Here is a 57,671-nt window from a genome sequence, read left to right on the forward strand (position 1 = left end):
GAAGACGTGTTTGAATCAGACCGCAATCTGGCCTTTGAACAAGCGGAAAACCGGCTTCACACCATCAAAGCCATCATGGTTGCGACGATTGGAGGTCGATAATGCGTGTTGTCGTCGCTCTTGGCGGGAATGCGCTTCTCCGGCGCGGAGAAGCAATGACCGCCGAAAACCAACGTAAGAATGCACGTATTGCCGCTGAAGCCCTGGCTCCGCTTTATGATGATGGTCATGAAGTGGTGATCACCCACGGCAATGGCCCACAGGTTGGCTTGCTGGCTCTGCAAGGTGCCGCTTACGAGCATGTGGAGCCCTATCCGCTTGATGTGCTGGGCGCAGAAACGGTTGGGATGATTGGTTACATGATTGAGCAGGAACTGGGAAACCTCCTGCCATTCGAGAAACCATTCGCTACCATTCTCACGCAGGTTGAGGTCGATCCCAACGATCCTGCTTTCAAAGATCCGACCAAACCGATTGGACCACTCTACTCCAAGGAGGACGCCGAGAAGCTTGCTGAAGAGAAAGGCTGGTCTATTCGTGAGGACGGCGACAAGTGGCGTCGTGTCGTGCCTAGCCCATTGCCGAAGCACATTTTCGAGATCCGGCCCATCAAGTGGTTGCTGGATCATGACGTGCTTGTCATCGCAGCTGGCGGTGGCGGCATTCCGACCATGTACAACGAGGAGAAAAAGCTCGTTGGCGTGGAATGTGTGATCGATAAAGATCGCTGTTCCGGTTTGCTTGCCAAGGAGATTGAAGCGGACGTCTACATTATGGCGACGGATGCTGATGCGGTTTATCTGGATTGGGGTACGCCCAGCCAGCGCGCGATCAAATCTGCTTCTCCTGACGCCTTAGATGCCTATGGCTTTGCAGCAGGTTCCATGGGACCGAAGGTGGAAGCAGCGCAGACATTTGCTCGCCAAACCGGCAAGAAAGCGGTGATCTGCACTCTTTCTGAAGTTCCACAAGCGATTGCTGGCAACAAAGGAACCTCAATCAGCGTGGATGCTGGTGACACCAAGTTTTACTGAGATCAGAGCCCCGGAGCGGCATTCGGGGTTCGTTTGCCATTGAACTCATTTGATTGTCCTTGGGCGTGATTGTGCCCGTGAGAAGAACAAGAACACAAAGGACGAACAGCTTATGGCCAACGCGCCAGCTCCATATTCCAGGAAAATGTCTCTCATCGGAGCGATCATTCCGGTTGCCTCGCTCATTGTGCTGTTGGCGTTGTCCTACTACCTGTTTGGAGACGAGGCCTCTTCCGGCCCAAACCAGATTGCCCTGCTGTTTTGTGCGTTAATCGCAACCTTTGTTGCACTGTTTCATGGGTTCAGTTTTGATGAACTGAAGGATGCTGTTGTTGAGAGTGTCAGCACCGGTCTTCATGCGATTTTTATTCTGTTCGCAGTGGGGTCCCTGATTGGGACGTGGGCCATGTCCGGCACCATCATGGCGATGGTTTATTATGGATTGCAACTGCTTAGTCCAAACTACTTTTACTTCACCACAGTCATTATCTGTGCGCTCGTTTCTGTGAGCATTGGTAGTTCGTGGACTGTCGCAGGCACTATCGGCATCGGCCTGATGGGCATCTCAACGAAGATGGGTCTTGATCCGGCTATTACCGCTGGCGCGATCCTTTCTGGTGCTTATTTTGGCGATAAATCCTCGCCCCTTTCCGATGCCACTAACCTCGCTACGGCTGCAGCTGGGTCCAACCTTTACATTCACATCAAGGAAAACCTCTGGACCTCGGTTCCAGCCCTGACCATTGCACTTGCGTTGTTCTGGTGGTTGGGGGAGCCGGGAGACTTTGTTGCCCAAGGCACCTTATCCAGCATTGAGCAGCACTATGACATCACGCTGCTCAACTTCTTGCCTCTGGTATTAGTGCTGGGACTGGCGATGATCCGATATCCGCCGTTTACAACCATCTTCATCGGCGCTCTGGCCGGTGGACTTTTTGCCGTGATCATGGACCCGGACAAAGTGGTGAGTCTAGCCTCATCAGTGGACCTTCCTTATTGGCTGGTCATGATCAAAGGCGTCTGGATTGCCATGTCCAACGGGTATGTGAGTGTGACGGGTGATCCCTCGATTGATGCCTTGTTGAGCCGCGGTGGAATGGGCAACATGCTGACGACCATCTGGTTGATCATGACGCTCTCGCCTTTGGTGGCGTTGTTGAGAAAGCTGGTATTCTGGACCGGATTATTGGCCCAATCCTGCATGCAGCAAAAACCACCGGAGCCTTGGTTTTGTCTTTGGTCACAACAGCCATTGCAACCAACATTCTGGCGGCGGATCAGTACATTGCGATTGTGATTCCGGGCCGGATGTATCGCAAATCCTTCCGCCAGCGGCGCCTGCGTCCAGAGGTTCTTTCCAGAGCTGTCGGGGACAGTGCGACAGTGACCTCTGCGCTCATTCCATGGAACAGCTGCGGGGCTTATATGGCTGCTACTCTCGGGGTACCGACACTGGCGTTTGCCGGGTTTGCCTTCTTCAACATTGTCAGCCCGATCCTGACAATTGTGTTTGCCGTGATGGGGTGGCGCATGTTGACGATGACAGACCAGAAACCTGAGCGTATTGTGCTGCCTGATGAAGAGCAAAAAGACTGATTAAAGAGATTTACAGCGCACATGAAGAATTTCAGCTGGCATCCGATGAGGGAAGATGATCTGCCCGAGATTGATCAGATCATGCAGCAGACCTATCCGCATCTACCTGAAGATATCGACTGCATTCGGGAGCGCGTGCGGCTGTTTCCGCAGGGCTGTTACGTGCTGAGGCAGGATGAGCAAGACGCCATTCTTGGCTACATCATCTCACATCCGTGGGAAAACCGCAGTATTCCGCCGCTCTCCAGTTTGCTGGGTTCTCTGCCCTTTTCAGCGGAAGTCTATTACATCCACGATATAGCACTACTGCCTGCGGCGCAGGGTATAGGAGCTGCGCGAGCTGTTCTGGCACAGCTTAGTCAGGTGGCGCGTAGCCTTTACATCAACAAGTTCGCACTTGTGGCGCTGGATACGGCCAACGAGTTCTGGCGCACGCGTGGTTTCAGAGCCATCCAAGAAGACATGCTTAAAGAGAAGCTGATGGCCTATGGCCCTGGTGCCAACTACATGCAGCGCGGTGTTGATTAGAACGGGCGGTCTTTGACCTGTTCCATGCAAACAAACGTAGAGGTCTGCGCGACATAAGGCATCTCGGAGAGTTTCTCACCAAGGATACGACGGTAGCTTCCGATATCTCTGGTGCGGACTTTCAGGAGATAGTCGAACCCACTTGCAATCATGTGGCATTCTTCGATTTCCGGGATTTCGCGCGCAGCCGCATTGAAGGCTTCCAGCGATCTTGAGCGGGTGTCATTGAGCTTAACCTGCACAAATGCGATGTGCCCTGCCCCCAATTTGGTGTGATCCACCTCTGCCCGATACCCCAGAATATATCCTGCATCCTCTAATTTCTTCATGCGGATCTGGCAGGGGGTTTTGGATAGCCCTACCTTTTTCGCGAGGTCAGTAACGGTGATGCGCCCGCATTTCTGTAATTCTTCCAGGATTTTGCGGTCAAAATCGTCCAATTTCTCCATGATATGCCATTTTTATATTCATAACGACCATGGCGACTGAATATCAAAGTCAAATAGTCTTTACCATCAAAAAATACAGGAAACATCCCTATAGGTATTTTGCTAATGTCAGCCCAATAGGTATTTAATAGTAGGGAGCACGGCATGGGTTCAGAGACTGCGCCGGAGAACATCCGCAACAAAATCAGAGATAACTACCTTCCTGATGAAAATCAGGTGGTACATGAGCTCATTTCTTCACTGCAAATGGATGCGGAGGCTCGTAGCCGTGCATCTGACAAAGCAGCGGAACTGATCTCGGATTTGCGTGCGAATACATCTCCAACCATCATGGAGAGTTTTCTCGGCGAGTATGGCCTCTCAACCCAGGAAGGCATTGCACTGATGTGCCTTGCAGAAGCGCTGCTTCGCGTTCCTGACGCTCAGACCATTGATGCTCTGATTGCAGACAAGATCACTCCGAGTGCCTGGGGAGAGCACTTGGGTCAGTCTGCTTCCACTCTGATCAATGCATCCACTTGGGCGCTGCTGTTGACCGGTAAGGTTCTTGCTCCAGATGATCAGGGCCTCGTTGGCACCATTCGCGGTGTTGTGAAGCGTCTTGGTGAGCCTGTGGTTCGTACCGCTGTTGCGCAGGCGATGAAGGAGCTGGGACGCCAGTTCGTTCTTGGCCGCACCATTCGTGAAGCCATGCGCAATGCGCGTGCTGAAGAAGGTCAGGGCTTCACCTACTCCTACGACATGCTTGGTGAAGCTGCGCGTACGGATGCTGATGCGAAGCGCTATCACCTATCCTACTCCAAGGCGATTTCTGCGCTGGCAAGCAACTGCGTGCATTCCAGCATTCGCGACAATCCGGGCATCTCCGTCAAGCTCTCTGCTCTGCATCCTCGCTATGAGTTTGCAAAGCGTGAGCGCGTGATGAAGGAGCTGGTTCCTCGCACGCTTTCTCTGATCATGCTGGCGAAGTCTTCCAACATGGGCTTCAACATTGATGCGGAAGAAGCTGACCGTCTGGACATTTCTCTCGACGTGATTGAGGCGCTGCTGGCTGATCCGGCAACTGAAGGCTGGGATGGTTTTGGTGTTGTGGTGCAGGCGTTTGGCCCGCGCGCAATTCACGTCATCGAATGGCTCTACGCAGTTGCAGAGAAGTATGATCGTAAGATCATGGTTCGTCTCGTGAAAGGCGCTTACTGGGACAGCGAGATCAAACGCGCTCAGACCCTTGGCATTGACGGCTACCCGGTCTTCACTCGTAAGGTTTCGACTGACATCTCCTACACTGCTTGTGCTGAAAAACTGCTGGGCATGACTGACCGGATCTATCCGCAGTTTGCGACCCACAACGCGCACAGTGTTGCGACCATTCTGGAACTGGCGAAGAACCTGCCGCTGAGCTCCTATGAGTTCCAGCGTCTACATGGCATGGGCGAAGCGCTGCATGAGCGTACCATGAAGAAGCATGGTTCCAACTGCCGCATCTACGCTCCGGTTGGTGCGCACAAAGACCTGCTCGCATACTTGGTGCGTCGTCTGTTGGAAAACGGCGCGAACAGCTCCTTCGTTCACCAGATTCGCGATGAAAACGTGACGCCACAGGCGATTGCGCAGGATCCACTGGCGCATATCGAGAAGTTCGGCGAAGACGTTGCTAACTCTAAGATCCCTCTACCGCCAGCCCTGTATGGTGCTGGACGCAAGAACGCGAAGGGCTGGGATCTGAGTGACCCACGTCAGGAAGCTGATTATGTTGAAAGCCTGAAGTCGTTCTCCGCAACCAAGTGGGAAGGCCATCCGGTCATTGCCGCTTCTGTTAAGAATGCAGAGGCTGTACAGGTCAAAAACCCATCTGATCTACGCGACATCGTTGGTAGTGTGGCAACTGCGACGCCTGAACAGATTGAAGCGGCTTTGACAACTGCACATCATGGCTGTGCCGAATGGTCAGACAAAAGTGCGGATGATCGTGCAGTTATTCTGCGCAAAGCAGCAGATCTATTCGAAGAGAATGCCTCAGAGATTTTCGCTCTGCTGACCCGTGAAGCTGGCAAAACCTACATGGATGCCATCAACGAACTACGTGAAGCGGTTGACTTTGCGCGCTATTATGCAAACGAAGCGATCCGCCTCGATGAGCGAGATGGTAAAGGACAGCAACGCGGTCCGATCACCTGTATCTCTCCATGGAACTTCCCGCTGGCGATTTTCTCTGGTCAGATCTTTGCAGCTCTCGCAGCTGGCAACCCGGTTCTGGCAAAGCCAGCACCACAGACACCACTGATCGCGACCTTTGCTGTTGGCCTGATGCATAAAGCAGGCATTCCTGTTGAAGCTCTTCAGCTTCTGCCGGGTGCTGGAGAAGTGGGTGCAGCACTGACCTCGGACAGCCGTGTAGCCGGTGTTTGCTTTACCGGTTCCACCGGCACAGCGCAGCACATCAACCGGGCCATGGCGAAAGCGCTTGCTCCGTCTGCACCACTGATTGCTGAGACTGGTGGTTTGAACGCGATGATCGTGGACTCCACTGCTCTGCCAGAGCAGGCGGTTCGTGATGTGATTGCCTCCAGTTTCCAGAGTGCTGGTCAGCGTTGTTCTGCACTGCGTATGCTCTACGTGCAGGAAGACATCTTTGATGATTTCAAAGAGATGCTGTTCGGTGCGATGGCTGAGCTGGAGGTTGGTAACCCAATCACATTGTCAACCGATGTTGGTCCTGTGATTGATGCCGCCGCGCAGAAGAAGATTGCTGATCACTGTAAGAAGTGGGCTGAAAAAGGCCGTGTTCTCAAAGAGCTGAAGGTTCCAGCAAAAGGTCACTTCGTTGCACCAACTCTGATCAAGCTGGAAGGCATTGAAGAGCTGGATGAAGAGATCTTTGGTCCAGTTCTGCATATCGCGACTTTCAAGGCGGAAGAGATTGATCAGACTATTGATGCGATCAACTCCAAGGGCTTCGGCCTGACCTTTGGTCTGCATACCCGCGTTGACAGCCGTGTTCAGCACATCGTTGAGCGTGTGAAGGTGGGCAACCTTTATGTGAACCGAAACCAAATTGGCGCGATTGTTGGATCTCAGCCGTTTGGTGGTGAAGGTCTTTCCGGCACAGGCCCGAAAGCGGGTGGTCCTCACTATGTGGCGCGCTTCCGTCTTGCTGACACCTCTGCAGCGGCTAGCGTAGACCTGAGCAAGACTGTTACTGCCGAGGATATCTTCAAGGCGAGAGGGGCATTACGCACCAGCACTTGGGAAGGTAATTTTGGTCGTTACACCGAGCTGGCAACCCTGTTTGAGAAGGAAACAGGCCTGCTGAATCGAATTGCGGCTGATCATGCGCACGACATGCCTGGGCCAACCGGTGAGTCTAACCGCCTGTACTCTGCTCCACGTGGCACTGTGTTGTGCCTTGGGCCAGACACTGAAAGCCTGAAGCATCAGGTGGTTCTGGCGCTGGCAGCTGGCAATGGGGTGATTGCTGTTGGACAAGGTGCTGAAAAACTGGCTGTGAAGCTGCGTTCACTTTCTGCTCCAATCGTCGCGCTGGAAGGCAATCTGGCTGTAGGCGCCTGAAGGAGCTTCAGGGTATTGATGCCATTTCAGCGAACCACTCTGACCAAGAGCTGAAAGAGATGAAGGCTGAGCTGGCTGAACGTGAGGGGGCCTTGATGCAGCTGATCATGGAACGCAACCAGCCTGAGCGCTATCAGCTGGAGCGTCATCTGTGTATCGACACGACAGCATCTGGCGGTAACGCAAGCCTGTTGGCTGCCACCGAAGACTAAGCGATTACAAAGACAATAAAAAAGCCGCCTCAATCTGAGGCGGCTTTTTTCGTTTATGCTCTCATCAGTGACTGTGACGTGGCAGTCCTTTTTGCGCGATGCGCTGGTATTTGACGGCTGGCTTCAACACCATGCCTTCATCAAACTGATCCACGATCCCACGCTGAATTTCCTGCCAAGGTGTCTGATGCTCAGGGAACTCGTAGCCACCGCTTTCCGCAAGCTCCTGCTTGCGTTTCGTCAGCTCTTCCTCAGAGATCAGCACGTTCGCTTCACCCTTCTTCAGATCCAGCCTTACGATGTCGCCGTTGCGCAGCAGAGCAAGGCCGCCCATGACGGCTGCTTCCGGGGATGCGTTGAGGATAGATGGTGAGCCGGAGGTACCAGACTGACGACCATCCCCGATGCATGGCAGTGCATCGATACCCTGCTTCAGAAGCTCATCCGGCGGCTGCATGTTCACCACTTCAGCACCGCCCGGATAGCCGACTGGACCAGTTCCGCGGATAACGAGGATGGTGTTTGCGTCAATACCAAGGGCCTCATTGTTGATGTTATGGTGATAGTCCTCAGGACCATCAAACACCACGACCTTACCTTCAAACGCTTCCGGGTCATCCGGGTTAGACAAGTAGCGCGCTCTGAAGTCCGCCGAAATCACAGAGGTTTTCATGATCGCGGACCTGAAGAGGTTGCCCGTGAGGTTGAGGAAGCCTGCGTCCTTCATCATCGGTTTGTCATAGGGATAGATCACGTCGTAATCTTTGACGGAGCTGTCTCCATAGATCTCACCGGTGGTTTTGCCAGAAACCGTGATCGCATCCTTGTGGATGTGGTCGTGTTTCATAAGCTCGGAGAAGATGCCCGGAATACCGCCTGCGCGGTGGAACTCTTCCGACAAATAGGCACCTGCTGGCTGGACGTTGGCGAGCAGTGGGATTTTGTGGCCGTGGTTCTGCCAATCATCATTGTGCAGCTCAACGCCAATGTGGCGTGCGATTGCGTTGATATGGATTGGCGCGTTGGTTGAGCCACCAATGGCAGAGTTCACTGCAATTGCGTTCTCGAAGGCTTTGCGAGTGAGAACATCTGAAGGCTTCTGATCTTCATGCACCATCTGCACGATACGCTTGCCGGTCTCATAGGAGATCTGGCCGCGCTCGCGATATGGCGCGGGGATAGAGGCGCAGCCCGGCAGGCTCATACCCAGTGCCTCAGCCAGTGAATTCATGGTAGACGCTGTGCCCATGGTGTTGCAGTAACCAACAGACGGAGCGGAGTCTGCGGCCATGTTCATGAACTCTTTGTAGTCGATCTCTCCGGTCGCCAACATCTTGCGGGCTTTCCAGATAACCGTGCCAGAGCCCACACGTTCGCCATTGTGGTAGCCGTTGAGCATTGGCCCAACCGTCAGGCAGATCGCCGGGATGTTCACTGTGGCAGCCGCCATGAGCAAAGCTGGCGTGGTCTTGTCACAGCCGATGGTCAGAACGACACCATCCAGCGGATAACCGTAGAGCGTTTCCACCAGACCGAGATAAGCCAGATTGCGGTCAAGAGCTGCAGTTGGGCGCTTGCCGGTCTCCTGAATAGGATGGACCGGGAACTCAAAGCAGATGCCGCCCATTTCGCGGATGCCTTCGCGCACGCGCTCTGCCAGCACCAGGTGGTGGCGGTTGCACGGGGATAGATCTGATCCCGTCTGGGCAATACCGATGATCGGTCGGCCTGACTGAAGCTCTTCACGCGTTATACCGTAGTTCAGGTAACGCTCCAGATAGAGTGCGGTCATATCCGGGTTGTCTGGCGAGTCAAACCACTCTTGTGAGCGGAGTTTTGTTTTTGGAGCTTCAGTCATAGCTCTTCAGTTCCTTCCCGAACCAGAGCCACCCCGGCGGGAGGTAGCTCCAATCCATCCAATTCCGCTGCATCGGCAAGACGCAGCGCTTTCAAATTCATCTTATTTTTCGAGTAGTTATAATAGAAAGTGCCAATGGACGTTTTGCTTCTTCTCAATCCGTTTGGCAATTCCACCTTATCTATTTTTGCAGCTTTGAAGACCTCATCCAGAATGGCGCTCATGAGTGCCGGGTCTGCCCAAGCGGAAACGTAGTAGATGTTGTTTTCGCCCATAAAGACCGGATGGTCGTTGGTATCTTCGAACAGGATCGGCAGACCGGTGGTGACCTCTTCTTGCCAGACGTAGCTTTGCCACGTTCCTGATCGGCGAGGTCTGAGACGGTGGTTGCGAACTCTTTCGGGCTTGTACCGACACGTAAAACCTCAATGGCTTCAAATGGTTTCGGCAAGTTCAAGGTCTTCTGTGAGATCTGATAGTTCTTGTCTTTTTGCGCAAGGCGAGGACCGCCGAGGACGACGCCGCCGAACTCGATGTAGGCGGCTAGGTTTTCGGATAGTTCCTCACTCATGGCGTACAGGGCGGGGACAATCACCAGCTTGTAGGGGGATAAGTCCTGTGAGGCTGGTCTGATGATTTCGACATCAACGCCCTTCTGCCTGAGCGCGCGATAGTAGGCGAGAACGAGCCGGAAGTAGCTAAAGTCTTGACCTTGCTGCTGAGTTTCGTGTGCCCAGTGGCTTTCGTAGTCTACGACAAGAGCAACGGGAGCTTCAGAGGGCGTAAATGCACCGAGCTCCTCAATTTCACGGGCAACCTGCGCGGCTTCTACATAAGCCTGCGCCGGTTTGTTATCGGTCTGCTTGAGTCCTGCATGCATTTGCTCTTGTGCGAACGGGGCCTGTCGCCAGCGGAAATAGCTTGTGGTTTCAGCACCATGGGCGAAAGCTTCCCAGCTCCACAGGCGCACCATGCCCTTCAGCGGGATCGGGTTATACGGTGCCCAGTTCACGGGACCGGGCTGTAACTCCATGATCCATAGGCGGCCGTGGCCTGCTTGTCGGTAGAGGTCGTGATGGAAGGCCTGATAATCCGGATCACCTTGCTGGAAATAGTCTTCCCAGTAGCCTTCCGGTGTGCCCAACGGATTTTCCATCTGATATTGGCTATGAAAGCCAATGGGATAGCAATCCCAGCTGGAGATATCGAGCTGGTCTCCGACCTTGTAGTGGTCGAAGGAGAACGTGTTGCCCATGAAGTTATGGATGATCGGGCGGCCCGGGGAGAGTTTACGCAGGATATCGACCTGCTCTCCGTTGAACTCAGCAACTTGATCCGATGAAAAGCGTTTGAAATCAAGCCTGTGAGATGGGTTGCTCTCTGTCACGGTCAGGTTTGGCAGATCCACCTGCTCGAAGCTGTTGTATTCCATGGACCAGAACACATTGCCCCAAGCCTCGTTCAAGGCTTTGATATTGCCGTACTTTTGCGCCAGCCAGAGTTGGAAAGCCTTGTGTGCGGAGGCAGACCAAGAGCGGACTGTCTCGTGACAGCCGTATTCGTTATCGGTTTGCCAGGCGGCGATGGACTGGTGATTACCGTATCGCTCAGCGAGGATTTCTGTGATCCGGCGGGATTCCCAGCGGTAGCTTCATGGGAGAAGCAGTAGTGGCGGCGGCTGCCGAACTTTCGGGGGTGGCCGTTTTCGTCGACGGCGAGCATGTCCGGGTGCTTATCCACCATCCAGCGTGGCGGGGTGGCGGTTGGCGTGCACATCACGATCTTGAGACCCTCACTTGCGAGAGTCTCAATCGCGCTGTCCAACCAGTCCCATGAGAAGTGTCCGGGTTCCGGCTCAATGCGGGACCATGCAAATTCAGCGATACGCACATAGGTAATGCCCAGCGCGGCCATTTCTTTGGCATCTTGCTGCCATAAGTCCTCTGACCAGTGTTCTGGGTAGTAACAGATACCTAAGTGTTTCTTATCGCTCATGAGATCACATTTGTAGTTCTAGGTCTGGCAGACCTGGAGTATCAATAGAGACCGCAAAAACCGAACCAGCAAGCGGCTCTTTCGCCAGCTGTTCCTCGCTCAGGTTTTCGCGAGCCGTGGTAATAAACAGCGTTTTGTAGTCAGCCCCACCAAACGCAGGACAAGAAGCCTGACTTGCGTCAATCTCAACTATGCGATCCACCATTCCGTCAGGTTTGTAGCGGACGACTCTGTATCCGCCCCATTGAGCGTTCCAGAGATATCCCTCAGCATCAACCACGGAACCGTCGGGGCCAAATCCTGTCCCGGAGATATCGGCAAATACCTCCGCGGGCCCTTCTGGCAGGCCACTTTGCGCATTTAGTGACCATTTGATGATCTGAGATGTCACCGTGTCTGAAAAGTACGCAGTGCTCCCATCTGGTGAAAAACAAAGGGAATTCGGGATTGTAATGTCCCCAGCGACCTTCGCTAATTCCCCTTTGAAAAAGCGATAAAGGCTGCCTGCGCCTTTTTCTGCTTTTCGGCCCATGGAGGAAATCCAGAAACCGCCGGTGCGGTCGGTGCGGGCGTCGTTGGAGCGGGTGACGGGGTTTTGGTCCTCGACAGGGAGGATAAGGTTGCGGGTGTGGGTGCCCGGAGACCAGCGATACAGACCTGTTGCAGAGGATAACATGAAGTCATCGCTATCCGGGATCTGCGCAAAGGCGGAGACCGGTTCGTCGAACTTCCATGTTTCGAGGTCGCCAGTTATGCCCTTTTTCAGCACCAGATGATTGTTGATGTCCACCCAGAACAGAGCATCGTGGCGGGCACTCCAAAGAGGGCCCTCCCCTAAGCTGCATTCTGTTTTAGCGAAAACATAGGGCTCGCTCATGCACTCTCTCCGAGTTTGAGCGCATCGTAGGCTGCTACCATTTCCTTTGCATTCTCAGCAACCTGCGTGGCGGTGTGCCCCGGCTTGTAGAGGTTGCTTGCCATGCCAAAGCCCTGGCAGCCTGCGTCCACATACTGGGCGAACTCGGCAGGACCGACACCGCCAACTGCATAGACCAGCGTCTCTTTTGGCAGCACGGCGCGTACAGCCTGAATGCCCTTTACGCCCACCTGAAACGCCGGGAATATCTTGAGCGCATCGGCGCCCGCCTTTAGCGCTGCGAAGCATTCGGTTGGGGTGAGAACGCCCGGGTAGGATGCCATGCCTTCCGCTTTGGTGGTGCGGATAACGTCTTCATCGTAGTTGGGAGAGACGATGAAGGTTCCGCCTGCTGCGCGGACCTGTTTGACCTGCTCTGCGGTGAGAACTGTCCCCGCACCGATGGCGGATAACTTGCCGAACTTGTCCTGCGCCATGGTGATAGATTTGAGGGCGTCTGGGGAGTTGAGCGGCACCTCGATCTGTGAAAAGCCAGCTTCTATAAGCACTTCCACAATATCCAGAATCTCATGTGGCTGCACTCCGCGGAGGATAGCCATGAGGTTGCGCTCTGGTGTTTGTTTAGCTGTTGTCATTGAGTGCCCCTTGTCTGACGGCGGAAAGTCCTTTGAGCGCGGCTTTGTCTGCATCGTGGAGGATTGGCGTGATGCCGAGATGTTGCAGGGCCAGCGCGTAATTTTGAGCGAGTTTGCTGCCACCAACAAGGTGGACTTGCTTGGGTGGATTGTCCCCGCACTTGGCGAGCATGTCGAGAAGCTCTGTTCCGATAACAAGTGCGGAGAGTTTGGAAGCGCCAGCTTGCGGGCTGGTGTTGTTGAGCAGCTGTCCGGCGCGTAGGCCAAACAGGTTGCCGAGCAATGTAGCTTCCTGACTTTTCAGCTGATCCAGCGTGGCGAGGAAAACATCCTTGTCCAGCTCTGCCTCAGTCTCTAGCGAGTGACGCAAAATGGACTGCTTGGCGATGAGGGCGAATAACTCGCCGCTTAAAAAGGTGGAAGTACGGGCAACTGTCCCCTTTTCCATCTCCACCCATTTGCTGTGGGTGCCGGGTAGGCAAAAGACGCCGGATTTGTCGGATAACTCATCCAGAATGCCGAGCAGCAGGGTTTCCTCACCGCGCATAACATCCGGGTGCTGCTCTGATTTTTGGCAGAGACCGGGCACTATGAACGGCAGAATACGGGCATTACCTGTTTTGGGCGAAACCAGATGCTGGTGCAGTTCTGTCAGTTTGGTTGGCACAGGCACATACTCCGCCTCCACCCAGCCCTGACGACTGCCAGCCATACCGCAAATGAACACTTGCGTTGGTTTTGCGTTGCTATGTAGCCAGTCCCCGATCAGGTCCAGCAAAACTCCTTCAAATTCAGAAGGTTGCAGCGTTCCAGCGCCTTGCGTTGATTTTGCGCTGTTTTGCGTTACTCCGTTTTCGTCAATCAGCCATGCCCGAAGACTGGAGGTCCCCCAATCCACGGCGACCCAGCTGCCTGCAGTTGTGATCTGACGGAGGTCGTTATTTGGCGATGCCACTTGGTTCACTTATGCCCCCTGTTCCCTTTTATGTTTATTATTAGCTTCAGGCACTTTTTCTGGCGCCTTTGGCATTGATGGATGTTTTGGAAGCAGGGTTGCTTGGGGCAAACCTGCTTCCGGTATTTGGTTAGCCCTTGGTCGCCCCCAGCGTTAGCCCTGCAATGAAGTGCTTTTGCATGAGGAAGAACATGATGACCGGAGGCATGGCTGCAACGACAGATCCGGCGGAGACCAGATGCCATTGCGCGACCCATTGGCCATTGAGCGAGATGATACCACCGGTGACTGGCATGGCGTGTGTGCCCTGCACCAGAACGGTGGCCCAGAAGAAGTCGTTCCAGATGAACGTGAAGATGAGCACAGACAGTGCCGCGATGGCTGGGCGCATGAGCGGCAGCACCACGTACCAGAAGATCCGCAGTTCTGAGACGCCCTCGACACGGGCTGCTTCGATCAGCTCACTTGGCAGGGCCTTGATGAAGTTGCGCATGAACAGCGTGCAGAAGCCTGTCTGGAAGGCCACGTGAAAGAGCACCAGACCTGTCACGGTATCGTAGAGGCCCATCTTCAGCGTGAGATCCGAACCGGGACCATGAGGATCTGGAACGGGACAAAGTTGCCGGCCACGAACATAAAGAACAGCCAGAGATTGGCTTTGAACTTGTAAGTTGCCAGCGCATAGCCAGTCAGGCACGACAGAGCAATGGCCCCAATCACTGTTGGAATGGTGACCTTGAACGAGTTCAGAATGAACAGGCCCATGGGCGTGTTCTGGAAAACGGTCAGATAGTTGCCGAGTTCAAACGAGGACGGCACACCGAAGTAGTTGCCCATGGCCAGATCTGAGCCGGGGCGAATGGAGGTGACCATGACGCCGATCAGTGGCAGGAGCCAGACCAGCAATGAGACTGGCAAAGCCACCTTGTAGGCAACACGGTTGGTGCGGACGCATTTGCGACGGGAGTTGGAAACATCTTAGTAGCCCTCCCTTTCGTCTTTCAGCATGCGCACGATGAAGAGCGTGATGAACACCATCATGATGGCGAAGAGCACAACGGCGATGGAGGCGCCGTAGCCCATGCGGAAGCCATACTCGGACAGCGCTTGCTCATACATGTAATAGGAGAGAACGCGGCTTGAACCGTAGGGCCCGCCGCTGGTCATGATGGAGACCAGATCAAACGAACGCAGTGCGCCGATGATGGTCACCACGACGGCGATGAAGGTGGCCGGGCGCAGCTGCGGGATGATGACGTACCACAGCATCTTCCAGCCTTTGGCACCATCCAAACGTGCCGCTTCAATCTGGTCTGGCGAGACGTTGTTGAGGCCGGTGAGATACAGGATCATGCAATACGCGATCTGCGGCCAGAGACCAGCAGCGATGATGCCGTAGGTGACGAAGCGCTCATCAGCAAGGACAGCGATGCCCTCAAACCCGAGGAACTCCAACAACTTGGTGAACAGGCCAAAGTTGGGGGCATAGAACCATGAAAAAATGAGGCCCACCACGATCTGGCTGATCACAAACGGGAAGAAGAACAAAGACTTGTAGATGCGAATGCCAGTGACTGTCTGATTGAGGAAAATCGCAATCATCAGCCCTGCAGGCACTGCCAGCATGTAAAGCACAAGCCATAAAACGTTGTTGTAAAGGGACGTGTAGAACGCCTCATCATCCCACAGCTCGATATAGTTTTCGATGCCGATGAAGGTTTTGGCGCCGATGCCGTCCCAATCATAAAAACTGATGGCTATGGACTGGCCGATAGGCGCAATCACATAGACCAAAAACATCAGAACCCCGGGCACGAGAAAGAGCCAGGGTGCAAGCTTGCGTTGATTGGCAATCCACTTTGATGATCTGGTTCTGGCACGCCCGCCCGATGAAATAGGTGGTCTGTTTCCCGGTGAGGCAGGTGCCAAGGCCTGCTCGCTCATTGATGTCCCCCTGCAGAAGGTTTTGTGCTTCTGCTCTATCCATTCCTAGAGCATAGGGTGGCGAATTCTTCCGCCACCCTACGTATAAATTCCGCTTTCCTACTACTTGTAAACGCGGGTGCGGATCTTCTCGAGACGCTTGAGAATGGCGTCAGCACGGTCTGGTTTCACCATGAACTCCTGGAAGCTTCCATGCCAGCCTTGGCCATTTCTGCCGGAGCATCACGGTCATAGAACTGTGCCAGCGCGTAGGCGTTGGAGAGCATGTCAAAGCCCTGCTGCAGGATGCGCTCTTCAGGACGCTCTGCACCGGAGTTTACCGGCAGCTGACCAAGTGTGATGTTGGTTGCTGTCTGGACATCTGCGCGTGCCATGTACGCGAGGAACTTCTTGGCATCCTCTTTGTTTTTGGCTTTTGCAGGAATGTGAATGGTGTCCGTTGGTGCATCTTCAGCCATAGGAATGCCCGGAGTGATTTCCGGGAACTGCATGAAGCCGATCTGCTCTTCCTTCAGGCCACCGTTTTTAAACACGTCCACCGCGAAGTTACCCATCAGGTACATGGCGGCTTTGCCCTGTACGAGGTTTGGCACGGCATCCTGCCAGTCCAGCGCCGGGTGGTTGGTGTTGTAGTAGCCAGGCTTGACCAGCTCAGACCACTTGTCGAACACCGCTTTCACGCGGTCATCAGTGTAAGCCACCTTGCCTGATGTGAGGTCCATGTGGAACTCATAGCCGTTGACGCGCAAGTTCATGTAATCAAACCAGCCGCCGGTTGGCCAAAGAGCTTTGGTGCCGATGGTGAATGGCGTGATGCCTGCTTCTTTAAGTTTGGCGGATGCTGCAACCAGCTCGTCCCAGTTGGTTGGAACAGCAATGCCCTGCTCTTCGAAGATATCTTTGCGGTAGTAGATGCCCCACTGATAGTAGGTGTAAGGCACACCCCACTTCTTGCCATCTATGGTCATGGATGCTGCGGCTGATTTCAGCTGCTCGTTCAGACCATTTTCTTCCCAGACATCGGTGACGTCTTCAAACAGACCGGCATTGACGAATGGTGCCATGCGGTTGCCCGCGTACCATGTTGCCAGATCCGGTGCGTCTGCTGTGAGGAAGTTGCGAATGGAGGTTTTATAGCCCTCCTTATGCATCGTGTTGACGATGACGTTCACCTCCGGGTTCTCCTTGGAGAAGCCAGCCACGATGTCTTCAAATGCTTTTTTTGGAGCCGGATCCGTCTGGTCGAGATTGATGATCAGATCGCCAGCGGCATATGCGGAACTTGAAATCATAAACGCTGCAGCGAAACCGCCCGCAGCTACTTTGCTAAAATTAAACACCTAAACCTCCCAATATCGCCAAGATAAAAGTTCCACTGAATGAAACTTTGTTTTGACCATTGAAATAGTTACGTGCTAGTGCATAATTGTCAACCAAAGGAACTAGGAAGGGATCTGTATGAAAATTGCAGATTTCCGGAACGGGTAAGGAAACAACAGGAAATGGGCGCACAAACCCTGAGTATCTCTGAGGAAACCGAACAGGACCTCACCAGCCCCATTTCCAAGGCACTGGTGGTGCTGGACGCGGTTGCGCTGGCAGAATCACCCCCACGGTTCGTAGAGCTTTTGAATGCCTTGCCGCTGAGCCGGGCCACCTTGCATCGTCAATTGCGACAGTTGGTGAAGGAAGGCATGCTGGTTCATGATGAAGTGCATCAGACCTATTCCATCGGCATGCGGGTGTTGCGACTGGCCCATTCCGCCTGGAGCCGGGCGAGCCTTGCCAGTGTGGCACGGGACAGCCTTGACCACTTGAGCGCACAGATACCGGAGACCATCCATCTGGCGGTGCTGGACAACAATCAGGTGCTGTACGTGGACAAGCGGTTGCCGCCGCGCAGCGTTTCCATGTTCTCCAGCCCGGGCAAGATTGGCCCTGCTTATTGCACCGGCGTTGGCAAAGCGATGCTTTCGGCTTTGCCTGAGGCGCGGCTGGCAGAAGCCATCCGTGCGCAATCCTTCCAGCGGCATACAGCCAAGACGTTTGTGAACGAGAAGATGCTGCGTGATGAGCTGGCCCGCATTCGTCAGCGCGGACATGCGTTTGATGATGAGGAGCATGAGGACACCATCATCTGCGTGGCCTTGCCGATCCTGAACAAACGCGGGGAGCCGATTGGTGCGCTTTCCGTGACCAGCACGACCTATGTGACCTCATTGGACAAGATGGTCGAGACGTATTTGCCCGCCATGACAGTGGCGGTTCAAGAGATTTCAGAGAATGCCCAGATTGCGCTGGGAGTTTGATTTCATGACTTAAATCCTATTGCGTGCAGGGCTTTGGGAGGCCTCCGCGCCGATATTGAAGACATATTCCGGGAGGGGAACCGATGACCGCAGTTGTGTTGCGCGATCTAAAGAAGAGTTATGGCGACACGCAGGTGATCCATGGCGTGGATCTGGACATTGAGGACGGCGAGTTTGTCGTGTTCGTTGGCCCTTCCGGCTGCGGAAAATCCACCTTGCTGCGGACCATTGCCGGGCTCGAGACCAGCAGCAGCGGAACCATCCATATTGCGGACGAGGATGTGACCGACATCGATCCTTCTCAGCGCGGTATTGCCATGGTGTTCCAGAGCTATGCGCTGTACCCGCACATGACCGTTGCTGAAAATATGGGCTTTGGCCTGAAGATGACCGGCCATCCCAAGGATGAGATCAAGCGGCGGGTGGATGAAGCGGCGCGTATTCTGAAGCTGGAAGAGTATCTGGCCCGGCACCCGAAAGCGCTTTCTGGTGGGCAGCGACAGCGTGTGGCGATTGGGCGAGCGATTGTGCGCGATCCGAAGGTGTTCCTGTTTGACGAACCGCTTTCCAACCTGGATGCAGAGCTGCGCGTGCAGATGCGTATTGAACTTGCCAAGCTGCACAAGGAAGTGGACGCCACCATGATCTACGTGACCCACGATCAGGTGGAGGCCATGACGCTGGCGGACAAGATCGTGGTGCTGGAAGGTGGATACATCCGGCAGGTGGGCAAGCCGCTGGAGCTTTATGATGATCCGGCAAACCAGTTCGTGGCCGGCTTTATCGGCTCGCCGAAGATGAACTTCCTGAGGGGCAAGGCCGTTCGCTCAACGGATGCCGGGCTTGAGATTTCCGTATCCGGTTTTGAGGGGCAAACTCTGTTGGTGCCGGGGATCACGTCTGCTGTGATGGAAGACGCCGTACTGACCGTGGGCATTCGCCCGGAGCACTTTGTGGTTGGTGACAGTGATGGTGGTGTTGATGCCGATGTGAGTGTGTCGCTGGTCGAGAACCTTGGCGAAACCAGCTACGCCTACTGCACCCTGCCGGACGGCGTGCAGGTGATCGCCGAAAGCCGCGGCAACCGCCTTGAGCAGAACAGCGACACTCTGCGGCTGACCTTGCCCGCCTCACGGGCCTTGCTGTTCAAACCCGACGGTGAGCGCCTGCGCTGATTGCAGTGAGGCTCGCTGTCGCTCTTGTTTTGAACAGCTGGAGGGAAAACCTCAGGGCGGCGTGCATAAGCATCCCGCGGATTATGAGTTACGAATATTCGAGTAGTTTCTCAGTACTCATTGAAAAGTATAGGCTATTTATAAAATAGCCTTTTCATTCTATTGGGTTACTCCAAATTTGAATGGCTCCCTGACCAATAAAATGCCTTAGTTTACGCAGAGTACTCTTTCTGGATGGCGCTAGAACATAGCTTGGTGCCCGTCTTTTCTGCGTTATAAAGGCAATAACTTATGGGCATTCATTATGATGTTGGCAGAAAAACACGGGCAGACGTCCAAGGGAAGCCCAGCAAGTTTCACTTCATAATCATCAAGCCCACGCATTACGATGATGAGGGCTATCCCATTCAGTGGCTCCGTTCTGCCATTCCTTCCAACACGCTTGCCTGCCTTTATGGTCTGGCCGAAGATTGCCAGAACAGGAACGTGCTGGGTGATGGCGTGGAGCTGAAGCTTCACAGTTATGATGAAACGAACAGGCGGGTGAAGCCTGAACGTATCGCCAAAATGGTACGCAAGGATGGCGGCAGCGCCTTGATCGCATTGGCGGGCGTACAGTCCAACCAGTTTCCACGAGCGCTGGATCTGGCGCGCCAGTTCAGGGCGCTTGATATTCAGGTGTGCATCGGCGGCTTTCACATTTCAGGCTGCGTTTCCATGCTTCCTGAGATTCCGCAGCAGATTGTCGACGCGCAAAATGAGGGCATCTCGTTTTTTGCAGGTGAAGCAGAAAACCAGCGGTTGGATGAAGTTTTAGAAGATGCACTGCATGGTACTTTGAAGCCGCTCTACAACTTCATGAATGATCTGCCGAATTTGGATAGTCAGCCCGATCCGATTTTGCCGCAAAAGCATATCATCCGGACGGCTGGATCCACTCCTCTTTCGATCTGGGGCGTGGGTGCCCCTATCAATGTTCCTTCTGCACCATCATCAACGTTCAAGGCCGCAAGAGCCGCAGTCGATCAGCCGATGACGTTGAGCGTATTATTCGCCGCAACTACGCGCAGGGGATCAACCGGTTCTTCATCACCGACGATAACTTTGCGCGGAACAAGGATTGGGAAGCGCTGTTTGATCGCATCATCGATCTTCGCCAAAACCATGGGTTCAATATCAAATTCATCATTCAGGTTGATACCCTGTGCCATCGCATTGACCGGTTCATTGAAAAGGCGTGTGCGGCGGGTGTAACCCGGGTCTTTATTGGACTGGAGAACATCAATCCAGACAACCTGCTCGCGGCAAAGAAGCGCCAGAACAAGATCACTGAATATCGCGAGATGTTGCAGGAATGGCGGGCTCACGGCGCAACAACATATGCAGGCTATATCCTTGGTTTTCCTTCAGATACCCGCGAAAGCATCCTGCGGGATATCGAGATTATCAAGAAAGAACTGCCGCTGGATCTGCTGGAGTTCTTCTATCTGACACCCCTTCCCGGTTCTGAGGACCATCTGAATTTATATCGTAAAAACATATGGATGGACGAAGACCTCAACAAGTACGACCTGAACCACCGGGTCGCCCATCATGACAAGATGAGTGATGAGGAATGGGAGAATGTGTATCTGGAAGCGTGGATGACCTATTACTCTCCAGAGCATATTGAGACTGTTCTGCGAAGAGCGGCAACACACCCTAAGGGGCGGCCAAGTAACAAGCTCTTTTTGATGCTGTTTTTCTATCTCATGGTGAAGCTGGAGGGTGTTCACCCTCTGGAAGGCGGCTTCTTCCGCCTGAAGTACCGAAAAGACAGACGCAGCTCTCTGCCACTGGAAAATCCTTTCGCTTTTTATTCCAAGTACTTTACTGAGATCATCAGCAAATCCTTGAGCTACCTGAAGGAAGGCTCTCGCTACTATTGGCTCTATTACAAGCTTCTCAAAGCACCTGACCGCAAGAGTTACACCGATACAGCCCTGCAAAAAAGCAGCGATGAAGAAGAAGAAGGCCTACGCCTTTACAAAGACACTGCCGGAGGAGAAGCCGCCGTCGAGAAGAAGAAAAAAGCACAAGCCCTGCGGGATCGGGTAGCCGCGAAAAAGGTCGGTGCGCAGTACAATTGATTTGGTGGGTTGCGGGCAGAAACCAACGTTCGCTACACCGCAGAAAATTAGAAATGCATACGGTGCCTTCGTGAAAAATCAGGTGTATAGCCAGACAGCCGAGTGATGCTGTTTTTGGTTGCGATGGCGCACCTGATGAATGCGAGGGCCACCTCTCGAAGCTCAAGATGGTGGCCGCTCAGTTCATCACAAATCAAAAGACGCTTTGTAGACGCCTAATCCTTCTAGTGTGAGCCGGACGGCTTGCCAGAGGGGTTGGCTGTCGTGAATGACTTTGGAGGTCATGTTGGTGCCGATCAGCAGGTTTTGCAGGGCGAGAGCTGTGGCTGCCCGGTCTTCCAATACCAGCTCTCCCCTCTTTTCTGCCTGAAGCAACAGTCGTTCAAACCGATCCAGACTGAACTGCACCATATCGCTGACAACGGAGCTCAGCTCGTCATGTCTTCCGGTCAGTTCGGAAAGACTGTTGATCGCCAGACACCCGCGGTGCTCCGGATCGCGCGCCCGCACCTCGCAGACTGCTTTGAACATCAGGCAGATCTCACGCAAGACCTCACCATCTTCCTTGATGTTATTCAGCGTACGGTCTGGCGTTTCCGTTGAATACAGTCCCATGACCTCTTTGAAGAGATCCTCCCGAGTTCCGAAGGAGTTGTAAAAACTCGATCGCGTAATTCCTAGCTTCTCGGAAAGCGCTTTGACGGAAGAGGCATCATACCCGTTCCGCCAGATTTCATTCATCACTGTGCGCACCGCTTCATCGCGGTCAAATGCTTTGGCTCTGCCCATATCAATACCTCGTTCAAAAAATTTACTGTACAGGGGTGGACAATTCAAGATAAATCTCTATTTTGTACATCAGTGAACAAAATAGGAGCTCACAATGCTGAACCAGCAAATTCGTGACACCATTCAGCAGTTCAGAGAGGCCCTTCCGGCAGAACTGGCTGCAAAAATTGAACAGGGTGCAGGCGAAATCAGCGCATTGGACATCATTGGGAAAGCACTGAATGTAGGAGCTTCGGTTCCGGATTTCTCACTGACAAACCAGAATGGCGACCTGCGCAAGCTGGCGGATTATCTCGCACAAGGTCCGCTGGTCCTCACATTCTATCGTGGTCTGTGGTGCCCGTTCTGTAATCTGCAGCTGAAAGCCTACAACGACCGTCTGGCTGACATCGAAGCCACAGGTGCCAAACTGGTGGCAGTGACACCGGAAAAACCAGATGCCCTTCAGATCCTGAAGGATGGCGGTGCTCCGGAAGACTTCACCGATATGGCCCCAGAGGCAACAGACTTTGACGTTTTGTTCGATGACGGCGGCGACCTCTCCGAAAAGTTCGGTCTGCAGTTCAACTTGCCAAAGGTGCATCAGGACCTTCTACAGAACTTCAACATCGACGTTGAGGCTTTGACCGGCAACGACCGCTATGCGTTCCCCGATCCTGCGACTTATGTGATCGACCAATCAGGAAAGATCACCTGGGCCTTTGTTCCCAACAACTACCGCAAGCGCGCTGAAGTTGACGACATCCTTAAAGCAATCGCGCAACTCTCTTAATGGCCTTGGCCCTCACTCTTTCAAACGAGGCAAAAATGAAACCGCTTTCCGTACTCCTCGCAGCCGCGTCTTTCATGACTGTCGCATCAGTGCAAGCTGTCGCCAGCAACACAAATGAACTCTCATCAACTGCGGCACCTGCGATTAGTGAGACCCTGTCCATTGAGCGCAAAAAGGTTGAAGTGCTGGGCAGTCAGATGGCTTACCTAGAAAAAGGCACTGGCGCTCCAGTGGTCTTTGTTCACGGCAACCCAACCTCATCTTACCTGTGGCGCAACGTAATGCCGATGATCTCAACCAACTCCAGAACCATTGCCGTTGACCTGATCGGCATGGGCCACTCTGATAAGCCGGATCTCGATTACAGCTTCAAGGATCAGTACCGCTACTTTGAAGCCTTCATGCAGGAAATGGCGCTCGATGAAGTAACGCTCGTTGCCCATGACTGGGGAACAGTCATCGCGTGGGAATATGCTCGCAACAATCCGGAGAAGGTGGTTCGTCTGGCCTTTATGGAAGGTGTTCTGCCACCAACATTCCCCGCGAAGAGTTTTGAAGTGCTGGGAGAAGAGCTCGGCGGAACCTTTAAAGCCTTTAAAGACCCAGATCTGGGCCATCAGCTGGTGATCGAGCAGAACGTCTTTGTCGAAAAAGTTCTGCCACGGCACGTCATGCGTCCGTTGGGTGAGCAGGCTATGCAGGAGTACCTGTCTCCTTATGCCACTGAGAAAAGCCGCAAGCCACTTCTTGAATGGCCAAGACAAGTGCCAATCGCAGGCGAACCCGCTGAAATGGTGAGCGTATTGAACGGTATCACCGAGTTTATGGGCACCACGGAAATGCCTGTGCTGTTGCTTTATGCCTCTCCAGGTGTCGCCATCCCGCCATCAGCCGTGCCTTGGTACGTGGAGAAAGTCCAGAACATCGAAACTTCTTTTGTCGGCGCAGGTCTGCACTTCATTCAGGAAGATCAGCCTGAAGCGATCTCACGTGCAGTCTTTGACTGGATGCGCCGCAACTAGGCGCATCTGAGCAAAGTGTAAGGCTGCCGTTCTCATGGACGCGATAACCAACGCGCCAACGTGCAAAGGAAGCCTTCTCACATGCTCGACTGCTCTCGCTCTGACGTCCCCAACGCAGAGTGAGAGCCCCTCAAATCAGCTCCGGATTATTGAAACAAGAAGGAAACAGATCAATGAAACGAGCAGAGACAAACATTCCTGAGGCAATCACAACAGTAACAGCCCCAGCGAAAATCGGCAGTGCGTTCATGCTTCGCAACGGCGTGACACTGAAGAACAGGTTCTTCAAGGCAGCAATGGCCGAGCAACTTGCCGACAAACACCACAACCCCAAGCCTGGGTTGGTGACCCTGTATAAAACATGGGCCGAAGGCGGTGCAGGTTTGCTTGTAACCGGCAACCTGATGATCGACCGCCATCACTTAGGTGAACCCATGAATGTGGTTCTGGATGAGGAAAGCGATCTGTCTCTGTTCCGGGAATGGGCACGAGCAGGCTCTTCCAACAACACCCAGATCTGGGCGCAGCTCAACCACCCGGGAAAGCAGGTGCCAAACTTCATTCAAAAACATCCTGTCGCACCCTCAGCAATCCCTTTTGAAGGTGATCTGCAAAAGCACTTTGAAAAGCCGCGTGCTTTGAAAGAAGCTGAGATCTACAAGATCATCGGTCAGTTCGCCCGCAGTGCCCGTCTTGCCAAGGAGCAGGGGTTTACTGGCGTACAGATCCATGGTGCCCATGGTTATCTGATCAATCAGTTCCTCTCCACCCGCCACAATCAGCGCGGCGACAAGTGGGGCGGTTCCTTGGAAAATCGCATGCGCTTCCTGCTGGAAGTGTATTACGCCATCCGCAAAGAAGTTGGAGACGAGTTTCCGATCGGGATTAAGCTCAACTCTGCAGACTTTGCCAAAGGCGGCTTCACTGAAAAAGAGTCCATGCAAGTGATTGTGAAGCTCGATGAAGTCGGCATGGATCTGATTGAGATCTCCGGCGGCACCTACGAGTCCATGGCGATGGCAGACGGCGGCACACAAAAAGAAAGCACACGTAGGCGTGAAGCTTACTTCCTGAAGTATGCAGAACAGGCCCGTAAGATGAGCAATGTGCCTCTCGTGGTTACCGGTGGTTTCCGCTCCACCAAAGGCATGAATGATGCGCTGGCATCTGGTGCAACGGACTTGATTGGCGTTGCCCGCCCGATGACGGTTCAGCCTGACATGCCCAAACGAGCGATGGCCAATGAAAACTACAGCATCAAACTGCGCGCCCTGACAACAGGCTTCCCGGCCCTGGATCAGGCAACAGTCCTGAACCTGAGCTGGTATGTGACCCAGATCGTCAGGATCAGCAAAGGCAAGAAGACAAATCCAAACACCAGTGAGTGGATTTCCATTGTCAGAAGCTTCCTGAACCAGGGCATCTACGCCTTCAGAAAACTCCGCGCATAAAAACACGTTTATAAGAAACCCAGCCTAATTCTGTGAAGGCCGGGTTTTCTTATGCTTTGGGGGCAATCTGCAGCTGAAGACTGATAGTGCTACGCCTAGCAGCAACAGGCTCCTCTCACATTGCCAGCGACACGCCTGAGGGCTCTCCTCAGGCGATTTCTTCGGCGTAGAAGGGGAGGTGTTTGCGGAGGCGGATGTAGGTGATTTCGCAGTTGAGGTCTTCGTCGAATTTGGTTGCCTCGAACACGTCCTCGTACTTCATGTGGTGATAGAGGCCCAGGGCCCGGTCGTTCTGGATGAGGACCGAGATTTCTGCGGTGTGGTAGCCGCGGGCCGCGATGCGGCGTTCGGCTTCTTCTACCAGTGCGGTGCCCAGTCCGCTGCTTTCGTAGTCCGGGTCGATCCAGAGGTCGGTGATGAAGTTGTCGGCGTGCTCTGTTGCTGCAAAGCCGAGCACGCGGTCTTCTTTCACGGCCACCACAATCTGATCCAGACAGGCACTTGCAAAATCCGTGAAGGACGCTTTGCTCATGGTGTCGTGTGCCACCTGCGGCACGTGGGGGCCGATGCCCCGTTTCCATGAGGCCAGACCGACTGTTCCGATCTGCGAGATATCTTTTGAGCGAGCACTACGAATTTCAAAGGTCTTCATCAGACTGATCCACCTTTCTCCGGTCCCTTCAGCATCTCCCGCAAGTCTCGCTTCAGGATCTTGCCGTAATTGTTCTTCGGCAACTGCTCCATAGCGATGTACTGCTTCGGACGCTTGAAACGCGCGATGTTGTCAATGCAGAGCTGGTCGAGCTCTGCGAAATCAACGGTCTTTCCCTTTTCTGGAGAGATGATAGCCACCACCTCTTCGCCCCACTCTTCATGGAACCGACCGACTACTGCGACTTCAGATACATCCGGATGCATCAGCAGAATCTCTTCCACTTCGCGAGGATAGATGTTGGATCCGCCCGAGATGATCATATCCTTCGAGCGGTCGTGCATGGTGAGGAACCCATCCTCATCCAGCGCACCCATGTCGCCTGTTTTCAACCAGCCATCGATGATCGTGGATGCCGTTGCGTCCTCATTGTTCCAATAGCCCAGCATGACTGCTGAACCGGACACGACAATCTCGCCAATCTCACCATTGGGCAGGTCTTTCATGTCCTCTCCTACCACACGGACACGAGACGCGACTTGAGCTACCCCAACTGACTTCAATCTTTCTTGCCATCGGGGATGTTTTCTGTCGCACACCTGCTCACGGCTCAGCACGGTGATGGCCATGGGGCATTCGCCCTGCCCGTAGATCTGCGCGAAGCGCGGGCCAAGAACGTCAACGGCTTCAACGATATCGGCGAAATACATAGGCCCGCCGGCGTAGATGATGGTGTCCAACCCCTCGCCCGTCGCACCTGTGGCTTTGGCAACTTCCACCAGCCTGTGCACCATTGTGGGGGCCGCGAACATAGCAATCCTGCCGATTTTTGGAGCGATTTCCAAAATCTCGGCTGCGTCAAATCCGCCTGAGACCGGACAGACGTGTCTGCCACCGGCCACAACGTGCATGAAGCTGTAAATCCCTGCACCATGAGACATGGGAGCTGCGTAAAGCGTGGCGTCTTCGTGCGTGGGCGTGCCGATGCCTGCATAGTAGCCGAACATCATGCTCTGGATGTTTTGCGAGGACATCATCACCTTTCGGGCGGCCTGTGGTGCCGGAGGTGTAGAACAGCCAGACCATGTCCTGCGCGTCGATCGGAACTGGCTCGGCCAACGGCTCAGCCTTGAGCATGTGCTGGAAGCTATCCTGATCTACCGAGATGACTTTGGTATTGGTCTGATCGATCTCCCTGATCAGATCCTCGCCCACATCATCAGAGATGAAGACGGCTGTGGCCTGCGCGTTCTCAATGATCCACGCGGCTTCCTTTGGGTGTAGCTTTGCGTTGATCGGGATTGCTGCGGCACCAGACCACCAGATGCCGTAGCTGGCTTCCAGATACTCCGTGCGGTTTTTCATGAAGATGGCAACGCGGTCGCCTCTGGCCACACCGTAGTCCCGCTGCAACGCACCGGCGATGGCTGCAGAGCGTGCGCCAAACTCGCCATAGGTTGCCATCTGCTGCGTTCCATGAAAGAGCGCAGGTGCGTCCGGTGTTATTCTGGCTGTACGGGCCAGCCACTCTGCCAGGTTCATTCGGTCTCCCCCCTCAAATCAGATTGCTTCCCTCAAAAGCAATCCTTCTGCCGCTGTCTCATCGCCTTTCAGATCATGACGATAACGCACTGTTCACTCACGTATTGTTATTGGTCTGGGAGCGTCGTGGTGACGAACTTTGGTTAGCAGCTTCACTCAAACTTCAAGATGCGCATACTATAGTTTTTTGCAAGTCTGGGTATACGCCTCTTGTTTAACGCAATTTCCAAGTTTACGCTGCGGTTTTCTGCACTTTACATCTCTTTGTTGCTCAGAACATCCCATGTTCTGCATAAATTCAACTCATGGTTTTATAAGGACGCCTGTGATGAACCTTCAAAAAGCTGGCGGAATAGCATCTCTTATTGAAGCGGCCACCTACATCATTGGCTTTGCTCTTTTAACGACTTTACTGGCAGATGCGGGCTTTGGAGAAGACGGCAGTGATGCGAACCTGCTGGCATTCATCGTGTCCAATCAGAGCCTTATGTATCTCTGGAACTTCATCATCTACATCGTCAACGCAGTGTTTCTGGTGGTGCTGGTGATTGCTCTGCATGATCGGCTAAAGGCAGCGACGCCGGGCCTTTCGCAGGTTGCCGCCGCTTTTGGGTTGATCTGGGCCGGGTTGGTTCTGGCCAGTGGCATGCTCGCCAACATTTCTCTGGCCGAGGTTTCTGCCCTTTACGCGCTGGACCATGACGAAGCGCTGGTGATGTGGGCGACCTTGAGCAACGTGCAAGAAGGCATTGGTGGTGGAAACGAGATCACCGGTGGGCTTTGGGTGCTGCTGCTGTGCTGGGCAGGCCTGCGGGGTTCCAGCCTCTCGAAGGGCCTGAGCTGGCTTGGCGTGATCATCGGTTTGGCTGGCATTGCCACGGTTGTTCCGGGTATGAGCGAGCCGGGCGGTATCGTCTTCGGCCTCGGCTTTATTATCTGGTTCATCTGGGCAGGTGTTTATCTGCTCAGACATGGTGAGGCTTCCTCTTAGAAAGCTGCTCACCTACAGCCTGAAGCAATGATCTGCAAATAGCTCTTAGTTGCATTTGTAACGGGTAACACTTACCTGTGATGAATATTCATTTGATCATTGCTGAGGCATTTATGGGTAAAATCAGTAGAAGAGCTTTTCTTCTTGGGGGAGCCGCGTTTGCAGGGGCTGCCGGTTATCATTTTCTTTCACCCTCCCCTCGTTCCTATGGCGGCGCTTTTCCAATTGAGCCGCAATCCGAGACAACCGGCACCCTTTTGAGCGATGCTGGTGAGCTGACGCAGGTTAGTGTTAAGAAGCACGAGACCTTCTCTGGCCTTTCCAGTGGTGCGCTGCGCAAAGAGATGGCCGCACAGCTGAAGCAGGCAGCAGATGAGAACCATCCTGTGATGGCGAGCGTTGCCCGGCATTCCATGGGCGGTCAGTCTCTGCCTACCAACGGGGCGGCCCTCTCCCTGCATGGCGGAACGATTGAGCTGCATCCGGAGCGCAAAAGCTATACGGTTTCAGGCGGTGTGCGGTGGCATGAGGTTATCTCAAAGCTGGATGAAAACGGCTTTTCACCTGCAGTGATGCAATCCAACAACGACTTTGGCGTGGCCAGCACATTTTCCGTCAATGCGCATGGCTGGCCGGTTCCCTTCTCCGGGTGTGGGTCAACGGTTCGCTCGCTGGAAATCTTGCTTGCTGATGGTCAAGTGCAGCGTTGCAGCCCTACGCAGAACAGTGAGCTGTTCAACGCGGCGATGGGTGGTTACGGGCTGTTTGGCATCATCACCGAGTTGGAACTGGATATGGTTCCCAACAGCCGATTGGAGCCAGAGTTCATCGAGTTGCCATCTGCTGAGTACGGCCTGCGCATGCAGCAGGTGTTGGCGGAAGATCCTTCCATTCAGATGGCTTATGGCCGTATGAACGTGGACAGTGATCGCTTTTTTGAAGACTCGATGCTGATCGTTTATCGCCCGACTGACAATCAATCTGACCTGCCAGCCGCGAGCGGTTCCGGTTTTATCAGCAAGGCCTCCCGGCATATTTTCCGTGGTCAGCTGAACTCTGAGGGCATCAAGAAAGTACGCTGGGGGATTGAAACCGGGATCGGGGCTTCCCTGAACAGCGGTCCTGTCACCCGCAACAGCTTGCTCAATGAGCCCGTTGTTACGCTGGATGATAAAGACCCGACCAGAACCGACATTTTGCATGAGTACTTTGTTGAGCCAGCCCGGTTTGCCGAGTTTGTGCAGGCTTGTCAGGATGTCATCCCCTCCTCCTATCAGGAGCTGCTCAACATCACTCTGCGCTACGTTCGCAAAGACACACAAAGTGTGTTGCCTTTTGCGCCAACGGACCGGATTGCAGCCGTAATGCTGTTCTCTCAGGAAAAGTCAAAGCGTGGGGAAGCGGATATGGCTCGGATGACCCGTGACCTCATCGAGCGTACGCTCGCCATTGGCGGTACCTACTACCTGCCTTATCGCCTGCATGCCACGCAGGACCAGTTTGAGAGATCCTATCCGAACCATCAAAGGTTCATCGAGTTGAAGCAGAAGTACGATCCGCAGATGCGGTTCACCAACCAGCTTTGGGACACGTACATGGCAGCAAAGGAGCCTTTGAATGTTTAGAAAAGTCGCATTTGCGTATGCGTGATCCTGTTTGCTGTCACCTCACTGAACTACATCCCCGGCATTCCGGATGAGAACGGGTATGTTTTCGGAATTTTTGCGCTGGATCTGTTTGACGACAGCCTTCATGCCGCCAGTGCGTTATGGGCGTTAATCGCGGCTTTGATCTCGCAGAATGCCTCGCGGATTTTTCTGCGCTACTTTGGGGCATTGTATCTGGCTGATGCGGTTTTGGGACTGCTGACCGGATCTGGTTATCTGGACTTTGGCATCTTTACGCTTGGCTTCCAGTCCTATCCGCTTGGCTTCAAAGTACTCGCCAACCTGCCGCATTTTGCATTGGGCAGCTTTGCTTTGGCAGCAAGCTTTTGGGGCGGAAACAGCATTGGGAAGGAGAGCCCAAGTGAAGCTTCTTAAACGGCTTTCCATCGGCCTCCTGTGTGTGCTTCTGGTGATCGGCATTGGTGCTGCGGCACCTGTTCTTTATGTGGAACAGGCCTGCACGTCAGCCGAGATTGCCGATACCTATCAAAGCACTCTGGAGCCTGCTCACAAACGCGAGGAAGCCCGCACGTTTCTGACTTATCCTGAATGGCACATCGTTTATGCCTATGAGGATTACGCTACAACGCTAGAAAACGGCATGCCGCATGAGTTCAACTATCTGAACGCCATTGGCAGTTTCTGGTCCAGTCTGTGCGCGCTGAAAAGTGAGGCGGATACGCGTGGTGCAGCTCAGTTTGACACCAAGGCCACCATTTACACCATCGGCATCAGTTTCTCTTTTGAGATGCTGATGAAAGCGGCCTATGAAGAAACTCTGGGCCGACTGGCAGCGATCACCAGCTCGAACAACACTTCTTTGCAGGACCAGCTGGAGTACAGCATTTCAGCTGAGTACGCCAAGTTCCTGCATCAGACGCCCTGGTACAAGTTCGATTTTGACAATGCGCGTGCAAAACTCAACCAAGCCGCAACTAATGATGGGGTGCGCAGTTGGGAGCGCTGGTTTGCGCTGAACCTGGAGTGGTGGGCCAAAGCTCAGTATGCCAAAGCCATTGCTGCGGCGGTGGATACGATTGGCCATGACGAGCTGACCATGCGGTCCGTCATCAGCAGTTCCCATGGTACAGATGTGCTTGCAGAGTATGATCTCAAGGTGGTTCAGCAGCTTGGCGATAAGTTTGTCATCGAGACACCTCGGTATCGCAAGTTTACAGAGCTCGCGCTGCGCCTTTCAAAAGACGGCGTCCTATTCCATGAGATTGCAGGCAATGATGATATTCTGATGTCTGTTTTGAAGCAGAGTTCTGCCAAGAACCCGAGCTTGTCAGCAGCGGCAATCCTTTCCGAAACAGAGCGGAATACAGGGGATCAACAAAGGTTACTCATTCAATCAAAGGTTCCAGCCCTTTCCGTCACACTCGATGAGCTGAAACAGCAAGGTATCACCATTGAGCACATCTACGACTACTAGCGAGGCCTGAGTTGAGCAAGTTGAAGCGTGTTGCTCTTATCCTTGCTGCCATCACACTGGCATGGGGGGCCATCGGGCTCGCCGTGCCCTTTGTTGGCAGTGTGGATGAGGTCGCTGTGCCCTATCCTCAAAGCCTGCAGATGGAGATGCTTCCCGCTTCCGTCAGGATACTGAGCTACGACGACAAGATCGCCGTGTTCGCAAGCGACACCCCACAGCTTGCCGCAAAACTCTACAAAGCCGGCGCGTGGATCGTCCTCCCCGCCTCAAACGGCAGCTGCCTCAATCTGTCAGAACTGACGAAGCCTGCCCGCAAACAGCCTGGCACGGAGGGTGCGGGGATTTCAGAGAGCTGAGATGTGAAAAAAGGGAAAGAGCGGCACAGCTGTTTCCGGAACACAAACAGATGCTTGCGCGGAGAACTATCGGACAAAATTTTAGGAGAGAATGGCTGGGGTGGTAGGATTCGAACCTACGATACACGGTACCAAAAACCGTTGCCTTACCACTTGGCTACACCCCATCGCTGTGTGTGGGCCGGGTTATAGCTTTATGATTTGGAATAGGCAACCACTCAATTTCTTTTTGCTGTGAGAAACTTACAAGTGTTCCACAGTTGGGTTTATTTCAGTGTGGCCCAGCAGATTTCTGCTGCTGTGATTTTCAAAAGAGCCAGCTTGATCTTAGGAGGCTGGGTCTGGTTCTCCGTCTCCTTTTGGCTTTCCTTCTGCGTTTTCATCAGGTTGAGTCAGTTTTGAACGATCCTGCGCGATGAGCATGTAGACGTTGGGCACCACGAACAACGTGAAGAGCGTGCCGATGGACAGGCCTGTTGCGATCACAAGTCCCATGTTGAAGCGTGAGGCCGCTCCTGCTCCGCTGGCCAGCACCAGCGGGATAACGCCGAGCACCATGGCGGCTGTCGTCATGAGGATCGCACGCAAGCGGATTTGCAAGGCACCAACCACGGCTTCCCGTTTGGTTGCGCCCTGATTTTCCTGCAGTTCGCGGGCAACTTCCACGATGAGAATACCGTGTTTGGAGATCAGGCCCATGAGCGTGATGATGCCGACCTGCGTATAAATGTTGATGCTGGCACCGCCCAGCCCAATGTTGATGAAGAACAGCGCTCCTGCGATGGACATGGGCACGGAGACGAGAATGATGATTGGGTCGCGGTAGCTTTCAAACTGGGCTGCGAGCGTCAGGAAGATGATGAGCAAAGCAAAAGCGAAGGTGACAACAAAGCCGCTGCTTTCCTGCTCAAACTGACGGGATTGCTGGGCATAGTCCACATCGTATCCTTCTGGAAGCTCTTCTGCTGCAATCTGTTGTAGAACCTGCAAAGCCTCTGCCAGAGGTACCCCGAAGCTCGGCACACCTGAAAGGGTCATGGAGTTTTGCTGCTGGAAGTGTGGGATGAACTCTGGCGTAACTTGCATATCAAGCGTCGCCACACTGGAGAGCGGCACAACTGTGCTTTGTGGGGCGATGCTGGTTGAAGAACCACCGCCGCCAGAACCACCTGATGCAAATGTGGTGGTTGTCGTGACAGGAGCGGATGCACCGCTTTGTGCAGCGCTACTGCTGCTGCCGAAACCGCTGGCTGCCGGGTTACTGCCGGAGCCGCTGCTGAAAGCTGCACTGCCACCACCACCGCTAGCCCCACCACTACTACCAGAGGCCGCACCGCTCTGCGCGCCACCACTCGAAGACCCACTGGGCGTGGGCGTGCTGTTGGGTACACTGATGTAGGTGTCGAGAAGCTGCTCCGGGTTGAGGCGATCGTATTGAATGATCTGCGGAATAACCCTGTAGGAGCGGCCATCAAAATCGAAGTAGTTGATGTAGCCGCCGCTCATCATAGCCGTCAGGGATTGGCCAACATCCTGCAGGGTGAGCCCGAGTTCGGCGACCCGATCGCGGTCAATGTTGATTTTGCCCTGCGGTTTGTCGATCTTCAGATCCTTATCGATGAAGATGAACTTGCCGGAGTTCTGCGCTTCTTCCAGAACCTGTGACCCAACTTCGTAGAGCTTCTCGACGGGTTGAGTGGTCTTGATAACGAACTGAACCGGCAAGCCGCTACTGCCTGGGAGTGGTGGGTTCTGGAACATCACCGTTTCAAAACCTGTTACCCCTTCCATGAAGGGCTGCATTTCATACTGTAACTCGGTGGCTGTTTTATCGCGCTCATCCCATGGTGTGAGCAAGACACCGGACAGAACGCTGGAAGAGAGCACCAGCTGGAAGACACCTTCAACCTCAGAGTACCCATGAGCAATACGGTAGATCTCTTCGGTGTAGAGCATTTTCTGCTGCAAGGTGGCGGAAGGTGCTGGTGTTGACTGGGCCAAAACCAGCCCCTGATCTTCCTGCGGGGCCAGCTCTTGCTGGGAGGTGGAATAAAGGACCGGAATACTGGCGAGGATCAGGAATGCGAACGTGAGAACGACCGGGCGATTATCCAGTGATGCTTCCAGCGCACGTAAATAGCGTTTGCGGAAGCGGTCGTAGATATCGTCCACTGTTCTAGTCAAGGCGTCGTCCCAACCGGTCGACTCCTGAGATCTGGCCTTCAGGATTTTGGAGCTCATCATTGGTGTTAGTGTAAGGGCGACAATGGCTGAGATGGTTACGGAGCCCACCACTGTGAAGGCAAACTCAGTGAACAGCGCTCCTGTCAGGCCGCCCTGAAATCCGATGGGGGCATATACGGCGACGAGAACTACCGTCATCGCGATAATGGGTCTGCCCAAGTCCTGCCCGGCCTGTACGGCGGCACGGAACGGCGTGCTCCCTTCAGAGATGTGTCGTTCTACATCTTCCACCACGATGATAGCATCATCCACCACGAGGCCAATGGCGAGCACCAAAGCGAGTAGGGTCAGCAGGTTGATGGAGTAGCCGAGCACCAGCATGATGAAGAATGTGCCGATGAGCGAGAGCGGGATTGCGATGACCGGAATGGCAACGGTGCGTGGTGAGCCAATGAAGAGGAAGACCACGAAAGTCACGATCACCAGTGCCTCAACGAGTGCGCTGATCACCTCATCGATTGCAGCGTTGATGAAGAGGCCGGAATCGTAAACGATTTTGGCTTCCAATCCCGGAGGCATAGCTGCCTGAACATTTGGGACAAGCTGGCGCACTTCCTCCAGCATGGCGAGCACGTTTGCGGATGGGGCCGCTTGAACACCGAGATAAACGGCGGGTTTTCCTGAGTAGAGAACGGCCTGATCATAGTCCTCTGACCCCAGCACCACTCTGCCCACATCACGCAAACGGATAATGGCACCATTGTTTTGAGTAACCGCCAGCTCGCGGAACTCCTCGACATCCGTCAGGTTGGTGTTGGCCGTCAACTCCACCTGCACCATTTGCCCTTTGGTGTTGCCGACCCCGGAAATGAAGTCGTTTCGGGCCAGAGCATTTGAGACATCAGTGCCCGTCAAACCGTAAGCTGCCAGCTTTTCCGGATACAGCCAGACGCGGATGGCAAAGCGTTTTTCGCCATACAGCTCAGCGTTCTGTACGCCTTCAATGGCCTGCACCTGCGGCTGGACCACGCGGACGATGTAGTCAGTGAGCTGGTTGCGGTCGATCACGTCTGAGGTGAAGCCAATATACATGGCATCGATGGTTTCACCGATCTGGATGGTCAGCACCGGGTTTTGGGTTTCCTGCGGCAGCTGGTCGAGCACGGAGCTGATCTGGGTGTTGATCTCCGTCAGCGCTTTATCAGCGTCATAGTTGAGTACCAGATTGACTGTGATGGTGCTGACCGTGCTGGCGCTGGTGGAGGTCATGTAGTCGATGCCATTGGCCTGCGCGATGGCTTCTTCCAATGGGGTGGTGATGAAGCCTGCAACCGTTTCAGCACTAGCACCAAACAATGTGGTGGAGATGGTGATGACGGCGTTTTCTGTTTTAGGATACTCCAACACGGGCAGCAGGAAGATGGCACGCAGGCCCAGCGCCAAGATCATCAGGCTGATGGTGGAGGCCAGAACGGGGCGACGAACATAGATCTCAGTGAAGCTGTTCATGGCCCCTCCTACTGCTCGACTGGTTTCGGGTTAGGGTCATTGAGCGGCAGTACGGAGTTATCAATCACCACCTTGGAGCCATTGCGCAGTTTGAGCTGCCCAGCACTCACCACCAGTTCGTCCGCTTTGAGGCCTTTGGAGATGACGATCTGATCGCCGCGTTTTGAGCCGGTTTCGATGAAGCGCTGTTTAGCGGTGTAGACCGGCTTGTTCATGTGCATTTCGTCTGTCTTGGTCAGCACATACACTGTGATGCCATAGGAGTTGTAGGTGACGGCTGTTTGCGGCACCGTGACTTGCTCTTTCGGTGCGGAGACCACCGTTTCCACATCCGCGAACATACCCGGGATCAGCTCTTTGTTGGGATTGGCAAAGCGTCCGCGCACTCTGGCGTTACCGTTGGTTACGGTAACCTGCGCATCAACAGCAACCACTTTGCCTTTGATCGTCAGGTCGGGATAAGTATCGACCGAGACCTCGATCTCCTGCCCCTGCTTGATCGTGCTGAGAAAGCGCTGCGGGATGTAGAAATCAACGAAGAGATCATCAAGCTGCTGAAGATTGACGTAGGCCTGACCCGGATTGAGAAGCTGTCCGACACTCACTTGCCGAATGCCCAGTCGGCCTGAGAATGGTGCGCGTATGTTTTTCTTTGCGATGATCGCCAGTTGGTTTTGAACCTGTCCCTGCAGGTTCTTGAGGTTTGACCAGTCGACATCGATCTGCTGCTTGCTGACGGCGTTGACTTTGTATTGCTTCAGATCTCTGTCGAGGGTCTGGCGAGCCAGTGTTTCCTGAGCTTGCAGGGACTTTAGCTGTGCCACTTCCTGCGTGGTATCCAGCTCAATCAGCAACATGCCTTTTTGAACATCCTCGCCGGAAGAGAAGTTGATATGTGTGATTGTGCCCGGCAGTTCAGGGGTCAGGTCTGTTCCCATGATGGCGATGAGTGTGCCAACGGCGGAGACTTTGTCTGTCCAGAGCTGTTTGGTGGCTTTGTAGGAGGAGACGGTTTCGATCTTGTTCTGCAAGCCTGAGACGATTTTGCTGAGGACCCGGCCTTTATAGAGCTGGAACGCATAGAGACCACCAAACGCGATGCCCACGCAAATCAGCATGATGATCATATTCTTTTTGATGTTGGGCTTTTTGTGTTCACTCATGGCTGGTTCACCGGCTGTATCTGCTTTCGATTAAACGGCGGTACAGCCGAGATGATGGTGAGAGGTCTTCCGTCCCTGATTGGCGCGGCATTCGGACGGTTCCACCAACCGCCGCCCAGCGCGATGAAAAGAGCGACTGTATCTGTGAAGCGGGCGGCCTGAGCCTGCACCAGATTGATTTTCGCTTGCTGATAGGTCTGCACTGCGAGCAGCAGTGTTGTCAGATCAATGGCGCCCACATTGTATTGCTGCTGTGTCAGGCGCAGGCTTTTTTTTGCAGAACGTTCCGCTGCCAAGCTGGCTTTCAACGCACGGGCATCATTCTCCAGCGCGCTGATGGCATTGGCTGTATCTCCAAATGCCGTCACAACGGTTTCACGGTAGTTGGCGGCAGAGGCTTCAAAGGCAGCAACTGCGGCCTTGCGTTGGCTGTTAAGCGCTCCAGCATCAAAAATAGTTTGCGCGATTGATGTGTTGATTTGCCATGCACCTGTTCCAGAAAAGAACAGGCGATTGAAAACATCAGATTCGTTGCCAACGTTCCCAGTAATTTGAAAACTAGGAAGCTGGTTTGCCAGAGCAACCCCGATGTTTGCACTGGCCTCCCAGAGCTGCGCCTCCGCAGACCGCACATCTGGGCGTTGAGCAACCAGTTCTGACGGTAAGCTCAAAGGCAGTTTTCGTGGCAACTTCAGATCCGCAAGATCAAACTCCTTCACGATGTTCTGGGTCGGGTAGAAACCACCTAGCGTCTTGATCTGGTTCTTCTGAACAACCAGCTGTTGTTGCAGGGGTGGCAGCGTCGCTTTGGTTTGCTCCAGTGTTGCAAGCTGTTGCAGGACCTGACTCTCATCCACACCACCCAACCTGAACTGTGCCCGCAGAATGGAAAGTTGCTTCTGCTGGACCTTGATGATTTCTTCCGTGGCACGGATCTGGCCTCTTAGGGAGGCTCCAAGATCACCGCATTTAGCAGGTTGGATGTCAGCATCAGGTGCGCTGCCTCAACCTGAAACTGAGTGTATTGGATGTTCGCGACTTGCGCTTCAATGTTTCGGCGTGTGCCTCCCCAAACGTCGAGCGTATAAGAGATGGCCAGTGATAAACTGTAGGTCGTGAAGAACGGATTCAAGTTCGCCACGATCTCGCTAGCACCGCCCCCACCAATCGGGAACTTCTGCCGGTTGCGACTGGCGTTGCCGGTGACTGTTGGGTAGAGCGCAGCACCAGCAGCATAGGCGTTTTCCTGTGCCTGCCTGAGATTGGCTTCTGCCTGCGCAATTGTGGGACTGTTAGCGACAGCGAGACTTACATAGGTGTTGAGGGCCTCAGATTCGAACAGCTCCCACCACTCTCCGGGCAGGTCTCTTTGAGTGGAGAAGTTTTGTGAGGCCCCGCCTTGTATGTCTGCAGAAACTGTAGCGCCGGGATCATTGCGGACATAACGGGCTTCAGGGGATAGTTCAGGACGCTTAAAGTCCGGGCCAACCATACAGGCGGAAAGCAAAAAGAGCAGAGGCAGTCCTGAACGCCCACGCAACGCAGGCGCAAGAGACATTGTCTTCTTGCTGCTTAACCCGTACCAGAAACTCAACAGTGGTGCTCCAATGACCTGCATCTTTTATTGGCGGAGAACGAAGCTATACGCACACTTAAACACTGGCCAAGAACACGGCTTATCTAAGGGTACTTGATGCTGATTTTGCAGGTCAAACACGCTTCTGGTGTGGGGTGGGTTATCCCAAACTAATGGTGTGATGCGTCCTATTTTACCTAGTTATATTAGATGGTTAAGCTGCGAAATCCTATGGGATGCGCATTTTCGATGTGGCTTAGTGCAGGTCTGACACACGCTCAGAAATCATGGAGAGGAGCAGCTTTTCATAGGCATCGATCGCGCGTTCCTGAGAGAAGTCGCGGGCTCGGGTCGCCAGTGTATCATCGGAGCGGTCGCACTTAACGGCTGCGAGGATTGCTTCTGAGAGTTTATCGGCATCACTAGCAGGCACCAGCCAGCCATTGCGGACGTCACTGAGCACTTCCCTCGCCCCTGCCCCACTGTCGAGAGCAATGACTGGTGTGCCGAGTGCCATGGCGCGGACCATCTCTCCGGGGACGCTGTCTTGCTGGGAGGTAGAGACATAAACGTTGGCAGCGCGGAGGAAGCGTTCTGGTTTCTCGACCTCTCCCGGTATGGTGACGATGTCATCCAGCGCGAGGTTTGAAGCGAGCAAACGCATCTCCTCCTGATCCTCACTGCGTCCAAGAAGATAAGCTCGCAGGTTGTCTTTGTAGCGACTGAGGGCCATGGCGCGCAGGAGTTGGTGGTTGGCATTCTGGCTGGATGTGCCGCCGACACTGATCACCTTGCTGGCCCCATGGGGATCGAACCAATCCTCCTCTATGGGTTCCGCCGCCGTTTCAAACACGTTCATTTCGACAAGAGGATTGTAGATGATGCAGGTCTTTTCCTTGGGTACTTGCTCGCAAAGATCGACCACATGCTCGATGGATTTGAGCGTACAGATTACCCTGTCAGCATCACGGTAGAGCAAAGGAACTGCAATGGTTGCTGCGCTCTTTTGGGTTTCTATCGCCAGATTGCTGGAGATGGTCACTGAAGAATGCAGCGTGATTGCAACGGGTACTTTAAGACGAGAGCGAGTTTTGACGGCGCTGAGGCAGGCGATGTTGCTGCCGGTGCCGTGAGACAAAATGATGTCCGGCTTTTCTTTCTCCACCATGCGGGCAACACCAGCAGCAGCGGCGGCAGCTCTGGCTTTTTCCAGAAAGACTGGTGTGATGCGCGGTGAGTAGTGGGAGAGATCTCTTGGCTTACCGGTAAGGGTGATCAGCGTGATGTTGTGTTGGCGCGCGGCAAGACCGTTGGCGACCACCTCGGTGATCTCTGTAATGTCTTCATCAAGGAAGCTTTCCTGAACAATAAAGAGCTTCATGACGCGCCCCCGGCCCCCCGGTCGATCTGGTGCGTCTTCAGACACCCGGAAACCTGGTTCAGAGAGCTTGCACCGAAGCTCAATCTAGAAATCTACGGTGTTGTTCTCAATCTGGTTGATTTGATACCCGGTTATCTCCCAATGCAATTATCAGGGTAATTTCGTACTTGGCACCCCATGTCCGGCACATCTGGATCTGTCCGCACAAGCTTAGTGGTTTTATTGGTTTCTACCGCTGGTATGAAAATGAATCACATTGCTGCAGCACAACACTTTTTTCTGCATTTCAATGATGATTTGCCCTTTAAAAATTAGGAGCTCCCGCCTATTGTGCGCGGCAGCAAATTCAGTTCAAACGTGTAGATTAAGCCTCCTATGAACACTCAGGCAAACTATGTGCTCACCCTTTCCTGCGGAGACAGAAAAGGGATCGTTGCAGCGGTTGCTAACTCAATCGCTTCTCAAAACTGCAACATCTGCGAGAGCGCCCAATACGGCGATCCAGAGACCAACCGCTTCTTTATGCGCATTTCCTTCAATGCACCTGAAGGGATGACCAAAGAGCAGTTTGAAGAGGGCTTTGGCCCTGTGGCAACGGGCTATGGTTTTGACTGGAAAGTGCATGACCTTTCCAAGAAGCCACGTGTTCTGGTGCTGGTTTCCCAAATGGGTCACTGCTTGAACGATCTGCTCTACCGTAATTCCACCGGTCAGCTGCCGATGGACCTGGTGGCGGTTGCTTCCAACCACACCAAGTACCAGTCCCGCGTTGAGCATGAGCAGATTCCATTCCATTATCTGCCGGTGACCAAAGAGACCAAGGCTGAGCAGGAAGCCCAGATTGTGGAGCTGGTGGAGCGCGAAAACATTGATCTGGTGATCCTTGCGCGTTACATGCAGATTCTCTCCAACGAGCTTTGTGAGAGGTTGGCTGGCAAGGTGATCAATATCCACCACTCTTTCCTGCCTAGCTTTATAGGTGCAAAACCATATCACCGGGCCCATGCACGCGGCGTCAAGATGGTTGGTGCCACAGCGCACTATGTGACCGCTGACCTTGACGAAGGCCCGATCATCGAGCAAGACGTGAGCCGGGTTGAACACTTCCATTCGGTGAACGAACTCATTGCCCAGGGGCGTGATACGGAAAGTCAGGTTCTTGCTCGCGCTGTCCGCTATCATCTGGAGCACCGAATCCTCCTTAACGGTGATCGTACCGTGATCTTTAAATAGGACTTGCCATGAGTGAGGCTCTTATTATCGACGGCAAAGCCATTGCTGCATCTGTAACTGACGAGATCACTGCGCGTGCTGCGCGCCTTGAATCTGAAACAGGTGTCAAGCCAGGGTTGGCTGTTGTGATTGTGGGTGAAGACCCTGCCAGTCAGGTTTATGTACGCAACAAGGGCCGGACTGCAAAAGCATGTGGTTTCAACTCCATCACGCACACCTTGCCGGCTGATGTGAGTGAAGAAGAGCTGCTCGCTCTTGTGACGAGTTTGAATGAAGACGAAGCTGTTCACGGTATTCTCGTGCAGCTGCCTCTGCCAAAGCACATCAACGAGAACAAAGTTCTTGATCTGATCAAACCAGAAAAAGACGTCGACGGGTTCCATCCGATCAACGTAGGTCTTCTGGGCAGCGGCAATACGGACCGTGCATTGGTGCCATGTACACCAGCAGGCAGCGTGCTGCTGGCGAAGAAGGCACTGGGCGACGATCTATCTGGCAAAACTGCTGTGATTGTTGGCCGTTCCAACATTGTCGGCAAGCCGATTGCACAGCTGCTGCTTCAAGAACACTGCACTGTGACCATCGCGCACTCCCGTACAAAGGACCTGCCGGATGTAGTCCGAAGTGCGGATATCGTGATTGCTGCTGTTGGTCGTCCGCAGATGATCAAAGGCGATTGGCTGAAGCCGGGTGCTACTGTGATTGACGTTGGTATCAACCGCATTCCTGCGCCTGAGAAAGGTAAAGGTAAGACCCGCCTTGTTGGTGATGTGGCGTTTGATGAAGCGCTTGGTCATACAGCGGCGATTACGCCAGTTCCACGCGGTGTTGGGCCGATGACCATCGCCATGCTGATGAGCAACACGCTGACCGCTGCGCGCCGCCTGATGGGGCTGAGCGAAGAGCCGCCGCTCTTTGAAGCGCTGAACAGCTAAAACAGATTTTCAGGAAAGGCTCCGACACTCCATCGGAGCCTTTCTTTTTTCAGTTGCGCTCCTACCCCGCGCCCCCTGTGCTTTACAGCACATTGTTTTTATTTACACTTTTCTCACTAGTTGTATTTTCTGGCACATCACACGCTTTGGTGCATCGCTAGCTTCTTCTCAAGCAATGTGATTGAGGAGATGCAAATGCATAGTGCGGATCGTGTCACCGCAGTTATAGGCCAAACACTTGGCTTGCCTGAGTTGGCCTTTGATGGTTCCGGTCATGCAGAGTTGGTGTTTGAAGGCAGCTTTTCTGGCTTCCTAAGCCGCGTTGATGACAGCAATCTGGAGTTCAGCTTTTATCTACCCGATCTGAATTTGAGCGATCCGAGCATCTTAACGGCAATGCTCACGGCGAATTGCCGTGGGAACGCGACAGGCTCAGGTCGGCTGGCGATTGATGAAGACAGTATGCAGGCGCTTTATTGTGAGCGCTGGAGCGTTGCTGATGTGCAGGACCACAAAGTCCCTGAACGACTGATTGATCTGGTTTCAACCGCTGCCTTCTGGCTTGCAGAGGGTACACACTCCGTGCTTCAGAACACCTCCGCAAAAGCACTTACCACCGCCTCTTAGTGCTGAAAAGAACAGAGCTTTCAAACGCGAAACACTAATCTGATCACAACAGTTAAATAAATCCGAGCAGCACAACTTGGATGCCTCAAGTTAGGCGGGGGAGCGATGCGCCAGTTATTAGATGAACTTCTGAACGAGATCGGTCGAAGAATTGGCCTTGATGGCCTGTCTTTGAATGAAGACAACACGCTTCTGCTTGGGCTCGAGAAAGAACTCTTCATGACGGTGCAGTGGCGCGAGGACACGCAGACCCTGCTGTTTAATGCGGTCGTGAACACGCAACCTTGCGATGACCCAGCAAAGCTGAAAGCGCTGATGCAGACGAACTGTGTGCTGACACTTGGCCATGGCATGAGCTTCAACCTCGATCCGGCCTCAGACCGTATCAACCTGTCTCAGGTGGTCGACATTGCCGACAAATCTTCTTTCACTCTGCAGGAAAAGCTGGAGCAGTTCATCAGCACTTCTGCCTCCTGGCATGAGCGTCTGAGCAGCTCAGCCCCGCTTGAGATGGACTGGCAACACTCTGCACCTGCAACAACAGAACATTCATTTGAAACATTGGGTATGAGAGTATGACTGCAATTAACCTCGCACATTTTCAAAACGCCATCGACAGCCATGTTGCTAGCGGTAATTTAGACCAGAAGCTGACTGTGACAGATAGTGGCGCTTTGCAAACCCGCGAAGCAAGCTCCACACTGGCAGGAAAGTTGGTGTCCTGGCACAATCTCAGTTCCTCTGAGAAAACTGAAAAAGCTCAAGATCAAGGCGCATTTCGCACGGCGCTGCAAGACAAGTTTGGCAAAGAGTTGGGCGAGCAGGCCTACAAATATGCCTGCAATGCCTGCGGATACACCGATGGAAAGTTTCATAGCCTGACGGTAAAGCAGATTTCTACAGGTATCGATTTCGCTGTGCTTCATAAGCATGAAGCTGAGGTGCAGAACAAAGCGATTATTCAGCACTTTAATAGCCATCCTGACGAGCTGAGTACTCAGGGTATCGTGCGTATCCCAGGAGCTAAATCGACGATCAACAGTTTGATCAGTTCCAGAAACCCGGATGCACTTGAAGGCACATCACCTCACGCGCTTGCGTCTACCTTCAGACAGAACCTGCGTGATAACCTGACTGATGATGACTCACGGATCGTTCTTGGCTTTGTTGAACAGTTTAGGCAAGACAACAGCCAGTTGCCTGAACCAGGCGATCTGCCTGTACTTGTTCAGGACGCTGTGACTTTCGCAAAAATGGTCGAAGGGCATAAAGCCGACAACGATATGAACGCAACCAATCTTGGCATTTGCTTTGGTCCAAGCATTTCGAAGAATGAAGACTTAAAGCTTGCAGGTACATTGAATCAGTTCTTTACCACACTGATCAATCGCCCTGACTAATATTGCTTCCCAACAAAAAAAGGCCGCTGAGTGTTATACTCAGCGGCCTTTTTTACATTTCTCAGGCTGTATTAGTTGCTCAGTTTTTCAGCCATGATCTGGATGGTTTTGACGTATACACCAGCGCGGTTCCATGAGCGGATCACTTCGTAGTTTGGTGTGCCCGGTCCCCATGGTTGGCCTGGTTGCCAGCCGTAGGACATGAGGAAGTGCGCGGTGGATGCCAGAGTGTCTGCTGTGTTGTACAGCAGGTCACGTTTGCCGTCGCCGCTGTAGTCAATCGCGAACTTAATGTAGGAGGAAGCGAGGAACTGGGTCTGGCCGAGTTCGCCTGCCCAAGCACCCTTCATTTCGCTTGGCTGCAAGTCGCCTTTCTGGACGATCAACAGTGCATGATACAGCTCGTTGCGGAAGAAATCTGCGCGGCGGCAGTCATAGGCCAGCGTTGCCAGTGCGCGAATGGTATTCATCTTACCGATGCCACGACCATAGCCTGTTTCAAGGCCCCAGATAGCAGTAATGATTTCGCGCGGAACGCCAAACTCGTTCTCAATGCGGGTGAAGAGCGCGTTGTGCTTCTTCATCAACTTGCGGCCTTTGTTGATCAGCGCATTGTTGACGCGAAGCTTGTAGAATTCTTCGAAGCTGAGTTTGAAGGATTTCTGATTGCGATCGTAACCAATGACCTTGCGGTTATACGTAATTCCGCTCAGTGACTTGTTAATAGTTGCCTTGGAGATCCCCTGGGATTGCAGCGTATTTTTGTAGGATGCGAGCCAGCGGTCAAACCCTGCTCCTGTATCCCCACAGGTCGCTGCCTGGCTGATGATACGCCTACAAGTAACAGACCAGCGCCAAGTAATAGCCCAGCTTTTCTAGTTTTGACCTTTACAGTCTCAATAAATGATTCGAACACCCCAAACTCCTGCGTGATCACTAAGCAATTTTGATGGTTCTAACGAACAATATTAGCCAAATTGGCGGATAACTGAAAAATTTTGCAGTCCTAATATATTTATTCGCATTTTAACCTTGATCCTAACACCGGCATGTGTCCAACTAAAGGCCGTACACAGAACTGTTTTCAACATGCCTGATCGTTTTGGACAACCTATAGGCGCATAATTAAGGACAAGCTAACACTTAGCTGGACTTACGCAGGGGAAGGTATGCACTTAGACGCTAACCTCAATGAGGTGAGTCTCCAGGTTGGGAACTTGTGGTGAAAACAGACTTGGCGACCGGGCAACGTGAAGGTTTCCCATTGGGATATAACGGAGGAATGGGTATGAAATCCATCAAAACCATCGCTGCAACCGCAGTATTGGCAGCAGCAATGAGCACAACTGCTATGGCAGCGGACTTTAAACCTGCAGTTATCTTTGACATGGGCGGTAAGTTCGACAAGTCATTCAACGAAGCTGCTTACAATGGTGCTGAGGCTTTCAAGGCTGAAACCGGTATCGAATATCGCGAATTTGAGATCTCCAACGCTTCCCAGCGTGAGCAGGCTCTTCGCAACTTTGCTCGCCGCGGCATGAACCCAATCGTCGCAATGGGCTTCGCACAGGCAGCTCCAGTTGAAAAAGTTGCTAAAGAATTCCCAGATGTAAACTTTGCAATCATCGACTCCGTTGTTGATCTGCCAAACGTTCGCTCTGTTGTCTTTAAAGAGCAGGAAGGTTCTTACCTCGTAGGTATGATGGCAATGCTCGCTTCCCAGACCGGTAAGATCGGTTTCGTGGGCGGCATGGACATCCCGCTGATCTCCAAGTTCTCCTGTGGTTACAAGCAGGGCGCACTGACCACCAATAAAGACGGTGAAGTGTTCGCTAACATGACTGGTACTACTCCAGCTGCATGGAACGACCCAGTTAAAGGCGGTGAGCTTGCTAAGTCTCACTTCGCACGTGGCGCAGACGTGATCTTCGCTGCTGCTGGTGGCACCGGTCTTGGTGTTCTTCAGGCTGCTGTTGATGAAGACAAGAAGTTCATCGGCGTTGACTCCAACCAGAACCACCTGGCTCCAGGCAAAGTGCTGACCTCCATGGTTAAGCGCGTTGACGTTGCTGTTGCAAACGCATTCATGGATGCGAAAGAAGGCAAGTTCACCACCGGCATCCAGTCTCTTGGTCTTGCTGAAGACGGTGTTGGCTACGCAATGGACGAAAACAACGCTCCACTGGTTAGCGAAGAGATGAAAGCAGCTGTTGAAGCAGCACGCGCAGACATCATCGCAGGCAAAATCACCGTTCATGACTACATGAGCGACATGTCCTGCCCATACTAAGATCTCTTAGTATGCTGGCTTAGGTCAGATTTCGGCCCCTGCCTGAACTTCAGGCGGGGGCTTTTTTATTGCCTAGCCGACCATCGGGCGCGGTGTTTGATTGCTGCCCAGCTGATCTATGGAGTCTTTCAGCAGGGATATAGCATCCTCAAAATGAGTGTCCTGCGCGATGGTTGAAAGACTGATGCGCAGCGCGTTGGTATCGGTGCGAGGTACAGCCTGAAAATGGCGATGGGATAGCACTTCTACCCCGCGCAGGAGCGCAGCCTGCTCCACCAACTCTGCATTTTGCTGCTCCGGCAACTGCATCCATGTAAACAGCTTTTCCTCACCGCCTTGCAGCGTGACTGCCGGAAACATCGCCTTCAGGGCATGGTAACGGTGTTTCAGAAGATCCCGCTTTATCTGCAGTGTTGCTTGCAGCTCTCCACCCATGATCCATCTGGAAACAATCTCCACGTTGAGTGGAGAAGCCATCCATGTGCTTTCGCCAATGGCGTTTGCAAAGGCTGTTTTGACGTTGTTTGGAACATGGATATAGCCGGTCCGAAGACCTGCGGACATAACCTTGGACGGTGAACCAATCAGCACGGTGCTTTCTGGCAGGAGTTCCAGAAAACTCTCCTGCTTTTGCGAGATGAAAGGCGTGTAGGGATCGTCTTCAATGACGGTGAGATTGTGCCTCTCAATGACGGCGGCCAGCCTTTGTCGCTCTTTGCTGGTCATTGTGTGGGTGGTTGGGTTCTGAGCGTTCGGAATGAGGAAGACACCGCGAATATCGTGTTTACTGCAAGCGTCCTCCAATGCATCTGCAGACATTGCCCCCATATGGCCGTTTGCATCACACTCCGCATCAATCGGCACAATCTGAAGCCCCAGAGCTGGCAGGACAGACAGAATGGGTGGGTAGATCATTGCATCAACTGCGATGGCGTCTCCGCGGTTGAACATGGCTTGCAAAGCGATCTGAATACCGTGCTGAGCGCCACATGTGACGAGCGTTTGGCTGGGCCTGGCGGGTGCGCTATAAAACTCAGAGAGGAAGTGTGCGCCTATCTCACGATGCTGCGGCGTGCCCTCTGACGGGCCATATTCGTTGAGGGAGTTGACGAGCGGATCTTCGCTCAGTTCTCGCAGCATGCTGCCCAAATCCGGATTCAGGTGAGCCATCCCCAAATTGCGAGCAAGATCATAGCTCTGAATGCCTTCAGTGTTGGGCATTAGGTTCAGCGGAGAGTGGGTGCTGCTGGTTTTGGCGATGTACGTGCCCCTGCCCGTTTCACCGCGCACCAGTTTCCTGCGCTCTGCCTCCGCATAGGCGCGGGTGATTGTCCCAAGCGTCACACCGAGCTGGTAAGCCAGCTCGCGTTGCGGCGGCAGGCGATCGCCTTCCACAAGGCGGCCTGTCTGGATGTCGTGTTCCAAAGCCGTTGCAATGCTTAGGTATTTGGGGGATGTGAGCTTGTTTGGGGCGGGCTTCCACATTGTATTCATAACAATAAAGCAATTGATAGATACGATCGATACAATAACTTAGCACGCTGTGTAGATTGTATCAATTGACTGGAATGACAATATGGATTGGGCATCACTCAGCGCCTTTGCGATTTTTGTAGCCATTATGACCGGCACACCGGGACCGGGAAACCTGACCTTCATGGCAATTGGCGCCAGCGCCGGTTATCGCACCGCCTTTCCGGTTATTGTTGCGGCAGAAATCGGTAGCCTTGTGCTGAACCTATGTGTGGCCTTTGGGTTGGGGCAGCTGATGGCACGCGGTGGCCCGTTGGTTACATTCTTCAAGTTCGCGTCTATGGCTTACATGACTTATCTGGCATGGCGCATCGTGCAGCTGAACATCAAGCCGAAGGGCGAAGTCAGCTTGCCAACCTTCTGGGAAGGTTTGCTCATTCATCCACTTAGCCCGAAAACATGGGCCATGAGCCTTGTGGCGTTCACAAGCTTCTTCGCAGCAAATGGTATGGGGCTTTATGAAAACGCCGCGATCCTGACCGCCGGGTTCCTGATTGGCGGCATGATCTCTCACAGCATGTGGGCGATGGTTGGGGTTTCAATTCTGAAGGTGATCGGAGAAGGAACCTTGATGCGCGGCATTACGATTGCCATGGCTGTTGCGATGCTTGCAGCCACTGCATGGTCTCTGCTTCTTTGATGATATCACTGGTGGCGTGATGCAAGCGCTGCCAGTGTACCTTCCAGAATACGCTCCATTTTCGTGCGGTCGGCCTGCTCCATAATGCCGATGATCGGAGCCTGTGATTTGCCTTCATGGTCCAGAATGGTTGCGCCGCGGGCAAATTCACCGCCGGTTTCTACCAGTACGCCACAGACGATTGTTCTTGCGATCACCTCCGGATCTAGCAGGGCTGCTGCGGCCAGAGGGTCAGGCAGGATGAGAAGGTCTTCGTGGTACCAGGTCTGACCACGTTGACGCATGAATGCGCACATATGTTCAGCAAATTTGGCGGGGATCGTATCGCCCAGACGATCAAAGATGCCATCAACCACATCCCCCGGGAGGGCATCATGAAGGCTAGGCTCCCACGGATCATGGTCGTGTTAACCGCTTGTGAAAGCACCATTTTAGCGGCTTCCGGATCGCACAGGATGTTGAACTCGGCTGCAGGTGTGACGTTGCCTCTGCCATGACAGGTGCCGCCCATTGTCCAAATACGGTCAATCCCTGCTCCCAGGTCAGGCTCTTCGCGCAGAACCTCTGCCAGGTTGGTCAGCGGTCCAATGGTCAGGATCTGTAGTTTAGGTCCACCAAGTTCAGCTTTTCGCAGGACATCTCTCAGCGCATTATGGGCTGTTTCACCAGAAGGTTTGAGCAGATGCTGTGGGCGCTCGACACCGCCTAAGCCGTCTTGACCATGTACATAAACAGCATCAATCCGTTCACCAACGGTGGGATCAGACGCGCCTTTGTGGACGGGAATATCTGCATTGCAGATCGCTAGTGTGTCCAGAATGTTTTGCGTGGCTTGTTCAACATCTACATTACCAAATGTGGTGGTGATGAAGTCGATCTTCCTACCTGCACCGATCAGCATCATGAGTGCGATGGCATCATCAATGCCGCCATCCGTGTCCACTGCAAAAACAAAATTATCCGGCACGTCACTCTCCCGGCGCACCTAACTGGCAACGCATATCCATCAATCAGGTTCAGTTTCAGCATTCTGCATTGGCATACAAGCCCTCGTTTCCGTGGTCCTGACGCCAAACAGCCGACTTCATTGTGCTGCGGAGCATATCACGAAGGGTTACTGAAATGATTTATCCGCGATTTTGCAATCTGAAGCCTTCTTGCATTATCCCCCTAGGGGGGATACAAGCAAGTCATGACTGAGAAGCATACACATCAATCCCATCCGGGAATTGTTAATCGCCTGAAACGCGCCAATGGGCATCTGCGCTCGATCATTAACATGATTGAGGATGGCCGGCCTTGCGTGGAAATAGCTCAACAACTTCATGCCGTTGAGAAAGCAGTGATGCAGGCAAAGAAGACCCTGATCTACGATCACCTCGACCACTGCCTTGATGATGCTGTCGATAATCCGGAAGCAAATTCCGAGCAAACGATTGAAGAGTTCAAGGCAATCTCCCGTTACCTGTAGGGGGATATACTCAACTCAAGAAAACAAGAAGCCAAAGGAGTTTCCGCGTGCTTTCCGTACTCGCGAACCGTACCTATCGCCACCTGTTTCTTGCCCAAGTTATTGCGCTGTTCGGTACTGGCCTCGCCACTGTCGCGCTGAGCCTGCTGGCGTTCAACATCGCCGGAGATGAAGCTGGCTCAGTGCTTGGAACCGCCTTTGCGATCAAGATGATTGCCTACGTTGGGTTGGCTCCCATCGCTGCGGCTTTTGTTGAGCGGCTGCCACGGCGTGCTGTGCTTGTGGGGCTGGACCTAATCCGTGCGGCGGTTGCGCTCGCACTACCTTTCGTGACTGAGATCTGGCAGATCTACGTGCTCATCTTTGTGCTGCAATCGGCTTCTGCTGCGTTCACGCCTAGCTTTCAGGCGGTTATTCCAGACGTTTTGCCAGAAGAGAAAGACTATACAAACGCCCTCTCTCTCAGCCGTCTTGCTTATGATCTGGAGAACCTGCTGAGCCCAACGATTGCGGCTGGTTTGCTGTTGGTGATCAACTTCCATGGGTTATTTGGCGGCACGGTGATTGGCTTCCTCGCTTCTGCTGCGCTTGTTGTGTCCGTCACCTTGCCCAAGCTGAAGCCGATTGAGAACCAACGTACAGTGAAGCGTATTACACAGGGAACACGTATCTATCTGAGTACCCCTCGCCTGCGCGGCATGCTGGCTGTTTATCTGGCCGTTGCTGCAGGTGGTGCCATGGTGATTGTGAACACCGTGGTGATCGTGCAAGGCACGTTTGGGCTGCAAGCAGATGATGTTGCCATTGCTCTGGCTTGTTTTGGAGCGGGTTCCATGATTACAGCCCTTAGCCTGCCGAAGGTGCTGGAACGCTTCAAAGACCGGAGTGTGATGATCCTTGGCGCCAGCGTGATGGCTGTGTGCCTGAGCTTTGGTTTTCTTCTGAGCAGCTTTACGCAGTTGTTGCCGCTCTGGTTCCTGATGGGGCTTGGTTATTCTGCAGCGCAGACGCCCTCAGGCCGTGTTTTGCGACGGTCAGCAACAGGGAGTGATCTGCCTTCTGTGTTTGCCAGTCAGTTTGCTCTCAGCCATGTATGTTGGTTGGTTGGATATCCGTTGGCAGGCTGGGTTGGTTCCAGCTTTGGTATTCCCACCAGTTTTCTTTCCATGGCGGCTCTGGCGTGGATCAGCGTGTTTACCGCCATGGTGCTTTGGCCAAGTAAAGATGCGCAAAAGCTGCGTCATAGCCATGAAGACCTGCCGGACAATGACCCACATTGGGCCAAAGGCGTCGACAAAGTCGGCAAGAGCCACGTGCATGAGTTCAAGATTGACGACTTGCACACTCGGTGGCCGAGCAGTTTGTAACATCTGCTAATGATCAGATACGGCCCAGTCGCATTGCGATGGGCCAACTGATTTTGCGGCGTTCTTGCGGGTCACCCCAGAGGCCTGCAAGCTCTTCTGCAAAGCTATCTGTAAGGCTTGCTTTGCCTTCCTTAGCTGCCGCTTTCACTGATGACCATGTGCGGACGTAGCCGAGAAATTGCTCCAGTGACCAATCTCGCTCAATGGACATTGCCGGGTAGCTTAGCTCCTCAAAAGGGAAGTCAAAACTGGCATAGCCATTGTCGACGTGCTGGCGCTCTGGTGGCCAGTAAGGGCCGATTTCATCGTAATAGAACTGGCGGAAGCGGTCGTTGCAGTGGCTGTCATCAATGGAGAGGACGCCGTAACTAACAAGCGCTAATACGCAACCGGGAGCGGCTATCCGTCTAGCTTCCTGATAAAAACTCGGCAGATCAAACCAGTGGGCTGCTTGTGCGGCAACGATCAGGTCAACACTATCCTCTTTGGCTGAGCATTGCTCCGCAGGTTCTACTGCAAAACGGACGCTTGGAACAGGTGCTGCATTCTCAATTTGAGACGCGCTGACGTCGGTGGCTAGGACTTGCTGGAAGTGTCGGGCAATCAAGCGCTGAACTGGCCTGTTCCGCAGCCAACATCAACAGCAAGATTGTGGTGCTTACACTGAGCCGCCAGAAATTCGACAAGCTCAGGAGGATAAGTTGGGCGATACTTCGCGTAATCTTCTCCGGCGTTTTGGAAATGTGATGCGGCCAGATTGTTCTGTGTCATGTGCGAGCCTCCCCTATTGCCGATGAGAGACTAACAAAAAACGCGGCCCCGGTAAGGAACCGCGTTCTAAAACTTTTGCCTGTCTGACTGATTAGTTCAGTGGAGACAGGATGATTTCTACGCGACGGTTCTGTGCGCGGCCAGCTTCGGTTGCGTTGGAAGCAATCGGGCTGGTCAGGCCGTAACCTGCTGCGGAGATGCGTGCACCGTTGACGCCCTGATTGAATAGGTAGTTGCTGACGGAGTCAGCACGGCGCTGGGAAAGCTGCAGGTTGAACTGAGCAGAACCGGTGTTGTCGGTGTGACCGTAAACGTTCAGGCGGGTCTGCGGGAACTCTTTAGCTACGAGAGCAACACTGTTCAGCACCTGCATTGCACGGGAAGACAGAGTTGCCTGACCAACAGCGAAGGTTACATCGTTTGGCATGTTCAGAACGATCTGGTTGCCGTTACGGGTTACGGAAACGCCAGAGGACTGGAGCTGCTGACGAAGCTGTGCTTCCTGACGGTCCATGTAGTTGCCGATACCGCCACCAATCAGGCCGCCTGCTGCGGCACCAACGAGAGCGCCTTCAACGCGTGCGCTTTTACCACCAGCGATCGCACCGATGATTGCGCCGGTCGCAGCACCAAGGCCAGCACCACCAGCGGTTTTGGAAATGCGGGACTCACCGGTGTACGGGTTGGTTGTGGTACATGCTGCAACGGAAAGGCCGAGAACAATAGCAATCGCGGCGTGCATCAGTTTTTTCATTTAAAATTCTCACATCGTAATTTTGAGGGTCAGATGAATCGTCGTGAATCTGGCCTCACTTCGAACATTAACCCTATCAAAAGCCACTGAGCGCCTAATACAAGTGCTCAAGGGGTGAGTGTCCTTGAATTCCACCGGATTTATCGCTGAAAACAGCCATTTTCTTTAGTTTGTGATGGCAGTCACAAAAATCATCAATGAATTAAACAAAGCATTTTGACACTCAAAAATTTGCCACAATTTCAGCAAGGCATTTTAAAGCATGCTGTTTAACGCCGTTTTTTCCTAAAAGACGAACACTAGAGGAAGCCCAAAACAGATAAGAAGGCGGGGTTCCATGAAAACGGTGCTTGCACTAGCATTCAGCATTCTCACTATAACAGGGTCATATGCTCAAAGCCCCAATGCTGATGATCAGCTGCTTTTTGCGCCGGACCAGCCTGCTCCGCCTGAACAGCCCTGCATTACCCTGAGCAACAAGAAGATCCTGTGCGGCAAAGCCGATGACAGTGGAAGTCAGCTCCTAAGTGTCTTCAAAGGGGTACAGTACGGACAAGCAGCGCGTTGGCAGCCTTCCAGTGTGTTTGATGAATACGAGCCCAACGGTTACGAGGCTTTGCAATATGGCGCCCGCTGTCCGCAACCAATCTGGAATCCTAAGGATCAGCTCCGTGGTGAGGAAGACTGCCTCTACATGAACATCTGGCGCCGGCTGGAGCCATCAAGAACCTCAGCAAGCTGCCGGTTATGGTGTTTTTCCATGGTGGTGGGTTCATGGCTGGTGGGGCTGATAAGGCATATCACGCTGCTGATGGCGAGATCATTGAACTTTACACGGGCAAATCTTTCTCCGCTGACCAGAACATCGTTCTGGTGACCGTCAACTTCCGCCTAGGCATTCTGGTACATTGGCCACAGATGGGATTACAGGACAAGAACCGTCCAATGGTGGGAACTACGGCTTTCAAGATCAGCAGACAGCCCTGAAATGGGTGCAGAAGCACATCACCTCATTCGGGGGAGATCCTGATCAGGTGACGATCTTTGGCGTCAGCTCTGGCGCTATGGCGGTTGGCTTGCATATGTTCAGCGCAGACAGTTCTAAGGATCTGTTCCGTGCGGGGATCATGCAGAGCAGCGCGGCTTCCTATAAATACCGCAATAAGGAAGAAGGCCGGGATCTATTTTACTTCTATTTGAAGTGCCTGCGCGCTGCTATTCGCAATCCGGAATCAGATGAGTGCGCGTTGACGGCTCAGCTGGATGATCTAGAGAAGGCGACCACACGACAAATCCTACTCGCTCAAGCTCTGCTGCAGGACCACCTCTTTAAAAAGGGCGTATTCTTGAGCGCCCTGCCCGGCAGCATTGCGTTTTCGCCGATTATTGACGGAAGCTTCCTGAAGGAACAGCCAAATGTGCAGATGGAGAAAGGCAACGAGAAGCCTTTGATGCTGGGCTTCAACAAGGATGAAGGCGTCTTGTTCGCCAACTTTATTGACGCAACTGGCAATTTGAATGCGGTAACGTTCAATGGCATTCTTGGACGTGACTATGAAAATCCGATGCTGATCGTTGGGCGTGAGGGTTATGGCGCGCAAACGCCTGCTGCTCATGGCCTGCAGCCGAAAACACCGGCAACAGCTCTTGCCAACTTGATTGGCAACTCTGTTTTCGCTTGCCCGACGATGTCCGCAAACATTGAGAGAGAGAAGCCGACCAATAACACGTGGCTTTACTTCTTCGCGCAGACGTCCGTTGAGAACATGGAGAAGCCCCCTACAAATCCAAAGGTGAATAATGTTTGCGGTCCTCAAAACCAGTGGGGCAATGCCTGCCATGCTTCGGAACTGCCGTTTGTCTTCAACAACATGCCCCCAAACTCAACGGAAGAAGACAAAGCCCTTGCTGTGAAAATGAACGCTCTTTGGGCTCAGTTTGCCAAGACACCAGAAGCTGGTCCTTCTAAAGACTGGAAGCTTTGGACATGGCCCAAGATCGGCAACCCTTCAAACTTCAACGTGTTGCAGGGTGCGGATAGTGATGCGAACTTTGAGGATTTATTTGAGCAGTCTGACTGCGCATTCTGGCTGGGAGAAATAATCGAGAAAAATGCAAATGCCATTCTCATTCCCAAGCAGTTGCCACAGGAATAAAAAAAGTCTTTTCAAAGTGTTAGGGAAAAGAACTGGCGAAGCAGATGATCTCAACTATCTCACTCAGGAGCCTTAAGAAGAGATGGTACAGACGAGTGGATTCGAACCACCGACCTTCGGAGCCACAATCCGACGCTCTAACCAACTGAGCTACGTCTGCTTGCCAGTGGCGCGGAACATAGGTTCAATTTTTGAGGTTGGCAAGTCCCTTGAAACATCAAAATGAAAAAAGTCCACAACACTGATAAAAAATTGGCACTTACCCACTGCGACTAGGTGGTTTCACTCTGTTTTTCAGAGGCTTAAACACAAAATCCTCCCGTATGAGTTGCAAAATGCTGTGCAATCCAATCGGGAGGATATGTATTTTTTTGGAAAAAAATTAGCCGGGCTTATGCGAGCTTCATTTCTTTCATGGACTTGTCGAACGCCTCTTTGGCTGGCTGAGACATGCTGGTCGCAAGTTTCGTTGCAGTTTCCTGCATGTCTTTCACCTGCTGGCTGATCGTGTCGTACTGCTTGCGATTGTAAGCAGACTGAAGTTCGATCGCTTCAGACAGGCTCTTCACACCAAACATGTCGCGGATGTGTGAGAATGCAGCTTCGGAGTTATCCTTTGCAGCATCGACAGCCTTGAGGTTGATTTCCATAATGCTGTCGCGAGTCACTTCCATGGTCTCTTCGAGCATTGCGGTTGCTTCTTCAGAAGCAGATTTCACTTTTGCATAACCTTCACGAGCCTGATCTACGCTCTTTTCGGTCATTTCCTGGATAAATGCAGGCACTTCCATTTTGTTCATAGCAAACACCTCATTCTCTACAGACTTAGTGGCTTTCTGAGCGGTCTCTTCAGCCTTTTTCTCGGATTTCGCAGTATCAACTTTTGCAGTAGTCATTGGGATTGCTCCTTATCGTCTTGGGAGGAACACAAAGGATCGAGAGGGAGAAAACCGTCTCCCCTTAGGTCAACTTGAGATTAATATAGGAGTTATTTTGTGCATTGCAACATTATTTTGCAGTGCAACAATTGCAATCTCACTTAAGCTGCTGATTGGAAGAAGAAAACTTTTTTATTCTGGCGGTGCAAATCCCGGCTTTGCAGCGAGAGGTTTCAGAAGCACACCATGAACGAGGCGAGGATACGCCTCATTCTCTGCTTTTATTAGAGGGAGACTCAGCTCCGAAACAGCCCTTAAAAATCACCAGCTTTCTTGGCGACTTCTTTGACTGTGCGAGAGGCTTTTTCGCCCATCTCACGCATTTGAGCGCCAGTCTGTTCCATCTGTTTGTGCAGATACTCTTGCTGAAGGCTCACCAGCTCTTCCATATCTTTAACCTGAAACATGCGCTGTGCGAGCTCGAATGCCGAGTTTACGTTTTGCTCTGCAAACGCGAGGGCCTGGCGGTGCATATCGGAGGAATCCTCCTGCATTGTGCTTGAGGCATCTTCCATGCTGCTGACCGCATTTTCGGTTGCATCCATGAAGTGATCAAAAGCCTTGCGTGCCTGATCGATGCTTCGATCAGCAAATTCGCGCATTTGATCTGAAACTTCAAAAGGAACTTTTGTATCTACCATGCTCAAGCCTCCACCCTTCGTGATTAAGGTTCTGTTGGTCGTGCAGAAAGGGCCTATTCCCTCCCCTATTTGCAACTCGTTTACTCTGGTGTGGCAATGCTATACTTAACCATAGGGAAAGAAAATAGGAGCTTAGACGAGCACCGCAGTTTACGGTACCTTAAGTATACAAGGATTGGGGGGTGAATAATTGAGCAGGTCGCTTCTATTGGAATTGACAGATGTGAACTTCAGCCTTCATTTGTTAAAGTCTAAGCCTTTATCAGGATTTAGCTTTTGAAAATGCCGGTGGGTGGGTTGCCATGAAAGGCAAGCTCTGGTTTTTCAAAGCTTACAGATAAGTTAGGGTGGGGCTATAATTGGGAAAATATACCCCTGATAAATTGAGGCAGGTTTCTTTAGTAAGCTTACAGCAAAACCGCTGAAGTCGCTTACATGCCCGTTTCAAACCAGATATCATTTGATAGCACCGCCCGCATTGTGCCTTGGTGCCTGTGAAAGAGAGTAGATTGCGTTTCTCAACCAACCCCTTCTTGGGAAACCTTCAGAGTAAGGACCGAGCTCGTGGCTGACTTTGTCTTTAAACGCCGACAACGGCCGATCCGCTTCACCTGGGAGCTGGACCGAAACGGTTGCTTTCGCAGCTTCTCGAAGGAGTTCGCCGAGCTTTTGGGCCCACAGGATGCCGCGCTGATCGGCTTGCCGTTTGATGCTGTCCGCAAAAAGCTGAAAATGGGCAAGGTGCCTGCGATTTCCAAGGCCATCAAAAAACAGCGCGCGATTACCGGTGCGACTGTGCTTTGGCCTGCCTGCTGCTCTAACAAAGTTGTTCCATTGGATCTCTCCGCTCAACCGATAGAGACAAAGAGCGGTGAGTATGACGGACTGCGTGGATTTGGGGTAATCCGCAGTGTTGATGCCAAGAAAGCCGAAGAGATTGTTGATCCGCTTGCAGTTCTTGCCAAACTGCGTGCGGCGCTGAATGAAGAGAGCGATGATACGATTGCTCCTTCCGACGCAGCTCCTGCTGAATCAGAAGCAGTTGTAGCACCGGATTTGGCACTTACGCTTGAACATGATCAACCTGAGCGCTTTGTTCAGGATGAAGTAGCACCCATTGAAGCGCTTTCCGAAACAGAGCCACATCTGGCGCCTGAGA

The 57,671-nt window shown here is 53.1% G+C and carries 48 protein-coding genes, 2 tRNA genes and 8 pseudogenes (2 of these 58 only partly in view); 28 read left to right on the forward strand and 30 right to left on the reverse strand.

Annotation, left to right across the window (positions count from 1 at the left end; genetic code table 11):
• The 4 genes and pseudogenes from argF to JCM12308_RS18240 form a co-directional block, all read left to right on the forward strand.
• Positions 1-102: the final stretch of an ornithine carbamoyltransferase gene (gene argF, locus JCM12308_RS18225; protein ID WP_008552688.1), read on the forward strand. 903 nt of this gene lie to the left of the window's left edge; 102 of the gene's 1,005 nt are visible here — the last part of the coding sequence; its start codon lies off the left edge, out of view; it ends in the stop codon at positions 100-102.
• The gene (arcC, locus tag JCM12308_RS18230) at positions 102-1,034 is read left to right on the forward strand and encodes a carbamate kinase (RefSeq protein WP_014284099.1); all 933 of its coding nucleotides are present in this window, start codon (positions 102-104) and stop codon (positions 1,032-1,034) included. Before argF ends, arcC begins: the two co-directional genes overlap by 1 nt.
• 574 nt (positions 1,035-1,608) lie before the next feature.
• Positions 1,609-2,630, forward strand: a pseudogene (locus JCM12308_RS18235) (Na+/H+ antiporter NhaC family protein).
• A 21-nt stretch (positions 2,631-2,651) separates the two neighbouring features.
• Positions 2,652-3,158, forward strand: coding sequence for a GNAT family N-acetyltransferase (locus JCM12308_RS18240; protein ID WP_054784682.1), 507 nt, complete (start codon positions 2,652-2,654; stop codon positions 3,156-3,158).
• On the opposite strand, the gene JCM12308_RS18245 is transcribed toward JCM12308_RS18240, so the two are convergent.
• Positions 3,155-3,607 (reverse strand): Lrp/AsnC family transcriptional regulator, encoded by a 453-nt coding sequence (locus JCM12308_RS18245; RefSeq protein ID WP_008552722.1) that lies wholly within the window; start codon positions 3,605-3,607, stop codon positions 3,155-3,157. The two genes, JCM12308_RS18240 and JCM12308_RS18245, sit on opposite strands and share 4 nt — an antisense overlap.
• Positions 3,608-3,751: 144 nt before the next feature.
• Here JCM12308_RS18245 and putA point away from each other — a divergent pair.
• Positions 3,752-7,389 (forward strand): annotated as a pseudogene (gene putA, locus JCM12308_RS18250) (bifunctional proline dehydrogenase/L-glutamate gamma-semialdehyde dehydrogenase PutA).
• Between the two features lie 64 nt (positions 7,390-7,453).
• Here putA and JCM12308_RS18255 read toward each other — a convergent pair.
• The 10 genes and pseudogenes from JCM12308_RS18255 to JCM12308_RS18290 form a co-directional block, all read right to left on the reverse strand.
• The gene (locus JCM12308_RS18255) at positions 7,454-9,247 is read right to left on the reverse strand and encodes an IlvD/Edd family dehydratase (RefSeq protein WP_054784683.1); all 1,794 of its coding nucleotides are present in this window, start codon (positions 9,245-9,247) and stop codon (positions 7,454-7,456) included.
• Positions 9,244-9,471, reverse strand: a complete 228-nt coding sequence (locus JCM12308_RS30380) for a hypothetical protein (protein WP_208978732.1) — start codon at positions 9,469-9,471, stop codon at positions 9,244-9,246. Before JCM12308_RS30380 ends, JCM12308_RS18255 begins: the two co-directional genes overlap by 4 nt.
• The gene (locus JCM12308_RS32425) at positions 9,468-10,874 is read right to left on the reverse strand and encodes a beta-galactosidase (protein ID WP_306303353.1); all 1,407 of its coding nucleotides are present in this window, start codon (positions 10,872-10,874) and stop codon (positions 9,468-9,470) included. The genes JCM12308_RS30380 and JCM12308_RS32425 overlap by 4 nt, the downstream gene beginning before the upstream one ends.
• 83 nt (positions 10,875-10,957) lie before the next feature.
• Positions 10,958-11,242, reverse strand: a pseudogene (locus JCM12308_RS32430) (beta-galactosidase); the annotation flags it as partial.
• A 4-nt stretch (positions 11,243-11,246) separates the two neighbouring features.
• Positions 11,247-12,119 carry an SMP-30/gluconolactonase/LRE family protein gene (locus tag JCM12308_RS18265; protein WP_054784684.1) on the reverse strand — a complete coding sequence of 291 codons (873 nt, stop codon included), beginning with the start codon at positions 12,117-12,119 and terminating at the stop codon, positions 11,247-11,249.
• Positions 12,116-12,754 (reverse strand): 2-dehydro-3-deoxy-6-phosphogalactonate aldolase, encoded by a 639-nt coding sequence (locus JCM12308_RS18270; RefSeq protein ID WP_054784685.1) that lies wholly within the window; start codon positions 12,752-12,754, stop codon positions 12,116-12,118. The genes JCM12308_RS18265 and JCM12308_RS18270 overlap by 4 nt, the downstream gene beginning before the upstream one ends.
• Positions 12,741-13,718: a 2-dehydro-3-deoxygalactonokinase gene (locus tag JCM12308_RS18275; protein WP_208609110.1), complete on the reverse strand. Its 978-nt coding sequence runs from the start codon at positions 13,716-13,718 to the stop codon at positions 12,741-12,743. The genes JCM12308_RS18270 and JCM12308_RS18275 overlap by 14 nt, the downstream gene beginning before the upstream one ends.
• A gap of 121 nt (positions 13,719-13,839) precedes the next feature.
• Positions 13,840-14,686, reverse strand: a pseudogene (locus JCM12308_RS18280) (carbohydrate ABC transporter permease).
• 1 nt (position 14,687) lies between these two features.
• Positions 14,688-15,509 carry a carbohydrate ABC transporter permease gene (locus JCM12308_RS18285; protein ID WP_008552779.1) on the reverse strand — a complete coding sequence of 274 codons (822 nt, stop codon included), beginning with the start codon at positions 15,507-15,509 and terminating at the stop codon, positions 14,688-14,690.
• 246 nt (positions 15,510-15,755) lie between these two features.
• Positions 15,756-16,945, reverse strand: a pseudogene (locus tag JCM12308_RS18290) (ABC transporter substrate-binding protein).
• Between the two features lie 210 nt (positions 16,946-17,155).
• Here JCM12308_RS18290 and JCM12308_RS18295 point away from each other — a divergent pair.
• The 3 genes and pseudogenes from JCM12308_RS18295 (at position 17,156) to JCM12308_RS18305 (ending at position 21,266) form a co-directional block, all read left to right on the forward strand.
• Positions 17,156-17,962 (forward strand): IclR family transcriptional regulator, encoded by an 807-nt coding sequence (locus tag JCM12308_RS18295; protein WP_054784686.1) that lies wholly within the window; start codon positions 17,156-17,158, stop codon positions 17,960-17,962.
• 83 nt (positions 17,963-18,045) lie between these two features.
• Positions 18,046-19,137, forward strand: coding sequence for an ABC transporter ATP-binding protein (locus JCM12308_RS18300; RefSeq protein WP_054784687.1), 1,092 nt, complete (start codon positions 18,046-18,048; stop codon positions 19,135-19,137).
• 291 nt (positions 19,138-19,428) lie between these two features.
• A pseudogene (locus JCM12308_RS18305) lies at positions 19,429-21,266 on the forward strand (B12-binding domain-containing radical SAM protein).
• A gap of 186 nt (positions 21,267-21,452) precedes the next feature.
• Here the strand turns inward: JCM12308_RS18305 and JCM12308_RS18310 are convergent.
• Positions 21,453-22,055, reverse strand: a complete 603-nt coding sequence (locus JCM12308_RS18310; protein WP_054784688.1) for a TetR/AcrR family transcriptional regulator — start codon at positions 22,053-22,055, stop codon at positions 21,453-21,455.
• Between the two features lie 94 nt (positions 22,056-22,149).
• Here JCM12308_RS18310 and JCM12308_RS18315 point away from each other — a divergent pair, with 94 nt between their 5' ends.
• The 3 genes from JCM12308_RS18315 (at position 22,150) to JCM12308_RS18325 (ending at position 25,300) form a co-directional block, all read left to right on the forward strand.
• A complete protein-coding gene (locus JCM12308_RS18315; RefSeq protein ID WP_054784689.1) occupies positions 22,150-22,827 on the forward strand; it encodes a peroxiredoxin-like family protein in 678 nt (225 codons plus the stop codon).
• Between the two features lie 35 nt (positions 22,828-22,862).
• Positions 22,863-23,849: a haloalkane dehalogenase gene (locus tag JCM12308_RS18320; protein ID WP_164845335.1), complete on the forward strand. Its 987-nt coding sequence runs from the start codon at positions 22,863-22,865 to the stop codon at positions 23,847-23,849.
• A 173-nt stretch (positions 23,850-24,022) separates the two neighbouring features.
• Positions 24,023-25,300 (forward strand): NADH:flavin oxidoreductase/NADH oxidase family protein, encoded by a 1,278-nt coding sequence (locus JCM12308_RS18325; RefSeq protein WP_083417119.1) that lies wholly within the window; start codon positions 24,023-24,025, stop codon positions 25,298-25,300.
• Positions 25,301-25,448: 148 nt separating this feature from the next.
• Here JCM12308_RS18325 and JCM12308_RS18330 read toward each other — a convergent pair whose 3' ends face one another.
• On the reverse strand, positions 25,449-25,952 hold the full coding sequence (locus JCM12308_RS18330; RefSeq protein WP_054784691.1) for a GNAT family N-acetyltransferase: 504 nt from the start codon (positions 25,950-25,952) through the stop codon (positions 25,449-25,451).
• Positions 25,952-27,494, reverse strand: a pseudogene (locus JCM12308_RS18335) (class I adenylate-forming enzyme family protein). The gene JCM12308_RS18330 and the pseudogene JCM12308_RS18335 overlap by 1 nt, the downstream one beginning before the upstream one ends.
• 328 nt (positions 27,495-27,822) lie before the next feature.
• On the opposite strand from JCM12308_RS18335, the gene JCM12308_RS18340 reads away from it, so the two are divergent.
• The 5 genes from JCM12308_RS18340 (at position 27,823) to JCM12308_RS18360 (ending at position 31,943) form a co-directional block, all read left to right on the forward strand.
• Positions 27,823-28,485: a DUF4386 family protein gene (locus JCM12308_RS18340; protein ID WP_054784692.1), complete on the forward strand. Its 663-nt coding sequence runs from the start codon at positions 27,823-27,825 to the stop codon at positions 28,483-28,485.
• A gap of 113 nt (positions 28,486-28,598) precedes the next feature.
• Positions 28,599-30,110 (forward strand): FAD-binding oxidoreductase, encoded by a 1,512-nt coding sequence (locus JCM12308_RS18345; RefSeq protein ID WP_054784693.1) that lies wholly within the window; start codon positions 28,599-28,601, stop codon positions 30,108-30,110.
• A gap of 21 nt (positions 30,111-30,131) precedes the next feature.
• Positions 30,132-30,527, forward strand: coding sequence for a DUF4383 domain-containing protein (locus tag JCM12308_RS18350; RefSeq protein ID WP_244271948.1), 396 nt, complete (start codon positions 30,132-30,134; stop codon positions 30,525-30,527).
• Positions 30,514-31,587 (forward strand): hypothetical protein, encoded by a 1,074-nt coding sequence (locus JCM12308_RS18355; RefSeq protein ID WP_054784695.1) that lies wholly within the window; start codon positions 30,514-30,516, stop codon positions 31,585-31,587. The genes JCM12308_RS18350 and JCM12308_RS18355 overlap by 14 nt, the downstream gene beginning before the upstream one ends.
• Positions 31,588-31,598: 11 nt before the next feature.
• On the forward strand, positions 31,599-31,943 hold the full coding sequence (locus JCM12308_RS18360; RefSeq protein WP_054784696.1) for a hypothetical protein: 345 nt from the start codon (positions 31,599-31,601) through the stop codon (positions 31,941-31,943).
• A gap of 92 nt (positions 31,944-32,035) precedes the next feature.
• Here the strand turns inward: JCM12308_RS18360 and JCM12308_RS18365 are convergent.
• The 6 genes from JCM12308_RS18365 to JCM12308_RS18385 all read right to left on the reverse strand — a co-directional run bounded on the left by JCM12308_RS18365 (position 32,036) and on the right by JCM12308_RS18385 (position 39,756).
• Positions 32,036-32,110 (reverse strand) — tRNA-Gln (locus JCM12308_RS18365).
• A gap of 160 nt (positions 32,111-32,270) precedes the next feature.
• On the reverse strand, positions 32,271-35,636 hold the full coding sequence (locus JCM12308_RS18370) for an efflux RND transporter permease subunit (RefSeq protein ID WP_054784697.1): 3,366 nt from the start codon (positions 35,634-35,636) through the stop codon (positions 32,271-32,273).
• A gap of 8 nt (positions 35,637-35,644) precedes the next feature.
• Positions 35,645-36,799, reverse strand: a complete 1,155-nt coding sequence (locus tag JCM12308_RS18375; RefSeq protein ID WP_014284073.1) for an efflux RND transporter periplasmic adaptor subunit — start codon at positions 36,797-36,799, stop codon at positions 35,645-35,647.
• Positions 36,796-37,782 (reverse strand): efflux transporter outer membrane subunit, encoded by a 987-nt coding sequence (locus JCM12308_RS32435; RefSeq protein WP_208978746.1) that lies wholly within the window; start codon positions 37,780-37,782, stop codon positions 36,796-36,798. Before JCM12308_RS32435 ends, JCM12308_RS18375 begins: the two co-directional genes overlap by 4 nt.
• On the reverse strand, positions 37,743-38,357 hold the full coding sequence (locus JCM12308_RS32440) for a TolC family protein (RefSeq protein WP_208978735.1): 615 nt from the start codon (positions 38,355-38,357) through the stop codon (positions 37,743-37,745). The genes JCM12308_RS32435 and JCM12308_RS32440 overlap by 40 nt, the downstream gene beginning before the upstream one ends.
• A gap of 274 nt (positions 38,358-38,631) precedes the next feature.
• The gene (locus JCM12308_RS18385) at positions 38,632-39,756 is read right to left on the reverse strand and encodes a glycosyltransferase (protein ID WP_054784698.1); all 1,125 of its coding nucleotides are present in this window, start codon (positions 39,754-39,756) and stop codon (positions 38,632-38,634) included.
• Between the two features lie 375 nt (positions 39,757-40,131).
• Between JCM12308_RS18385 and purU the strand changes: the two genes are divergently transcribed.
• From purU to JCM12308_RS18410, 5 genes are all read left to right on the forward strand, one after another.
• Positions 40,132-40,989, forward strand: a complete 858-nt coding sequence (gene purU / locus JCM12308_RS18390) for a formyltetrahydrofolate deformylase (RefSeq protein ID WP_008552676.1) — start codon at positions 40,132-40,134, stop codon at positions 40,987-40,989.
• Positions 40,990-40,997: 8 nt separating this feature from the next.
• Positions 40,998-41,924, forward strand: a complete 927-nt coding sequence (locus JCM12308_RS18395) for a bifunctional methylenetetrahydrofolate dehydrogenase/methenyltetrahydrofolate cyclohydrolase (protein ID WP_054784699.1) — start codon at positions 40,998-41,000, stop codon at positions 41,922-41,924.
• Positions 41,925-42,119: 195 nt separating this feature from the next.
• The gene (locus JCM12308_RS18400; RefSeq protein WP_054784700.1) at positions 42,120-42,551 is read left to right on the forward strand and encodes a type III secretion system chaperone; all 432 of its coding nucleotides are present in this window, start codon (positions 42,120-42,122) and stop codon (positions 42,549-42,551) included.
• Positions 42,552-42,656: 105 nt separating this feature from the next.
• Positions 42,657-43,130, forward strand: a complete 474-nt coding sequence (locus JCM12308_RS18405) for a type III secretion system chaperone (RefSeq protein ID WP_014284067.1) — start codon at positions 42,657-42,659, stop codon at positions 43,128-43,130.
• Complete coding sequence (locus JCM12308_RS18410) at positions 43,127-43,951, forward strand: Rho GTPase-activating protein (RefSeq protein WP_014284066.1); 825 nt, start codon at positions 43,127-43,129, stop codon at positions 43,949-43,951. The genes JCM12308_RS18405 and JCM12308_RS18410 overlap by 4 nt, the downstream gene beginning before the upstream one ends.
• A gap of 71 nt (positions 43,952-44,022) precedes the next feature.
• On the opposite strand, the gene JCM12308_RS18415 is transcribed toward JCM12308_RS18410, so the two are convergent.
• A complete protein-coding gene (locus JCM12308_RS18415; protein ID WP_208978747.1) occupies positions 44,023-44,814 on the reverse strand; it encodes a lytic murein transglycosylase in 792 nt (263 codons plus the stop codon).
• A gap of 425 nt (positions 44,815-45,239) precedes the next feature.
• Here JCM12308_RS18415 and JCM12308_RS18420 point away from each other — a divergent pair, with 425 nt between their 5' ends.
• A complete protein-coding gene (locus tag JCM12308_RS18420; RefSeq protein WP_008552761.1) occupies positions 45,240-46,241 on the forward strand; it encodes a BMP family lipoprotein in 1,002 nt (333 codons plus the stop codon).
• A 72-nt stretch (positions 46,242-46,313) separates the two neighbouring features.
• Here the strand turns inward: JCM12308_RS18420 and JCM12308_RS18425 are convergent, their stop codons facing one another.
• Positions 46,314-47,735 (reverse strand): aminotransferase-like domain-containing protein, encoded by a 1,422-nt coding sequence (locus JCM12308_RS18425; RefSeq protein WP_208978736.1) that lies wholly within the window; start codon positions 47,733-47,735, stop codon positions 46,314-46,316.
• Between the two features lie 82 nt (positions 47,736-47,817).
• On the opposite strand from JCM12308_RS18425, the gene JCM12308_RS18430 reads away from it, so the two are divergent.
• On the forward strand, positions 47,818-48,414 hold the full coding sequence (locus JCM12308_RS18430; protein ID WP_008552745.1) for a LysE family translocator: 597 nt from the start codon (positions 47,818-47,820) through the stop codon (positions 48,412-48,414).
• A 5-nt stretch (positions 48,415-48,419) separates the two neighbouring features.
• Here JCM12308_RS18430 and JCM12308_RS30410 read toward each other — a convergent pair whose 3' ends face one another.
• Together JCM12308_RS30410 and JCM12308_RS18435 are read right to left on the reverse strand one after the other, a co-directional pair.
• Positions 48,420-48,710: a hypothetical protein gene (locus JCM12308_RS30410; RefSeq protein WP_373282388.1), complete on the reverse strand. Its 291-nt coding sequence runs from the start codon at positions 48,708-48,710 to the stop codon at positions 48,420-48,422.
• Positions 48,620-49,381 carry a nucleoside hydrolase gene (locus JCM12308_RS18435; protein WP_208978738.1) on the reverse strand — a complete coding sequence of 254 codons (762 nt, stop codon included), beginning with the start codon at positions 49,379-49,381 and terminating at the stop codon, positions 48,620-48,622. Before JCM12308_RS18435 ends, JCM12308_RS30410 begins: the two co-directional genes overlap by 91 nt.
• A 225-nt stretch (positions 49,382-49,606) precedes the next feature.
• Here JCM12308_RS18435 and JCM12308_RS18440 point away from each other — a divergent pair, with 225 nt between their 5' ends.
• A complete protein-coding gene (locus JCM12308_RS18440; RefSeq protein WP_054784702.1) occupies positions 49,607-49,885 on the forward strand; it encodes a metal-sensing transcriptional repressor in 279 nt (92 codons plus the stop codon).
• A 47-nt stretch (positions 49,886-49,932) separates the two neighbouring features.
• A complete protein-coding gene (locus JCM12308_RS18445; protein ID WP_014284062.1) occupies positions 49,933-51,252 on the forward strand; it encodes an MFS transporter in 1,320 nt (439 codons plus the stop codon).
• 13 nt (positions 51,253-51,265) lie between these two features.
• On the opposite strand, the gene JCM12308_RS18450 is transcribed toward JCM12308_RS18445, so the two are convergent.
• From JCM12308_RS18450 to JCM12308_RS18455, 3 genes are all read right to left on the reverse strand, one after another.
• The gene (locus JCM12308_RS18450; RefSeq protein ID WP_208978739.1) at positions 51,266-51,859 is read right to left on the reverse strand and encodes a class I SAM-dependent methyltransferase; all 594 of its coding nucleotides are present in this window, start codon (positions 51,857-51,859) and stop codon (positions 51,266-51,268) included.
• On the reverse strand, positions 51,856-52,023 hold the full coding sequence (locus JCM12308_RS30415) for a class I SAM-dependent methyltransferase (RefSeq protein WP_208978740.1): 168 nt from the start codon (positions 52,021-52,023) through the stop codon (positions 51,856-51,858). The genes JCM12308_RS18450 and JCM12308_RS30415 overlap by 4 nt, the downstream gene beginning before the upstream one ends.
• Positions 52,024-52,114: 91 nt before the next feature.
• On the reverse strand, positions 52,115-52,777 hold the full coding sequence (locus JCM12308_RS18455; protein WP_008552718.1) for a YiaD family glycine zipper/OmpA-like lipoprotein: 663 nt from the start codon (positions 52,775-52,777) through the stop codon (positions 52,115-52,117).
• Positions 52,778-53,114: 337 nt separating this feature from the next.
• On the opposite strand from JCM12308_RS18455, the pseudogene JCM12308_RS32445 reads away from it, so the two are divergent.
• A pseudogene (locus tag JCM12308_RS32445) lies at positions 53,115-53,764 on the forward strand (carboxylesterase family protein).
• Positions 53,686-54,933: a carboxylesterase family protein gene (locus JCM12308_RS18460; RefSeq protein ID WP_208978742.1), complete on the forward strand. Its 1,248-nt coding sequence runs from the start codon at positions 53,686-53,688 to the stop codon at positions 54,931-54,933. Before JCM12308_RS32445 ends, JCM12308_RS18460 begins: the two are co-directional and overlap by 79 nt.
• A gap of 83 nt (positions 54,934-55,016) precedes the next feature.
• On the opposite strand, the gene JCM12308_RS18465 is transcribed toward JCM12308_RS18460, so the two are convergent.
• From JCM12308_RS18465 to JCM12308_RS18475, 3 genes are all read right to left on the reverse strand, one after another.
• A tRNA-His gene (locus JCM12308_RS18465) sits at positions 55,017-55,093 on the reverse strand.
• A 232-nt stretch (positions 55,094-55,325) separates the two neighbouring features.
• Complete coding sequence (locus JCM12308_RS18470) at positions 55,326-55,829, reverse strand: phasin (protein WP_014284058.1); 504 nt, start codon at positions 55,827-55,829, stop codon at positions 55,326-55,328.
• 296 nt (positions 55,830-56,125) lie between these two features.
• Positions 56,126-56,512, reverse strand: a complete 387-nt coding sequence (locus tag JCM12308_RS18475) for a phasin family protein (RefSeq protein ID WP_014284057.1) — start codon at positions 56,510-56,512, stop codon at positions 56,126-56,128.
• A gap of 564 nt (positions 56,513-57,076) precedes the next feature.
• Between JCM12308_RS18475 and JCM12308_RS30425 the strand changes: the two genes are divergently transcribed.
• Positions 57,077-57,671: the 5' end (the start) of a PAS domain-containing protein gene (locus tag JCM12308_RS30425; protein ID WP_208978743.1), read on the forward strand. Its footprint extends 1,415 nt past the window's final position; 595 of the gene's 2,010 nt are visible here — the first part of the coding sequence; it begins with the start codon at positions 57,077-57,079; the stop codon falls past the right edge of the window.

Origin of the sequence: Pseudovibrio denitrificans JCM 12308 (genome assembly GCF_001310815.1) — a bacterium.
GTDB lineage: Bacteria > Pseudomonadota > Alphaproteobacteria > Rhizobiales > Stappiaceae > Pseudovibrio > Pseudovibrio denitrificans.

What these genes read in the sequence shown, in the direction of transcription:
- arcC (WP_014284099.1), top strand. Translation starts at nt 102, where the DNA reads ATGCGTGTTGTCGTCGCTCTTGGCGGGAATGCGCTTCTCCGGCGCGGA.
- JCM12308_RS18240 (WP_054784682.1), top strand. Translation starts at nt 2,652, where the DNA reads ATGAAGAATTTCAGCTGGCATCCGATGAGGGAAGATGATCTGCCCGAG.
- JCM12308_RS18245 (WP_008552722.1), bottom strand. Translation starts at nt 3,607, where the DNA reads ATGGAGAAATTGGACGATTTTGACCGCAAAATCCTGGAAGAATTACAG.
- JCM12308_RS18255 (WP_054784683.1), bottom strand. Translation starts at nt 9,247, where the DNA reads ATGACTGAAGCTCCAAAAACAAAACTCCGCTCACAAGAGTGGTTTGAC.
- JCM12308_RS30380 (WP_208978732.1), bottom strand. Translation starts at nt 9,471, where the DNA reads ATGAGCGCCATTCTGGATGAGGTCTTCAAAGCTGCAAAAATAGATAAG.
- JCM12308_RS18265 (WP_054784684.1), bottom strand. Translation starts at nt 12,119, where the DNA reads ATGAGCGAGCCCTATGTTTTCGCTAAAACAGAATGCAGCTTAGGGGAG.
- JCM12308_RS18270 (WP_054784685.1), bottom strand. Translation starts at nt 12,754, where the DNA reads ATGACAACAGCTAAACAAACACCAGAGCGCAACCTCATGGCTATCCTC.
- JCM12308_RS18285 (WP_008552779.1), bottom strand. Translation starts at nt 15,509, where the DNA reads ATGTTTTTGGTCTATGTGATTGCGCCTATCGGCCAGTCCATAGCCATC.
- JCM12308_RS18295 (WP_054784686.1), top strand. Translation starts at nt 17,156, where the DNA reads ATGGGCGCACAAACCCTGAGTATCTCTGAGGAAACCGAACAGGACCTC.
- JCM12308_RS18300 (WP_054784687.1), top strand. Translation starts at nt 18,046, where the DNA reads ATGACCGCAGTTGTGTTGCGCGATCTAAAGAAGAGTTATGGCGACACG.
- JCM12308_RS18310 (WP_054784688.1), bottom strand. Translation starts at nt 22,055, where the DNA reads ATGGGCAGAGCCAAAGCATTTGACCGCGATGAAGCGGTGCGCACAGTG.
- JCM12308_RS18315 (WP_054784689.1), top strand. Translation starts at nt 22,150, where the DNA reads ATGCTGAACCAGCAAATTCGTGACACCATTCAGCAGTTCAGAGAGGCC.
- JCM12308_RS18320 (WP_164845335.1), top strand. Translation starts at nt 22,863, where the DNA reads ATGAAACCGCTTTCCGTACTCCTCGCAGCCGCGTCTTTCATGACTGTC.
- JCM12308_RS18325 (WP_083417119.1), top strand. Translation starts at nt 24,023, where the DNA reads ATGAAACGAGCAGAGACAAACATTCCTGAGGCAATCACAACAGTAACA.
- JCM12308_RS18330 (WP_054784691.1), bottom strand. Translation starts at nt 25,952, where the DNA reads ATGAAGACCTTTGAAATTCGTAGTGCTCGCTCAAAAGATATCTCGCAG.
- JCM12308_RS18340 (WP_054784692.1), top strand. Translation starts at nt 27,823, where the DNA reads ATGAACCTTCAAAAAGCTGGCGGAATAGCATCTCTTATTGAAGCGGCC.
- JCM12308_RS18345 (WP_054784693.1), top strand. Translation starts at nt 28,599, where the DNA reads ATGGGTAAAATCAGTAGAAGAGCTTTTCTTCTTGGGGGAGCCGCGTTT.
- JCM12308_RS18370 (WP_054784697.1), bottom strand. Translation starts at nt 35,636, where the DNA reads ATGAACAGCTTCACTGAGATCTATGTTCGTCGCCCCGTTCTGGCCTCC.
- JCM12308_RS18375 (WP_014284073.1), bottom strand. Translation starts at nt 36,799, where the DNA reads ATGAGTGAACACAAAAAGCCCAACATCAAAAAGAATATGATCATCATG.
- JCM12308_RS32440 (WP_208978735.1), bottom strand. Translation starts at nt 38,357, where the DNA reads ATGTCTCTTGCGCCTGCGTTGCGTGGGCGTTCAGGACTGCCTCTGCTC.
- JCM12308_RS18385 (WP_054784698.1), bottom strand. Translation starts at nt 39,756, where the DNA reads ATGAAGCTCTTTATTGTTCAGGAAAGCTTCCTTGATGAAGACATTACA.
- purU (WP_008552676.1), top strand. Translation starts at nt 40,132, where the DNA reads ATGAACACTCAGGCAAACTATGTGCTCACCCTTTCCTGCGGAGACAGA.
- JCM12308_RS18395 (WP_054784699.1), top strand. Translation starts at nt 40,998, where the DNA reads ATGAGTGAGGCTCTTATTATCGACGGCAAAGCCATTGCTGCATCTGTA.
- JCM12308_RS18400 (WP_054784700.1), top strand. Translation starts at nt 42,120, where the DNA reads ATGCATAGTGCGGATCGTGTCACCGCAGTTATAGGCCAAACACTTGGC.
- JCM12308_RS18405 (WP_014284067.1), top strand. Translation starts at nt 42,657, where the DNA reads ATGCGCCAGTTATTAGATGAACTTCTGAACGAGATCGGTCGAAGAATT.
- JCM12308_RS18410 (WP_014284066.1), top strand. Translation starts at nt 43,127, where the DNA reads ATGACTGCAATTAACCTCGCACATTTTCAAAACGCCATCGACAGCCAT.
- JCM12308_RS18420 (WP_008552761.1), top strand. Translation starts at nt 45,240, where the DNA reads ATGAAATCCATCAAAACCATCGCTGCAACCGCAGTATTGGCAGCAGCA.
- JCM12308_RS18425 (WP_208978736.1), bottom strand. Translation starts at nt 47,735, where the DNA reads ATGAATACAATGTGGAAGCCCGCCCCAAACAAGCTCACATCCCCCAAA.
- JCM12308_RS18430 (WP_008552745.1), top strand. Translation starts at nt 47,818, where the DNA reads ATGGATTGGGCATCACTCAGCGCCTTTGCGATTTTTGTAGCCATTATG.
- JCM12308_RS30410 (WP_373282388.1), bottom strand. Translation starts at nt 48,710, where the DNA reads ATGTGCGCATTCATGCGTCAACGTGGTCAGACCTGGTACCACGAAGAC.
- JCM12308_RS18440 (WP_054784702.1), top strand. Translation starts at nt 49,607, where the DNA reads ATGACTGAGAAGCATACACATCAATCCCATCCGGGAATTGTTAATCGC.
- JCM12308_RS30415 (WP_208978740.1), bottom strand. Translation starts at nt 52,023, where the DNA reads ATGACACAGAACAATCTGGCCGCATCACATTTCCAAAACGCCGGAGAA.
- JCM12308_RS18455 (WP_008552718.1), bottom strand. Translation starts at nt 52,777, where the DNA reads ATGAAAAAACTGATGCACGCCGCGATTGCTATTGTTCTCGGCCTTTCC.
- JCM12308_RS18470 (WP_014284058.1), bottom strand. Translation starts at nt 55,829, where the DNA reads ATGACTACTGCAAAAGTTGATACTGCGAAATCCGAGAAAAAGGCTGAA.
- JCM12308_RS18475 (WP_014284057.1), bottom strand. Translation starts at nt 56,512, where the DNA reads ATGGTAGATACAAAAGTTCCTTTTGAAGTTTCAGATCAAATGCGCGAA.